Source organism: Streptomyces sp. NPDC007205 (assembly GCF_040634095.1).
In the GTDB taxonomy this organism is placed as follows: domain Bacteria; phylum Actinomycetota; class Actinomycetes; order Streptomycetales; family Streptomycetaceae; genus Streptomyces.
The window spans coordinates 55,248-112,918 of sequence record NZ_JBEYEW010000010.1 but is presented as its reverse complement, the minus strand read 5'-3'; the positions used below and the strand labels follow the sequence as shown (position 1 = coordinate 112,918).

The following is a 57,671-nucleotide window of genomic DNA, read 5'->3' as shown; positions in this document are numbered from 1 at the left end:
CGACCCATACGGCAGTTCGCGAGCTCCCGCATCCGAGGCCGCAATCGACGCCCCTTCCGAAGAAGGCTCCCCCGCCGACGCGGAACGCTCCGTCGACCGGCTCACCGCGGGGCTGCTGCGACTGCACGCCGATCGCATGCAGCTGCTCTCGCGGGAGCAGCGCACGCGTGACCGTTTCACCGCCCGTCACCCCGAGGTGGCGGTGGTCGAAGTACCCGCGCTGCCCGGCGACGTCCACGACCTCGCGGGCCTGCGCGACATCGGCGCCCTGCTGGCAGCGGGCACGGCAGAGCACACGGAACTGCCGTAGCGCGGCCACGGGACGGTGACCGGGCGACCGGCAGACTGCGCGGCACCTCGCGCGGTGAGCGGTCGTGGGCGCGCAGATGACCGTCAGGCCCGCGTGAGCGAGCGGTCGCGCATGCGCAGGCAGGCGGTGGCCCCGCATGCCCAGGCAAGCGGCGGTTGCACGCGAGCGGTCGTAGGCACGTGGGTGGCCGTCATGTGCGTGCAGGTGAGCGGTCGCAGGCCCGGAGGTGGCCGTCGTATGCGCGCGGGCGAGCGGTTGCACGCGCGCACGCGAGCGGTCGCCGACGCGGGGTGGCCGTCATGTGCGTGCAGGTGAGCGGTCGCAGGCACGCGGGTGGCCGTATGTGCGTGCAGGCGAGCCGTCGCAAGCACGCGGGTGGCCGTCGTACGTGCGCAGATGGCCGTCGTACGTGCGCCAGGGGCTGTCGTACGCGCGTGGTGGCACACGCGCGCTCGGCATGGCCGGCATGCGCGCGGATGCAAGGCAGGCAAAGGCCTTCCCTGCGCAGGACGCCTCAGCCCACCCGGGCCGTCTCCGCAGGCGAAGCCGCAAGACCGATAGCGGCTTCCCCGGGCGCAGGCCGGACCGGCGTTTCTCGGAGCCGTCGCTTCCGGACCTGTCGCTTCCCGGACCCGTCACTTCCGGAGCCATCGCTCCCGGACCTGTCGCTCCCCGGACCCGTCACTTCCGGACCCATCGCTCCCCGGAGCCGTCTCTTCCCGGAACCCCCGGGTGTGTACCCACTCGGCGTCCCCTGGAGCTGTGCCCCGGGTATGTGCCGGAGGGAATGCCCTCAGCTCACCGCCGCGTAGTTCTCGTACACCTCGTCGCTGTCGAGGGGCACGATGCCCGTGCCGCGCTCGTACTCCGAGCGGGCCGTCTCCAGCAGCCTGCGCCAGGAGGTCACGGTGGGCCGGCGGCGCAGCAGTGCGCGGCGCTCCCGCTCCGTCATACCTCCCCACACGCCGAACTCGACGCGGTTGTCCAGCGCGTCGGCCAGGCATTCGGTGCGTACCGGGCATCCGGTGCACACCGCCTTGGCCCTGTTCTGCGCTGCTCCCTGAACGAACAGTTCATCCGGATCGGTAGTGCGGCAGGCAGCCTGCGCACTCCAGTCGGTTACCCAGCCCATACCGGCGCCGTCCTCTCCCGAATCGAGGCTCCCCCACGGCGGCAGCGGCATATTCACCGCCGCCAGTTGAGGACGTTACGGAAGGTGGGCACCGGGCAACACCCCCGTCGGGCCCAATCTTGAATGGTCCGAACGGACTATGGGTAAGCGGCAGATCACCCGGGGGAGTGAGCTGGTGACATGCGTGATCATCCCGGCAAACCGGGACTTCTGCGGTGCGTCACATCGGGCGCCACGTGACACACGAGGCGGATTCGGGCACGTCCCCATCAAAAAATCGGGGCACCTCCGGAACGATTCGGGGTCGCCGGACGTATTGATACGTGGCCGCAGTGCTGTGACAGTTGAGAGCAGCTTAGGCCAAGGCCTGCGCGCATGTCCGGGAAATGGAAACGTAGGCAGGTCAGGTTGCGCTGCCGTCACGATCCGGCACCCGAACATCCCGAGGGAGAGCCGCTCCCTCGGAACGCTCATGAGTACGGATTAGGCTGCCCCCATGCCAAAGAAGCGCTCGGGCGGTGGTCTGTCGCCAACGCAGCAGGCCGCCAAGTTCCTCGGTGTCAGTGTGCTCGCCGGAGCCGTGATGGCGGGCATCGCGCTGCCCGCGGCCGGCGCACTGGGCCTCGCGGCCAAGGGCTCGGTCAAGAGCTTCGACGAGATCCCGGACAACCTGAAGAGCCCCCAGCTCAGTCAGCGCACGACCATCCTGGACAACCAGGGCAGGCCGATCGCGAGCGTCTACTCCCGTGACCGTACGGTGGTGGAACTCAAGGACATCTCGCCGTACATGCAGAAGGCGATCGTCGCGATCGAGGACTCCCGCTTCTACAAGCACGGCGCGATCGACCTCAAGGGCGTGCTGCGTGCCCTGAACAAGAACGCGCAGAGCGGCGGTGTCGCGCAGGGTGCCTCCACGCTCACCCAGCAGCTGGTGAAGAACTACTTCATCGAGGAGGCCGGCGACGACCCGACGAAGGTCGCCGAGGCCACCCAGCAGACGCTCGGCCGCAAGATCCGCGAGCTGAAGTACGCGATCCAGACCGAGGAGAAGCTCGGCAAGAAGAAGATCCTCGAGAACTACCTGAACATCACCTTCTTCGGCGAGCAGGCCTACGGCGTCGAGGCCGCCGCCCAGCGCTACTTCTCCAAGCACGCCAAGGACCTGAACGTCCAGGAATCGGCGCTGCTGGCCGGCATCGTGCAGTCCCCGAGCCGCTACGACCCGGTCAACGACGACGCCGAGGCCACCAAGCGGCGCAACGTCGTGCTCCAGCGGATGGCGGAGCTCGGCGACATCTCCCAGAAGGAGGCCGACCAGGCCAAGGAGAAGCCGCTCGGCCTGCACCCCAGCCGGCCCAAGAACGGCTGCATCACCGCGGTCCGCGGCGCCGGCTTCTTCTGTGACTACGTACGCGACACCGTCCTCAACGACCCTGTCTTCGGCACCACCAAGGAAGCCCGGGCGAAGCTCTGGAACGAGGGCGGCCTGACGATCCGTACGACGCTCGACCCGCAGGCGCAGGACTCCGCGCAGACGTCCATCAAGGACCACGTCTACCAGTCCGACGAGGTGGCGACGGCCGCGGCCATCGTCGAACCGGGCACCGGCAAGATCCTCGCCATGGGCCAGTCCCGCCCGTACGGCTTCGGCAAGAACGAGACGCAGATCAATCTCTCCGTCAACTCGGACATGGGCGGCGGCGCCGGCTACCAGCCGGGTTCGACGTTCAAGCCGATCGTCGCGGCGGCCGCGATCGAGGGCGGCAAGCCGCCGACGCAGGAGTACTCGTCGCCGTACGAGATGCCGTACCCGAGCCCCGTACAGGCGTGCAACGGCCGGGTCTGGCACAACAGCCGGACCAAGCCGGCCAAGCTGAAGAACGAGAACGAGTCGGAGCACGGCCCGTACGGCATGAAGGAAGCGACCGCCAAGTCGGTCAACACCTACTACGTGCAGCTGATCAGCGACATCGGCATCTGCCCGGTCATCGACATGGCCAAGAAGATGGGTGTGGAGCGCGCGGACGGCCGCAAGATCGACCAGGCCCCGTCCATCGCGCTCGGCACGCAGGAGATGTCGCCGCTGACGATGGCCAACGCGTACGCCACCTTCGCCTCGCGCGGTATGTACTGCACCCCGGTCGCCATCGAGTCGATCACCCAGAAGATCGGCAGCCAGGTGAAGTCCCTTCCGGTGCCGAAGTCGACCTGCTCACGCGCGATGTCGGAGAAGACCGCGGACACCGTCAGCACGCTCCTCAAGGGCGTGGTCGAGGACGGTACGGGTCAGGAGGCCGGTCTCGGCGACCGCCCGAGCGCGGGCAAGACCGGCACGACGGACGAGCGCTTCGCGGCCTGGTTCGTCGGCTACACCCCGAACATGGCCGGCGCGGTCTGGGTCGGCGACCCTCAGCACAAGCGCAAGATGATCAACATCACCATCGGCGGCGTACCGCACGACAAGGTGTTCGGCGGTGAGGTACCCGGCCCGATCTGGCGCGACATGATGACCGGCGCGCTGGAGGGCAAGCCGGACGAGGACTTCCACCTGATCGACATCCCCGACGACAACACCGGGGACGACCACGGAAACGGGCACGGGAAGAAGCACGGCGGCAAGCACGGGGACAGCACGGGCGGGATCGGCGGACTGATCGGCGGTCTGACGGACGGGGGAACGACCGGCGGGGGAACGACGGACGGCGGGACCGGTGGCGCGATCGGCGGCACCACCGGCGGCACCGTCCCGAAGCCGACCTTCTCCTTCCCGGGCAACTTCATCCAGGGCCAGGGCAACGGCGGCAACGGGAACGGCGGCCGACGGGGCTGAGGCCACACGTACGGGCCGCACCTTCGCAAGATTCGGGGCCGCACCCTTCGCAAGCCACGGGGCCGCACCCTTCCTAAGAAGGGCGCGGCCCCGCCGCCGTATCCCTGTGGCTCCAGCTGTCGCTGTCGCTATCGCTCAGCCCTGAAGCAGCTTCTTCACCACCGCGGCGACGCGGCCGCCCTCGGCCTGACCGGCCACCTTCGGGTTCACGATCTTCATGACGGCGCCCATGGCCCGCGGCCCCTCGGCACCGGCCGCCTTCGCCTCTTCCACGGCCTGCGCGACGATCGCGTTCAGCTCCTCGTCGGACAGCTGCTTGGGCAGGTACTCGGCGAGCACCTCGCCCTCCGCCTTCTCCCGCTCGGCCGACTCGGCACGACCACCCTGCGCGAAGGCGTCGGCCGCCTCGCGGCGCTTCTTCGCCTCACGGGTGATCACCTTGAGGACCTCGTCGTCGGAGAGCACCCGCTTCTCCTTGCCCGCGACCTCCTCCTTGGTGATCGCCGCGAGCGTCAGCCGGAGCGTCGAGGAGCGGAGCTCGTCGCGCTCCTTGATCGCGGCGTTGAGGTCGTCCTGCAGCTTCGACTTGAGCGTGGTGGTCATGCGGTCGATTGTCGCAGGTGCGCCGGCCCGAACGCCCGCTGATTTAGCTGACTCAAGGGAGGCCGGCGCACTGCGGCCCATGCTCGTGGCCCCGGGACGCCGACCGGGCGGCCGGTCCCACCGTGCCGCCGGGGTCTGACACGATGGGCGTATGCGCGCGCGATACGGAGTACCCCTGGGAATCATGGCGGCAGGCGCCGCCGGGCTGGCGTACGCGGCGGGCTTCGAGGCCCGTTCCTTCCGCCTGCGACGCGTGACGGTCCCGGTGCTCCCGCCGGGCATACGTCCGCTGCGTGTGCTGCAGGTCTCCGACATCCACATGGTGAGCGGCCAGCGCAAGAAGCAGCGGTGGCTGCGGTCGCTGGCGGGCCTGCGCCCCGACTTCGTGATCAACACCGGGGACAACCTCTCGGACCCCGAGGGCGTCCCGGAGGTCCTGGACGCGCTCGGACCCCTGATGGAGTTCCCGGGCGCCTACGTCTTCGGCTCCAACGACTACTACGGCCCCAAACTCCGCAACCCCGCCCGTTACCTGCTGGAGAAGACGAGCGGCCGCCACGGTCTGAACGGCAACCCGCCGGCGGTCGGCGCGATCCACAACCCGTGGGAGGACCTGCGCGACGGCTTCGACGAGGCGGGCTGGTTGAACCTGACGAACACACGGGGTGTCCTGAAGGTCGAGGGCGTCTCGATCGAGCTGACGGGCCTGGACGACCCGCACATCAAGCGCGACCGCTACGCCCGGGTGGCGGGCGGGCCGTCGGGGTCGTACGACTTCTCGCTCGGCGTGGTCCACGCCCCGTACCTTCGCACGCTGGACGCGTTCACGGCGGACTGCTACCCCCTGATCCTGGCCGGCCACACCCATGGCGGCCAGCTGTGCATCCCCTTCTACGGCGCGCTGGTCACCAACTGCGACCTGGACACGGACCGGGTGAAGGGCCTCTCCACCCACACGGCGGACGGCCACACCTCCTACCTCCACGTCTCAGCGGGCTGCGGCACCAACCGCTACACCCCGGTCCGCTTCGCCTGCCCGCCGGAGGCGACGTTGCTGACATTGGTGGGGCGGTAGCGCGGACGCGCGAAGTACGGGGGCATCCGAAACGCGGAACGACGTAGCCCATCCGAACCACGCCCGTCCGCTACACCCACCCGCATCACTCCATACGAACCAGGCCCATCCGGACTACACCCATCCGGACTACACCGAATAGCCCCACCCCTCCCCCGCTCCTAGCGTCAGGTGCATGACCGCCCCGATACCCAGGGACCTCCCGGACCTGCCCGCGGTCCCGGGCCCGCCCCTGCTGCTGCCCAACCCTGTCCCGGCCACCGCGGTGGTGGCGCCGGTGCGCCGCCCCATGGTCGGGCTCTTCCGCCTGCTGACCGCCCTGACGGCGGCAGGCGGCGTAGCCCTGGAGCTCCTACTGGGCACCCCGGCCCGCACCCTCAGCTACTTCAGCGTCCAGGCCAACATCCTGCTGGCCGTCGTCATGTTCTTGTCGGCATCCAGGGCCGGCCAGGCCCGCAGACCGCTTCCCTCCGCCGTGACAGGCGCCGCACTCCTTTACGCCCTGGTCGCGGCGCTCGTCTACCACCTGCTCCTGGCCCACACGACGCCCCCGTTCTCCATGACCGGCGCGACGACGACCCCGGAGCGCTGGCACGCCCAGTGGGCGGCCCTCCAGATCCTGCACACGGTGACGCCGACGGCGGCCCTGCTGGACTGGCTGCTGCTGACCCCCGCGGCCCGGCTGCACCTCCGCCAGACGGCCGCCTGGCTCCTCTACCCCCTGGCCTACCTGGCCTTCACCCTGACCAGAGCGGCTTTCCTCGCCCCTTCGGACCCCTCCCGCTACCTGTATCCCTTCCTGGACGCGGCCACCCACGGCTACCGCAGCACCCTGGCCAACGCACTCCTCCTGGGCCTCGGGATCCGCGCCCTCGCCGTCCTCCTCATAGCCCTCGACCACACCCGCCCTACCCCGGTCCGCCGCCGGGTCTAAACCGGATTTCGTCTACAGCCACCGGTGGGCTAAAGTAAACGTCGTCGCCGCGAGAGCAGCGACATCGGGGTGTGGCGCAGCTTGGCAGCGCGCTTCGTTCGGGACGAAGAGGTCGTGGGTTCAAATCCCGCCACCCCGACGCTGGTCAGAGGCCCATTCACGTGATCGTGAATGGGCCTCTGTCGTGCTCGGGGGCCAAACAGGGGGCCAAACGAATTTGATCAGGCCACCGCGTCGCCCTCTTCCTGGTCCTCCGTGTCCTCCCCTTCCTGATCTTCGGCGAAGATGTCGTCCATCGCTTCGGCACCCTGCGTGATCACGGGCCGGAGCTGCTTGCGGTAGACCGCCTCTGTGGTCGCCTGACTGCTGTGACCGACCAAGAGCGCGATCCGCTCCAAGGGGATGCCGTGGTCGGAGAGCAGGGACACGAAACTGTGCCGGAGCTCCCGCGGCGTCCACTCCGGCTTCAGCCCGGCTTTCTTCACGATGGCCTTGAAGTCGCGCCGGACGTTGGCTGCGGCGAGCGGCTCGCCGCTCCGCGTCGTGAAGACACGGCCGGCCGGGCTCCACTCCATCCCTCTCGACGCCCGCTCCTGCTTCTGCCATCGCATGTGCTCTTCGAGGACTTCGACCACCTGCTTCGGCAGAGCGATCGTCCGGCGGCTCTTCCTGGTCTTGGTCTCACCGTGCTTGCGCACCGAACGCCACACCGCGACATGCGTTCCTAGGCGCCCAACGACCTACACGGCTCCACCCTTCACTCAGAAGGGCGGGGTCAACACCGAGCGGTATGCAGCTCGAAGGGTAAGTGATCAGGGTGGCCAAGAAGCTCACGCCGGGTACACCGGGACAGGACCGCGAGCAGGCATCAGATGGTCGGCCCCTTGATGGGGCTGCGCCGCCGGAGGCCGAGGCCGGAACCTGAGCGTCGGGCCGCCGCCCTGGTGCGCCTAGAGTGCCGCCGCGCAGCCGGATGAAGAAGGGGGCGAGTCAGTCGCAGGGGCCGGCCGTCGCCCTTCACCGCGACGGCCTGTATTCAGCCCACGTCTTGGGCGTCTCAGAGACCCTGACTGCGGTCAACTCAGGAAACCGGTCGATCCAGAGGTCGAAGATCCAGGCAGCCAGATTCTCGGCGGACGGAGAGATACCCCCCCCCATTGCCTCATTCAGGTGACGGTGATCGAGGGTGTCGTCCATCCATTTCTTGAAGGCGTCGAGCTCGCGGTAGTCACGGACGAAGCCGGCCTCGGTGAGGTCCTCGCGGCGGGCGGACAGCTCCAGCACGACGACGTAGTTGTGGCCGTGCATGCGGGCGCAGGGGTGCCAGCTCGGCAGCCGGTCGAGGACGTGACTGGCCGAGAAGTGGAACTCCTTGGTGATCGTCAGCATGACGGCTCCAGTCTGCCACCTGCTGTCAGAACTCCTCGTCGGCCGTCCGGGCTGGTCACTGATCCACCCCGTCGCCGTGGAGGATGGCGTTGTTGAGGGGGACTCGCGTGAGGAACCGGTCGCGCGACAAGTCGTCGGTGACCCACTCCGCCTTGCGGCCGACCTCACGCCGGGCCCGCTGGAGGAGTGCGGATGCTTCCTCCCGCGCGCCCCCGGTGGCCAGCACCACGGCGGAGTGGTACAGAACCTCCTCCGTACGGAGAGCGGGCATGTCCCCGACCTCGTCCAGGATGCGAACGGCCTGTCGGGCCTGCTCCTGAGCTCCAACCGTGTCGCCGCGCCGGAGCAGGATGCGGCTGCGGAGGGAGTGCGCGGCGATCTCGCTGCGGATCATGCCGCTGCGCTGGGTCTCGACACAGGTGGCCACAGCCAGGCGGTCGGCCTGATCCAGGAGTTCTCCGGGTTCGTCAGCGGCGAGAAGCAGGATCTCGGCGTACAGGTTTCGGACGATGGGGACGAGGTTGGCCAGCCAGGTCCGCTCTGTCTCCGCCCACGCATCGGCGATCAGTTCCAGCGCCTGGCCGCGCTTCGCCGACTGCTGGACGAGGAGATGTGCGAGCAGCGCCTTGTTGTAGGCGTGCCAACCGCTGTCGCCACCGCGCTCGGCTTCGAAGGCGAGGGCTTCGCCCAAGACCTCCTCTGCATCCTCGTACGCGCCGAGGCCCGCATGCACCTGCGCCAGGTAGTTGAGCGCTATGGGCAGCTCCGCCTTCAGCGGCTCGTCGCGCAGCCGCTGAACGCAGCGGCTCAGCCGCGCATGGGCCTCGCTGAGGTGTCCGCTGTCGTAGAGGGTGATGCCGAGTTGCATCTCCCCCAGGTTGCGGGCGTGCTGCAGCACCGGGTCGCTGGTGCCGCCGAGGCGTGGATCGGAGGCGTACATGCGCTCGGCCTCCTGCAGCTGGGCCAGACCGTCGGCCAGTCGTCGCTTGGACACCTGCCGCCCGTACTCGACGCGGGCCACGAAGAGCGGAACCGGATCGCCGTGCTGCTCGGCCAGCTCCACGGCTGCGCGGAGCTTGTCCAGGGATGGCACCAGACCCTGGGTCGCGAGCAGGGTCTTGCCGCGCAGGAGTGTCGTACGGATCGCCAATTCGGGGCTGCAACAGCGTCTCGCCGCGGCTTCCGCCTCGGCGGCCAGGGCGTCGATGTCCGGCCCGCCGGCCGGCTGGTGCTGGCCGCGCCAGCGCACCTCTGTCAGGGACAGCAGCAGTTCCACGGCCTGGACGAGCCACTGGTCCCGGCTCTCCTCCTGGTGCGGCAGGTCCCGGACCGCCTTGATCACTTCTTCGCAGTGCCGCTCCGCCTCGGCGAAGGACAACCCCTCCATCGCGGCGTCCCGGGCCAGCCCGTAGTGCGCCTCGGCTGAGGCGAGCAGGCACTCGGTTCCGCCGTTGCGGAGATGGCGGGCGATCTCCAGCCGCCGTTCCAGCGGCATCCCGTCCATCGGGCGGGTCGTGAGCGCTGCCGCGATGCGGGCGTGGCGGGACCGCATCTGCTGAGGGGTCTGCTGGTCGTACACCACGCCCCACAGGGCGCTGTGCTCGAACCGATAGCAGTCGGATGCGTCCAGGCGCGCCCAGCCGGGAGGCTGTGTCGGCAGGATGAGCCGGTGCTGGGCGGCGACGAGCCGCAGTCGCTCCATCACCTCGTCGTGGGGTGCTCCCTTGACCTCGGCAACCGTGCGTGACAGGAACGTCTCGCCCTGCGTCGCCCCGATCATGAGCAGTTCGCGATCCAGCTCGGTGAGCAGCCGGAGTCGTTCTTCCACCACGCGCGACAGGCTGCTGGGCAGTTCGACTGTGGAGCCGGCGTCCGGACGCCATTCCTCCAGGCAGAGAGTGACGAAGACGGCGTGGCCGGCGGTCAGCCGAGTCAGCTGCTCCGACAAAGTCGGCGGGGCCTCCGGATGCCGGGAGCGCACCAGCTCGGCGACCGCGTCCTGTGGCAGACCGCCCAGCACCCGCCGTCGCAGGAGGCCGTCTTTCGCCCAGTCGTGCACCAGGTCCTCGACCGTGGATCCCGGGCCGTCGACGAAGGCGCCGTCCGTGGCGTGGCTGAGCACCAGGCCGAGCGGTTCGCCGGGCAGCCGCCGCAACAACCGGTCGAGGACCAGCAGGCTGCTGGGATCGGCGAATTGAATGTCGTCGATGAGCACGACGGTGGGCGGCCCCTGTCGAACGAGTTCCAGCAGGGCGTCCACGATCTGCGCGGCTGCTCCCTGCTGGAAAGGCAGCAGGCTGTCGAACGGCATCGATCCAGAAGCGAGGGATGCCTCCGCCACTTCCTTGCCCAGGGTGAACAGGGCGCCCAGGCCGGGCACGATCGCGGACAGCACCTCAGGAGCAGAGCGGACAACGCCCTGACTGGTGAAGCTCAGGAGCCGGCGGAAGACGCCGGGCTGCTTGACCTCCTGATCCCGGGCGAGATGCAGGAGCAGTTCGACAATCGCTCCGTAGTGCAGAGCCGACCCGATCGACGGCTGACACCGCACGGTTACGACACGACAGACGCCAGGCTCGTGGGAGGCGGCGACCTCCGCCTCGAACGCCCGCAGCAGCGCAGACTTCCCCATCCCCGAGACGCCGTCGACCACGATCGCCCGGCCACCGCGCCCTTCGGTCACGTCCGTCAGCAACGAGCGCAGCTCGTCCATGTGCTCCACGCGGTCGACAAACCCGGTCTGCACCACAGCCCCCGTCTCGGTCATCCGTCACGGAACTTCCGTACCCACAGCGTTACTTGTCGACCACGGTAGATCATCTGAAACACGTCTCACGGCGGACTCATCACATGGGCTACTCGCTCAACTGCGGTATGCCGGGCGCGATCTGCAGACCTGCCTCAATGCGGGCTTGCCACACCGTCCTCAAGGAGGAATAGATTGGCTCCAGTTGATCGTCAGGGGGGACAGTGGCAGGGCGGGATCTTCGAGCGCTGTTCAGCTCGAACGACCGGAGCATCGCCGCCAGTGAGGCCTTCACGAACCGGCAGGCACAGTGGCAGGCGGTGGCGGCCGGTCTCGCAGAGCACGTACGGAACGTGACCCGTGCGGACTTCGACGTGGAGGACCTGGAAGCTCCCCGCCGCAACATCCTCGTCTTCCACGGCGTGGGCGGGATCGGCAAGTCCACGCTCTCCCGCAAGATCGAGGCGTCGCTCGCCCACAGCGAGGACCGTCCCGTGCAATGGGAATCGCCGTCCCATCCCGAGGACCGGACGCTGCCAGTCCGCATCGATCTCGCGCGTGCCACGGGCATGGACTTCGAACGCGTCATCCTCACCATCCGCCTCGCCGTCGCCTCGCTCGGCCGGCCGATGACCGCCTTTGATCTCGCCCTGCGCCGCTACTGGGAGCACAACCACCCGGGCGAACCGATCGAGGACTACCTGCGCCGGGGCGGGCTGCTGAGCCGCTTCAGCGCCGCTGCCGCTCTACCGCAGCAGATGCAGTCCGCCCTCAGCGACATCGCTCAGACCCTTCTCCTGCCCGGCACCGTCGGCAGCGCGCTCGGACAGGGGGCCGGAGCACTCATCAAGGCGTTACGCGATCGGCGCCAGTCCGTCCGCGCCCTCGCCGGCTGCTCCCGCCTGGCCGACCTCCTGGAGGCCGACCCCGACCTGGAAGCCCTCAGTTTCTACCCCCACCTTCTCGCCTGGGACCTGGCCCGACTCCCGGCCGACAAGAGCGCACTACCCGTGATCCTGCTGGACACTTTCGAGGACACCGGCGACCGCACCCACCGCGACCTCGAGCGCCTGCTCCAGCGCATCGTGTGGCTGATGCCCAACGCGTTCTTCGTCGTCACCGGACGCAACCGCCTCCAGTGGGCGGAGACGACCCTGGAGGGGCAACTCGACTGGACCGGACCGAACGCGTGGCCCGGCCTCGTCCCCGGTGCAGCACACACCGGCTCGGGTCTCTCCGGTCACCAGGTCCTGATCGGCGACTTCTCCCCCGAAGACTGCGAGGACTACCTGGCCCGCAGGCTCAGCCGCGACGGGCAGCCGCTGATCGAAGAACCAGTCCGCCGGATCATCACCGAGCGTTCACACGGCCTGCCTCTGTACCTGGACCTGTCGGTCATGCGCTACCTGGAACTTCAGCGTGGCGGCAGACAGCCGCAGGTCACCGACTTCGACCACGACTTTCCCGCCCTGATCGCCCGCACCCTCAGCGACCTGACCGCCGAGGAACGCCACGTGCTGCGCTCCGTCAGCCTGCTCAACGCGTTCTCCGTCCCCCTGGCCACCCAGGTCGCCGGCATGGACCACGACGCGCCGGCACTACGACTGACCGAGCGTCCTTTCATCCGGGAGTCGCCGTCCGGGGTATGGCCCTTCCATGTCCACGACCTGATCCGCGCCACTATCCGTAGCGCGGACGACAGCAGCGACGACCGGTGGTCGGACCACGACTGGCAGCGCGCCGCTCAGCGTGCCTTCCGCGCCCTGGAATCGGAATGGCGCCAGGACCTTGGACGCGACCGGGCTGTCCTGGTCGGCTGCCTGCAGCAAGGGTTGCTCATCGCACGGGACTTCCGTCTCGGTCTCGGCTGGCTCGCTGATGCCGCATTCCAGTACGTGGGAGATTCCGTCTGGGAACCCCTCGCACTCCCTGCCGCGGACGACCCGTCGTCGGGCGGACTGCAGACTGCCGCGGATGCCCTGCTGGAGACGCTCAGCGCCATCGCCCGCCGCCAACACGAGCACCGTGAGCGTACGGTCAGGCGGCTCTCGGCCGTCCTGGCATCGAGGCTGCTCCCGGACGAGCTGATCGAACTGGCCACGTATTACCTGGCGAAGGCCCAGCGAGATCTCGGGCTGACCGAGGATTCACGTCGTGGCATGCAGCTCGTTGCTTCCGCCGGCGGTCGGCTGGCCGTTGCCGCCGGACGCGGGCTGGCGCATCTGAGCCGACTGTCCGGCGACTTCCCCGCGACAGTGGAAGCCGCTGGAAGCTTGGGCTGGGGAGGGCGGCACCATCGGGTACTCGGGGACGTGTGGTGGGTCCAGGGCCACATCGACCGGGCGGCAGCCGCCTATCTGGCGGCCCGGAACGAAGCCGAGCAGAACGGTGCGATCGGCGAGACCGCAATGTCCCAGGCGCATCTCGCCTTCGCCGTTGCCTTCACCAACCCTGATCGGGCCGATGACGAGCTCGACCTGGCAGAACGACTCTTGTCGCGCCTCAGCCTGCGCTCCACCGAGATGACCGCTCGCATCGCCGCATTGGTACGCGACGCCGGGTATGCGGCAGACCTGCCGGACCGGTCCGCCGTTCTCCTCGCCGAGATCGGCGTCTCCGGCATCTCCTACGCCGCGGCCAAGCTCCAGCTGGCGGTGTGCTTCCACCATGCGGTTGTTGATGCCCGAGACGAGCTCGCGGCCGGGATCTCCCGCCTGCGCGAGCTCACCCGCAGCGGCGACTACGCGTACTACGTCGAGATCGCGCACTTCATGGCCGACCTTCCGCTCCCGACGGACACTCCTCGGGCACGGTGGATCGACGGGGAACAGCGGACGCGCGAACGATGGTGCAACATCGTTTCGACACGCCGCGATCACCTGGGCACGGTCCGATAAGCCACAGCCGACGAGATGAGCGCTTCGGCGCCGGGCGGCCACGGCTCGGCCAGACGTGGCCTGTGCGCGGGGCTTTCGAGCTGCGGCACGGGCTGTCTTCGCGTTGGCGGCTGCAATCAGCCTGACGAGGTGGCCCCGTCGTGAGACTTCGCCCCCAAAGGATCGCCGACCGCAAAGAGAGGCCAGTAACCCGGCCACGCCGGCTGCTGCCGCAGACGCCCCTGCCATGGCGCGGGCCATGAGCGCGGGTGGACGCGCAAGCAATCGGCCACAGGTCTGCGGGGGCCGTGTCATCTCCCGTCAAGGCGCATCGCTGCGGCCGCTGCAGCCGGCTCCTTCGGTGGGTGGCCCACTCGGCGCATATCGCTTCGGAGAAGCGGCGGATCCGAGCGGTGGCGACCTCTGGTTTGGAAAAGAGCAGCGGGCGCGCATCGAACTCCTCAAGGGAGTGCCGACCGCTTGCCCCTACCAGGACGAAGCGCCGGCCGAGCGCCGCGCGCATCTCCACTGCGCGAGCTTCTGAGGGGCCAGGGCCTCGAGTCTCTTCTACGGCCAAGCAGGAGAGCACGGCGCGCGCAGCGCCTGCCTCCACGGCTGGACTGGCATCAGCGATTCCTGGCGGAGCGGATCACTGGCTGCTCGAACAGCAGGCGCCTTCGCTTGGAAGACCCGATCACCAATCCCGCCACCCCGACAGCCGAAACGGGACTCGCCTGTTCGTTCGTGCGGGTTCCGTACAACTTTCCGGTGGCGTTGGGGGTCATCGCGGGTGGCTTCGGGGATCTTCCGGTGCCCTAAACCACCAGAGGGAGCTCGTATGAGATCGATTCCGGCTCGTGCCGGAACCGCAGGCGTGAGGTGGGCGGGACTGGCCGCGTGTGTCGTCGTCGCGGCGACGGCACTGACGGAAGCGTCGACCGGATCGGCGGTGGCGGCGTCGGCCCCGGCCGGCACGAAGGTCGTGCTGGACAGCGCGACGACCGCGGATGCCTATCCGTATCAGCCCACGGGCGGTCCGCTGATCGTCAACGTGTCCAACAGGGGGACGACCAAGGTCGACTCCTACACGTTCACCCTCGACACCACGTCACTCAAAGGCATCGCCGATGTGACTTCGTGCCCGGAGAAGGCGGACCACATCCTGGTCTGCGAGGAGGGCCACGGGCTCGTGCCCCGTGGACTCGACCAGTTCCAGATCGGTCTGCGGCGTGCGAAGGGCGCGCTGGTCGGGGCTTCGGGCGAGATCCGCATGACCGTGGAGTCGCACGGGGTCCGGCTCGCATCGCGGACGGTCAAGGTGACGGTCCCCGACGTGGGCCTGGTCCCCGACCGGCTGGAGCGCACCCCCGGCGCCAAGAAGGTGAAGCCGGGGACCTCCATGAAGGTGACGAGCGGATTCACGAACTACGGTGCCGCGCCACGGGACACCACGGTGGTCACCATGAACTACGAGGGCCTGACGCCCGACGAGGAGTTCAGCAACTGCGAGTACAGCACCTACGGCGATGCCAGGCACGGCGCCGGCCTGGTCCGCTGCGAGGTCAAGGGTCCGGTCGACGTCAACGGTTCGTACGACCTGGACCTGGGTTCGGTGACGGCCGACACTGCCGTGCTCAACGGCCACTTCGGCATTTCGTACGGGGGCACCTTCCAGTGGGGAAGCAACCAGCCCCACCACCGCGGCTCCGGTGGTGAACTGAAGCTGACGCCGCGCCCGGCCTCCGCACCCCCGGCCAAGCCGCAGGACATCGAGGCGACCATCGCGTTCGACGTCGACAACACCGCGGACATCCAGGCCGTGGGGACCACGGTGCAGCAGAAGAAGGCCGGGGACCTGGTGAAGGCCACGGTCGGCGTGCGCAACAAGGGCCCCGCCGGGATGGCAGCGTGGCTCGGCAGCGACCTGGGCGAGGACCCGCCGTACGAGACCCGTGTCTATCTCCCGGCGGGGACAGAGGCGGTCACCGCCCCCAAGGGCTGCGTCAGGTTCGCCCCCAGGAAGGGCGCCGTCTACTACCTCTGCTTCCAGGACACCCACGACGCGTGGATCGACCCCGGCCAGTACACGACCTGGACCTTCGACCTGCGCGTCGTCGATCCGGCCGCCCTGAAGCCGGGAACGATCAAGGTGACGTCGCTGAGCACCGACCCCGACGCGAGCAACAACACCGCGGCGATCGTCGTCCACGCCCCCGGTCACGCTTCGGGCCACGCCCCGGGCCACGGTTCGAGCGCCGGCGGTAAGGCCACCGACGGTAAGGCCACTGACGGTAAGGCCAACGGCTCGGGCGGTACGGCGGGTTCCAGCGGCACGGGGGGCGGCGCCATGGCCGACACCGGCACGAGTCCCGTGGTGCCGCTGGCTGCCGGGGCTTCGGCACTGGCCGTTGTCCTCGGCGGGGCACTGTTCCTCGGCTTCCGCCGCCGCAGGCGGGGCTGAGCCGGCAGCGCCGACAGCGCAAGTACCAGGCCAGGGGCCTGATCCACTCACTGGATCAGGCCCCTGAGTGGTTCCTGAGCTGCCTTCGGCGACCGTACCGATCACCCGCTCCTTCGCTCCTCCGCTCCGGCAACTGCTGCGCGCACTCGTCCAGTCGGTCTTCCCGAGCTCGGCTCGCGCTTGCATCACCGAAACCTCGTAAGCCATGCTTGCACCGTAGCTCTGTACGTTCTATACGTCCTGTACATTTCTCCTGTACGTTTTCCCGGGGGTGCGCTGTGACTTCCTGCAACGTCTTCGACTCGTCCGCCCGACCGCGCCGCACCGAGGCGCGATATGTGGTTCCGCGCTTCGTCGAGCGCAGTGCGAACGGCGTCCGCGAGTACGACCCGTACGCCAAGCTCTTCGAGGGGCGCATCATCTTCCTGGGCGCGGAGATCGACGACACATCGGCGAACGACCTCATGTCCCAGCTGATGTGCCTGGAGTCGATGGACCCGGACCGGGACATCTCCCTCTACATCAACAGCCCCGGTGGTTCCCTCACCGCGCTGACCGCGGTCTACGACACCATGCAGTACGTCAAGCCGGACATCCAGACGGTGTGCATGGGCCAGGCGGCCTCCGCCGCCGCCGTCCTGCTGGCCGCCGGCACGCCCGGCAAGCGCATGGCGCTGCCCAACGCCCGTGTGCTGATCCACCAGCCCTACGGCGAGACCGGCCGCGGCCAGATCTCCGACCTGGAGATCGCCGCCAACGAAGTCCTCCGGATGCGTGAGCAGATGGAGGAGATGCTGGCCAAGCACTGCGCCCAGCCGATCGAGAAGGTCCGCGAGGACATCGAGCGCGACAAGATCCTCACGGCGGAACAGGCCCTGGAATACGGGATCGTGGACCACGTGATCGCTCCGCGCGACATGCACTGAACCCAGAAGACGAGTACAGACAGGCGGTCGCGTCTTCGATGTTCCCCGAGTCTCCCGAGATCCCGGCCCTCACCGAGGCCGAGAGCCGGGTTGTCGATGCCTATCTGGCGGTCCTGAAACGACTGAGCGAGCTCAACCCGGCGCAGACGACGGGCACGTACACGGCGCTGCGCGCCGCTCAGGCGCTCGTGGGTGAGACACGCGCCCTGCGGGACGCGCTGTCGCTGATGTTCGAGCGCCGGCAGAAGGAGATTCACGTGCGCACGATGGCGAAGGCTCTGGAGTCCCTCGACGCGCACCGCTTCCTCTCCAGGCTGGAACCCCCACGGCTGCCAGGCCGCTGACAGCTTCGTCGGCTGCTGCCAGCGGTCTGTCAGTGGCCTGCCAGCAGGGTCCGGCACCGTCTTCCTCATCGAGAGCGGCGAACACCGCGAGAGCGGACGAGCGAAGAGATGGGGAGGGCGCACATGTCGTACGCCATCCGGGCCGAAGGCCTGGTCAAACGCTATGGGGACATGGTCGCGCTGGACGGCGTCGACCTGGAGGTGCCGGCCGGCAAGGTGATCGGTGTGCTGGGGCCGAACGGGGCGGGCAAGACCACCACCGTACGGATCCTGTCGACGCTGCTGCGGCCGGACGGCGGCCGGGCCACGGTCGGCGGGCACGATGTGGTGCGGGACCCGGTGCGGGTGCGCCAGCTCATCGGTCTCACCGGGCAGTACGCGTCCGTCGACGAGGGCCTGTCCGGGACGGAGAACCTGGTACTGCTGGGCCGGCTGCTGGATCTGTCGAAGCGGGCCGCGAAGGTACGGGCCGCCCAGCTGCTGGAGCAGTTCTCCCTGACCGAGGCGGCGGACCGGCCGCTCAGCACCTTCTCCGGCGGGATGCGCCGCCGGCTGGATCTGGCGGCGAGCCTGGTCGGCCGGCCGCAGGTGCTGTACCTGGACGAGCCGACCACCGGGCTCGACCCGCACGCCCGCGGCGAGGTGTGGGACGTGGTCCGGCGCCTGGTCGACGACGGTTCCACGGTGCTCCTCACCACGCAGTACCTGGAGGAGGCCGATCAACTCGCCGACAGCATCACGGTCTTCGACCGCGGCCGGGTCGTCGCCGAGGGCCGCCCGGGTGAACTCAAGCGCCGGGTCGGCGGGCAGATCCTCCAGGCCCGTCCGTCGCTGCTGCAGGACGTGCCCCGGGTGGCCGCGATGCTGACCGAGCTCACCGGCACCGCCCCCGTCCAGGACGGTACGAACGGGCTGCTGACCGTGCCCGCCGACGACCCCCTGCTGGTGTCCGCCCTGGCCCGCCGCCTGGCCGCGGACGGCATCGGCACCGACGAGATGGGGCTGCGCCTGCCCAGCCTCGACGAGGTCTTCCTGGCCCTGACCGGCCGCCCCGCCACCACCGACGACGAGCAGAACGACGACACCTTCGCTGAGAGGACCGCGGCATGAGCGCTCAGACCATCCCTGCCCACAGCACCCGACAGGCCGCCGCCCCCTTGCGCGTCGGTGCGGCCCGGTCCCTGCGGCACAGCCTCGCCCTCGCCGGACGCGGCGTCACCAAGTTCGTGAAGTCCCCGATGCAGCTCACCGATGTGGTGCTGACACCGGTCATCTCCCTGCTGATGTTCGTCTACATCTTCGGCGGCGCCATCTCCGGCGGCGATGACGACGCGTACCTGCAGTTGATCACGCCGGGGGTCATGGTGATGACCGTCTTCCAGGCGAGCATCGGCATCGGTGTCTCACTCAACGCCGACGCGAGCACCGGGATGTTCGACCGGTTCCGGTCCATGCCGATCGCCCGCTCGGGGCCGCTGGTCGGCGCCGTCCTCGCCGATTTCGTGCGCTACGTGGTCTGCCTCGGCACCCTGCTGGTCCTCGCCCTGATCATGGGCTACCGGATCGGCACGGACCCCCTGTCCACACTTGCCGCGCTGGTCCTGCTCATCGGTTTCGCGCTGAGCTTCTCCTGGCTGTCGGTGTACATCGGCATGCTGGCCAAGACCCCCGGTTCCGTGCAGGGCCTGATGACGATCGTGGTGCTGCCGCTGACCTTCGCCAGCAACGTGTTCGTGCCGGACCGGACCATGCCGGGCTGGCTGCAGGCCTGGTCGGACATCAACCCGGTCAGCCTGATGGCCGACACCGTGCGCGGTCTGCTCAACGGCGGCGCGGTCGCGCACCCGCTGCTCGGCAGCCTCGGCTGGATGGCCGGCATGGTCGCGGTCTTCTTCCCGCTGGCGATGCGCGCCTACCGCAAGAACGTCGGGTGATCCGCGCCTTCCCTGTCCGTCCGCGCACCTGGGCGCTGCACCGGCCGGCCGACTTCCCCGGCCAGCCGGTGCAGCGCGTCCGCCCGCGACAGGGCGGCGCCCTCGTCGAACGCCGCGCGGTACTCCTGCTCGCCGAGCCGCCGTGTCAGCCGCTCGGCGAGTTCGCGCAGCTCGGGCTCCCCCTCGTCGAACGCGCCCCGCATCACCTGGCTCATGCCGAGCGAGCGCGCCGCACCGGCCGGGTCGCCCTCCAGCGCGAGCAGCCCGCCGAGCAGCTCCGCGACCCAGGCGAGGCCCGCCCCCGCACCCTGGGCCAGCAGCCCGCCGGCCGCCTCGGGCAGCAGGGCCCGAGCCCCGGCGGCGTCGCCCGCGGCCAGCCGGTTCTCCATCCGGGTGCTGACGATCAGGTCCCGGGCCGGCTCCTCGGGGAGGGACCGGCTGCGGACGAACGATTCCAGTGCGTCCAGGACCCGGTCGGCGCCCGCCAGATCGCCTTCCCTGCGGTGCAGATTGGCCATGCCGGCCACGATGTTGGCCTCCAGACGGCGATGGCCCCGCTCCCTGGCCTGGGCCTGGGCCCACTCCAGGTCGCGCCGCGCGCCGGCCAGGTCGCCGCTGCGCCGCCGTTCGCGGGCCAGGCGGACCCGGCCGAGGTCCAGGTAGTCGTCGGTGCCGAGCTCCGAGCTGAGTGCGACCACCCGCTCGAACGTGGCGATGGCCTGCGGGTACGCGCCGCGCAGCGAGTGGTCACGGCCGATGGGGAGCAGGCTCATCACCAGGCCCCAGCGGTCCCCCACCTCCTCGAAGCCGCGCAGCGCGGCCAGCCGGGAGGCCTCGCCGGTACGCAGATCACCCTGCTCGGTGAGGACGAAGTCGTACGCGAGATGGGCGCTGGCCCGCACCCATGGGTCGGGCGACCGCAACGAGCGCGCGAGGCGGGCCTCGGGGGACTCCGGCTCGTCGTCGGACACGGCGAGCTGGGAGATACGCAGGAACAGCCCGGCCGGGTGGAACTCGCGGGCGCCCGCCGAGTCCACGTCCGCGACCGGCAGGCGCGCCCGGGGCCGCGCGCCCCCGAGGGCGCGCAACTCGGCGAGGGCCGCATCCAGTTGGGAACTCATGCCGCGCACACCCCAGTACCAGGACAGCGCTCCGACGAACCGGGCGGCCAGATCCCCGTCCCCGGCGTCCACGGCCGAGCGCAGCGCATGCACCAGATTGGGGTGCTCGGCGTCGAACACCGCGATCGCGTCGAGCTGCCGGCCGGTGCGCAGCCGGGGTTCGTGTTCCTGGGCGAGGGCGAGAAAGTACTGCGCGAACCGGCCGGTGAGGTCGACGTCGGAGGCGTCGAGCCGGGTGGCGGCATAGGCGCGTACGGTCTCCAGCATCCGGTAGCGCGGCTCGCCGTCACCCGTGTCCAAGGCGTCGACCAGCGACTTCTCGATGAGCGCGTCGAGGATGTAGAGGACGTCGTCGGCGGGGAGGTCCGCGTCCGCGCAGACCGCTTCCAGGGCGGTGAGCGTCGCCCCGCCGGGGAACGCGGACAGACGGCGGGCGAGGATCCGTTCGGACTCGTCGAGCAGGTCCCAGCTCCACTCGACGACCGCGAGCAGGGTGCGCTGGCGCGGCAGGGCCGTGCGGCTGCCCGAGGTCAGCAGCCGGAAGCGGTCGTCGAGGCGGCGGGCGATCCGGTCGACGCCCATCGAGCGCAGCTTGGCGGCGGCCAGCTCCAGGGCGAGCGGCAGCCCGTCGAGCCGCCGGCAGATCTCGACCACGGCGCCGACCGTGGCGTGATCGAGCGTGAAGCCCGGCCGGACGCTCGCGGCCCGCTCCACGAACAGCCGCACCGCGGCCGACCGTGCCGCCTCGCCGGGCTCCGGCTCACCGGCGGGTACGTCGAGCGGGCCGAGGTGGCACAGCGCCTCGCCGTCGATGGCGAGGGGTTCCCTGCTGCTGGCGAGGATCCTCAGCTGCGGGAGCCGCTGCAGGAGTTGACCGGCGAGTTCGGCGGCGGCATCGACGATGTGCTCACAGTTGTCGAGGACGAGGACGGCGTCGCCGATGTCGAGGAGCTCCGCCATCCGGTCGATCGGTGCGGCGCCCTGGGTGCGCCCGGCGTCGTAGAGGCCACCGTCCGTGGAGCCGACCGCGCCGAGCACGGCGTCGGCCAGCTGGCCGGGCGCCCCGACCCCGGCGAGCGGCACGAACCAGACGCGGCCGCGTTCCTGGGCCCGGTCCCGGCCGACCGCTTCCAGGGACAGCCGGGTCTTGCCCGCGCCCCCGGGGCCGACGATGGTGACCAGGCGGGACGCGGCCATCAGCGCGGCCAGCTGGGACAGTTCGCGCTCGCGGCCGACGAAGCTGGTCAGCCGGGCGGGCAGCCGGTTCGCCACCGGGTGCGGCCGGGCCGCCGCCGGGCGCTCCAACTCGCCTCGCAGCAGGGCGAGGTGGGTCTCCCTGAGACCGGCCGACGGATCGACGCCCAGCTCGTCGGCGAGCCGCTCGCGGATCTCCTCGTACGCCGCGAGCGCGTCCGACTGACGGCCCGCCGCCCACAGGGCCCGCATCCGCAGCTCGGCCAGGCGCTCGCTCAGCGGGTGGGCGGCTGCCGCCGTGCCCAGGTCGGCGAGGATCTCCGCGTGCCGGCCGAGCCGCAGCTCGGCCTCGAAGAGGTCCTGCGCCGCCGCGACCCGCAGATCGTCGAGGCGGGCGACGACAGCGACGGCGAACGGCGCCTCCCGTACGTCGGCGAGGGCCTCGCCCTGCCACAGCCCGAGCGCCTCGCGCAGCACGTCCGCCGCCTCTTCGTAGTGGCCCGCCGCGCACCGCGTGCGCCCCTCGGCGGCCAGCTCCTCGAACCGGGCGGCGTCGACCTCCATCGCCTCGTCCGCGGTGAGCCGGTAGCCCCCGGCGGCGGACTCCACGCGGGCCGCGCCCCCGAGCGCCCTGCGCAGCCGGGACACCAGGGACTGCAGCGCGTTGCCCGCCTCAGCCGGCGGGTCCTCGCCCCACAGGCCGCCGATCAACGCGTCCACGGACACCGGCCGGCCGGCCTCCAGCGCCAGCCGGGCGAACAGCATGCGCAGCCGGGCCCCCGAGACGGCGGCCGGCGGCGCACCGTCCGCACCGTCCCCGTGTCTTCGCACCTGGACAGGACCCAGCAGAACTATGCGCACGGCGCTTCCCCCGAGATCGACCGACGACCCGACACAGCATCCAGCACAGGCCGTGCCCGGTAAAGGCCATCCGGACACCTGGTCCCGGGCGTCGCGCCGCGCCCCGCGTCCTACAGGCCCACGTCGCGGCTGCGGATGTCCTCCAGGGACTCGCGGCGGACCAGGAGGCGGGCGTGGCCGTCGCGTACGGCTGCCACGGGCGGGCGGCCGACCAGGTTGTAGCCGGAGGCCATGGACAGCTGGTACGCGCCCGCCACGGGTACGGCGAGCAGGTCACCGGGGCGGAGGTCGGCGGGCAGTTCCGCGCCGGCGGCCAGGACGTCCCCCGCCTCGCAGTGCCGGCCCACGACGGTGACCCGGGCGCGGTCCGCCGTACCGGGCCGGCCGATCAGGCGCGGTGCGTACCGGACGCCGTACAGGGCCGGGCGGGGATTGTCGCTCATGCCGCCGTCGACGGCGACGAAGACGTGGTCGCCGGTGCGCTTCACCGACAGGACGCGGTACAGGGCGATCCCGGCGGGGCCCGCGATCGCCCGGCCGGGCTCGATGATCAGGCGGGGCACCGGCAGTCCGGCCGTGGCGCAGGCGCCGGCGAGTTCCGCGCGGACCCGGCGGGCCAGCGCCGTCAGGTCCAGGGCCGGTTCGCCGGGGCGGTAGGCGATTCCGTGGCCGCCGCCGAGGTCGAGTTCGGGCAGGACCAGGCCGTGCTGCTCGTACAGGCGGGCCATCAGACCGACCAGTCGGCGTACGGCCACCAGGTACGGCTTGACGGTGGTGATCTGCGAACCCAGGTGGCAGTGCAGGCCGGTGAGTTCCAGCTGCGGCTGGTCGAGGATGCGGGTGATGGCGTGCTGCGCGTGGCCGTCGGCGATGGACAGGCCGAACTTCTGGCCGTCCGTACCGGTGCGGATCTTCTCGTGGCCACCCGCGCTGATGCCGGGAACGACCCGGACCATGACCTTCTGGTGCCCGCCCGGTCCGACGGCGGCGGCCAGCCGTGCGATCTCGGCGGGGCTGTCGATGACGATCCGGCCGACGCCGAGACGCAGCGCGGTGTCCAGGTCGCGCGGCGACTTGGCGTTGCCGTGCAGCACGATCCGCTCCGCCGGGAAGCCGGTGGTGACGGCGAGTTCGAGCTCGCCGGCGGAGCAGACGTCGAGGCCGAGTCCCTCCTCGGCCGTCCAGTGGGCCATGGCCCGGCACAGGAACGCCTTGGCGGCGTACAGGACTTCTGCGTCGGGGAAGGCGTTCCGATAGGTACGGCAGCGGTCGCGTACCTCGGCCTCGTCCAGGACGTAGACGGGCGTGCCGAAGCGGTCGGCGATCTCGGCGAGGGGTACGCCGCCGACGGCGAGGTCGCCGTCCGGCAGCTCAGTCGTGGAGGCCGGCCACACCGACAGGTCGGCGGCGGTGGTGGGTTCGTGAACCGTGGTCATCGTGTCCGCTCCCCTCAGGCGGCCCGCAGCGCGGGCACCTCGGATGTGACCGGCGCGGCGGCCGGGGCGGTGAACCGCGGGTCCACCGTGAGGGCGGTGACACCGAGCGGCGCGGTCAGCGCGCGCAGGGCGGGCTCGGCGAGGCGGATCCACGGCCGTCCGGGGCCGAGGACGGCGGACAGCCGGCGCTCGGTGGTGAAGCCGACGGCCGTACGCTCGCCGAGCGGGGTACGGAAGAGCCGGGCCGCACACCCGCAGGGTCCCGGCCGGACCGGGACGTACAGGAGTCCGGCCGGGAAGGGATCGGAGGGCTCGGGGTCTTCGCCGTAGCGGAGTTCTGCCATGGGGTGCCTCCCGGTTCGGCAGGGAGCGAGGGATCTGGGGCCCCGGACGCGGGGAGGCGGTGCCGGGGCGCGGTGTCGACGTTATGCCCCGGGGCCGGGGGTTTCGGATGTGCCCTGACGGGACGCTGACGGTGTTCCGGACGGCCTTGACGACATGCTGACGGCAGCGGGGCGGGGCAGGCAACGCTCACCGGCGCCGGCGGGGTGCCGCTGCGACCCGAGCCCGGCAGCGGCGGGGCACCCGCCGGCCATGTCCCTGGATACTCTTCGGGGCGTGACGACCCAGCTGACCCTGCTGTCCCAAGTCGCCTGTCGTGGGCGGGAGATCACCGCACCCCGGCTGCGCGGTCTGCTCGCGCTGCTCGCGGAGGATCTGCGCACCGGCTGCAGCACGGGCCGGCTCGTGGAGGGGCTGTGGGGGGACGAGCTGCCCGAGCGGCCGGGCAAGGCGGTGCAGATCCTGGTGTCGCGGCTCAGGGCGCAGCTGGGTGCCGAGCTGGTCGTGAGCACACCGGCCGGCTACCGGCTGGCCCTGGACGAGACGCAGGTCGACGCGTCCGCGCTGCTGCTGCGCGAGGCGGCGAGCGCCGAGCGCGCGCGGGCCGGGGACCACGACGGCGCGCTGGCCGAGGCCGAGGCCGGGCTGGCCCTGTGGGACGGCAACGTGGGCGCCGCGGCGGGAGAGGACCTGCACGACCCGGTGGTGGCGCTGCGTGCCGACCGGGTCCGGGCGCACCGCTCGCTGGTCCGCTCCCGGGCCCTCGCCCTCGCCCGGCTGGGCCGGCGGGAGGAGGCCGCGGCACCCCTGGCCGAACTGGCTCAGGAGCTGGTGCGGGACGAGGAGGTGCTGGCAGAACTGCTGCGCTGCGAGGCCGCCACCGCGGGCCGGGCCACGGCACTGACCCGCTACGACGCCTACCGCCGCCGGCTCCGGGACGAGCTGGGCACCGATCCCGGGCCCCGGCTCAAGCGGGTCCACCAGGAGTTGCTGAGCGCGGACGCACCGCCGGTCCGCCACGGTGTGCCGCACGACCCGAATCCGCTGCTGGGCCGGGACGCCGACGTCGCCGCCGTGGCCGGGCTGCTGCGCGCGGCCCGGGTGGTCACCGTGGTCGGCCCCGGCGGCCTGGGCAAGACCCGGCTCTCGCACGCGGTGAGCCGGGCGGCCGAGCAGCCCGTGGTGCACTTCGTCGCCCTGGCCGGTGTCACCGCCGACGCCGACGTGGCCGGTGAGGTGGCCTCGGCGGTCGGCGCCGCGGAGGGCCGTCCGTTCCCGGGCGGCGGGGACGAGGTGAGCGGCATCATCGGCGCGCTCGGTACCGGGCCCGTGCTGCTGGTGCTGGACAACTGCGAGCAGGTGATCGCGGGTGCGGCGGCGCTCGTCCAGGCGCTGGTGTCACGCGCGAAGGACCTGCGGGTCCTGGCCACCAGCCGGGCGCCGCTGGGGCTGACCTCGGAGTCCGTGTACGCCCTGCCGGAGCTGTCCCAGGCGACCTCGGTGGAACTCTTCGTCCAGCGGGCACGCGCCGCCCGCCCCGGCGTGGAGCTGCCCATGAAAGCGGTGACCGAGATCTGCCGGCACCTGGACGGGCTGCCGCTCGCCGTGGAGCTGGCCGCGGCCCGGGTACGGGTGCTGTCCGTGGCCGACATCTCGCGCCGGCTCAGGGACCGGTTCACCCTGCTGCGCGGCGGCGCCCGCGACGCGCCCGAGCGGCACCGCACCCTGCGGGCGGTGGTCGACTGGAGCTGGAACCTCCTCGAACCCGACGGCCGGGCCGCCCTGCGCGCCCTGTCCGTCTTCCCCGGGGGCTTCACCGAGGACGCGGCACAGTACGTGCTCGGCGAGACCGGTGACGCGCTGGAGCTGCTGGAGCAGCTGGCCGGCCAGTCCCTGATCAAGGTGGGCGACAGCCCGTCCGGGGTGCGCTTCCACATGCTGGAGACGCTGCGGGAGTTCGGCTCCGCCCAGCGTGCCGAGGCCGGCGAGGAGGAGACGGTCACCGACCGGTTCCTCGCCTGGGCTCGGGACTTCGGCCGCGCCCACCACGACGTGCTGTTCAGCAGCGACCCCGTACCCGTCTGGCTGCGCGTCCGGGCCGAGCAGGACAACCTCGTCCTGGCGCTGCGCCACGCCCTGGCCCGCGCCGACGGGCCGAGCACGGCCGCCCTCACCGCCGTACTGGCCTCACTGTGGGCCACCGACTCCCACTACAACCGGCTCGTCGCCCTCGTCAACGAGACCGGCGGGCCGCTGTCCCGGTTCCGCCCCTCCCCCGACCGCCCCGAGGACGTGGAGTCCGCCCGCAGCGCGGCAGCGGTGTGCGCGGCGAGCCTGTTCATGGGCCACGGCCCGCGTGCGATACGGCAGTTGGTCACCCTGCGCCGGCTGCCGCCCGCGCCGCCGGACACCCTGCTGCGGGCGCTGGCGATCGTGCTGTGCGCCGTCCCGGACATTCATCCGCCGCAGTTCACGCGGCTGGAGGAACTGTGCGGGTCCGACGAGCCGCTGCTGGCGGGCATCTCGGCGGGCGTGGCGAGTTATGTGTGGGAGTCCCAGCACGACACGGAGCGCGCGCTGACGTACGCCCGCCGGATGCTCGAAGCGCTGGAGCCGATCGGCAATCCGGCCACCCTGCTGCTCAGTCACGGCCGGATCAGCCAGCTGTGCCTGCAGTCCGAGCGGGGCGCGGAGGCGTACGGCCATCTGCGGGCCGCGCTGGACGCGCTCGGCGAGTTCAGCCGGTTCGGCGACCTGTCGGACTCGGTCGGGGTGCGCTGGGGACTGGTGCTGGCCTGTCTGCAACGCGGGGAGATCGAGGAGGCGGAGTACTGGCTGGGGCTCGCGGCACTCGACCGGCCGCCGGAGTCCGCCCAGATCTACGCCCCCGATCTGTCGGCCCGGGCGGAGATCGCGCTGGCCCGGGGGCTGACCGAGGTCGGGCTCGGGCTGTGGCGGCGGGCGGTGGAGCGCATCCGGGAGGACAGCCTGCTGTACCCCGGTGACCCGTTCGTGGATCCATGGTCGCTGGAGGTGCGGTCTGCGGCGCTGGCGGCGCACGCCCAGGCCGGCCGGCTGGAGCCGGTGACCCGCCTCGCCGAGGAACTGCGGGAACGGCTGCTCGCCATGCTGTCCGACGCCCCGGCGGACGGCACTCCGGCCAACGGCGCTCCGGTGGAACTGCCGGTGTACGGCACCATGGTGCTGGCGCTCGGATTCGCCGGGCTGGCCCGGGGCGAACGGGGAGCCGTACGGCTGGTGGCGCTCGCGGAACGGATGCCGGCGGTGCGGGAGTTCCCCACCCTGTCCCGGTCCCGGTCCCGGGCGGTGGCCGAGAACGCCGACAGGGCGGCGTACGCCGACGCGAGGTCGAGGTACGCCGCCCTGAGCCGCGAGGAGTTGCGAGCGGAGGCGCTGCGCGAGCTGACGGCGGGGCTCTGAGGGGCGCCGGGCACTGCGGCTGCCTGAGGGGCGCGGGGAACTGCGCGGCCCGCCACGACGAACCCCCAGCCGCCAGCCGACTTCGCGCACCCCCACCGCAGGCGCCGCTCGCCGCGAACGTCACCGCTTCGGCTCGCGGTTGAACTGCGCCCTGGACCAGAGATAACCCAGCACCGACAGCCCCAGGAACCACGCCAAGGTCAGCACCGCGTTCTCCGTGCCGATGCCGCTGCCCCGCAGCAGCCCCCGCAGCGTCTCGATGGCCGGCGAGAACGGCTGGTACTCGGCGAACCAGCGGAACCAGCTCGGCATGGCGTCCACCGGCACGAACGCGCTGGACAGGAACGGCAGCATGACCAGCGGGGTCCCCATGTTGCTGGCCCCCTCCGGGTTGGGGCTCGCCAGGCCCATGCCGACCGCGATCCAGGTCAGCCCGAGGCTGACCAGCGCCATCAGCCCGATCACCGCGATCCACTCCACCGGCGTCGCGTCGGGCCGGAAGCCGATGGCCAGACCGATGCCCAGGACGAGCACCAGAGCCAGCAGTGTCTTGATCACGCTGCCGATCACATGGCCGATCAGCACGGAGGCACGGGAGATCGCCATGGTGCGGAACCGGGCCATGATGCCCTCGGTCATGTCGGTGCACACGGACACCGCGGTGCCGAGCGAGGTCATGGCGGCGGTCAGGAAGAGAATGCCGGGGACGAGGTAGGCGACGTAGTCGGCGCGGTTCGCGTGGCCGCCGTTGATGCCGGCGCTCATCACGTCACCGAAGACGTACACGAAGAGCAGCAGCAGGATGACCGGGGTGAGCAGGAGGTTCAGGGTGAGGGAGGGGTAGCGGCGGGCGTGCAGGAGGTTGCGCCGCAGCATGGTGAGGTTGTCGCGGACGGTGTGGGGGGCGGCGGCACTCATCGGACGGTCTCCTTGTCGGTGGGCTGCGAAGGTACGGAACTGCCGGTCAGGGCGAAGAACACGTCGTCCAGGTCCGGGGTGTGCACGGACAGCTCGTCGGCCTCGATACCGGCGGCGTCGAGCCAGTCGAGGATGGCGCGCAGCTCGCGCTGGCTGCCGTCGCTGGCGATCTGCAGGGTGAGCGCCTGGTCGTCCCGGGTGACCTCGCGCAGTGCGGTGGCCGCGCGTTCGTACGCCACCGGGTCGGCGAAACGCAGCCGTACATGGCCGCCGGGCACGAGCCGCTTGAGTTCCCCGGCGCTGCCCTCGGCGACCAGCTTGCCGCCGTTGAGCACCGCGATGCGGTCGGCCAGCTGGTCGGCCTCGTCCAGGTACTGGGTGGTGAGGAAGACGGTCGTACCGCCGGAGACCAGCTCGCGGATGATCTGCCACATGGTGTGGCGGGAACGCGGGTCGAGACCGGTGGTCGGCTCGTCGAGGAAGATGATCCGCGGGTCGCCCACCAGGGTCATCGCGATGTCCAGGCGGCGCTTCATGCCGCCGGAGTAGGTGGAGGCGGGCTTCTTGGCGGCCTCCACCAGGTCGAAGCGCTCCAGCAGTGCGGCGGTGACCTGCCGGCCCTCCCGGCGGGAGAGGTGGTGCAGGTCGGCCATCAGCAGCATGTTCTCCTCGCCGGTGATCAGTCCGTCCACGGCCGAGAACTGGCCGGTGACCCCGATGGCCGCCCGGACCGCCTGGGCCTGGCGGGTCAGATCGTGCCCGGCGATCCGCGCCTGTCCGCCGTCGGCGGAGATCAGGGTGGACAGGATGCCGACCGCCGTGGTCTTGCCCGCGCCGTTCGGCCCGAGCAGGGAGAAGACCGTCCCGGCGGGCACGTGGATGTCGATGCCGTCGAGGACGGTCTTGTCCCCGTAGGACTTGCGCAGCCCGGTGGCCGCGATCGCGAGTTCGTGGTCCGTCGTCGTCATGCCGCAGAGACTGCCGCCCGGGCGGTTCAGCACGGCTTCAGCCGGGTTTCAGCCCGCCGGGGAGGGCTTCAGCACACTGAAACCCGCAGGTGGGCGGTGGGTGACGGGCGCCCTTTAGGCTTCCTGTTGTGGGAAAGTCGCTTCGGAAAGAGGTCCCGTTGAGCTTCTGGTCGATCTACCAGCACGGCTTCGCGCGTGTCGCCGCGTGCACGGGCCACACCGTCATCGCCGACCCCGCCGCCAACGCGGAGGCGGTGCTGCGCCATGCGCGCCGGTGCGCCGAGGAGGGCGTCGCCGTCACCGTGTTCCCGGAGCTCGGCCTGTCCGGTTACGCCATCGACGACCTGCTGCTGCAGGACGCCATGCTCGACGACGTCGAGGCGGCGCTCGCCCGCATCGTCGCGGAGTCGGCGGACCTGCTGCCGGTCCTGGTCGTCGGCGCCCCATTGCGCCACCGCGACCGGGTCTTCAACTGCGCGGTGATCGTGCACCGCGGCCGGGTCCTGGGCGTCGTACCGAAGTCGTACCCGCCGAACTACCGCGAGTTCTACGAGCGCCGGCAGATCGCCGGGGGCGACGACGAACGAGGCGGAACGATCCGGCTCGGCGGCGCGGAGGTCCCCTTCGGCGTGGACCTGCTCTTCGCCGCGCAGGACGTCCCCGGACTCGTGCTGCACGCGGAGATCTGCGAGGACATGTGGGTGCCGGTGCCGCCGAGCGCGGAGGCGGCGCTCGCCGGGGCGACCGTCCTGGTCAACCTCTCGGGCAGCCCGATCACGGTCGGCCGGGCCGAGGACCGCAAGCTGCTGTGCCGCTCGGCGTCCTCGCGCTGCCTCGCCGCGTACGTCTACGCGGCGGCAGGCCTCGGCGAGTCGACCACCGACCTGTCCTGGGACGGCCAGACCCTGATCTACGAGAACGGGGTGCTGCTGGCCGAGACCGAACGCTTCCCGCTCGGCGAGCAGTACGCGGTGGCCGACGTCGACCTCGACCTGCTCCGGCAGGAGCGGCAGCGGATGGGCACGTTCGGTGAGAACCGCCGCACCCACGCCGCCCGCACCGCCGGCTTCCGCACGGTGTCGTTCGAGCTGAACCCTCCGGTGACCGACCTGGGCCTGCGCCGCCGCCTCGAACGCTTCCCCTTCGTCCCCGCCGACGCCGACCGCCTCGCCCTGGACTGCTACGAGGCGTACAACATCCAGGTCGCGGGCCTCCAGCAGCGCCTGGCGTCGATCGGCGGCCCCAAGGTCGTCATCGGTGTCTCCGGCGGACTGGACTCCACGCACGCGCTGATCGTCGCCGCCCGGGCGATGGACCGCGCCGGCCGCCCGCGCAGCGACATCCTGGCCTTCACCCTGCCCGGCTTCGCCACCAGCGACCACACCAAGGACAACGCCCACCGGCTGATGCGGGCCCTCGGTGTCACCGCGGCCGAGCTGGACATCACCCCGACCGCACGTCTGATGCTCAAGGAGATCGGCCACCCCTTCGCCTCCGGCGAGCCGGTGTACGACGTCACCTTCGAGAACGTCCAGGCGGGCCTGCGCACCGACTACCTGTTCCGCCTCGCCAACCAGCGCGGCGGCATCGTCCTCGGCACCGGTGACCTCTCCGAGCTGGCGCTCGGCTGGTCCACGTACGGCGTCGGCGACCAGATGAGCCACTACAACGTCAACTCCGGCGTGCCGAAGACGCTGATCCAGCACCTGATCCGCTGGGTCATCGGCAGCGAGCAGTTCGACGAGGAGACCGGCAAGATCCTGGCCGCGATCCTGGACACGGAGATCAGCCCCGAGCTCGTCCCCGGCGAGGAGATGCAGTCCACCGAGTCGAAGATCGGGCCGTACGCGCTGCACGACTTCACCCTCTTCCACGTGCTGCGCTACGGCTTCCGTCCCTCCAAGATCGCCTTCCTCGCCTGGCACGCCTGGCACGACCGGGAGGCCGGCGCCTGGCCCCCCGGTTTCCCGGAGGCCGACCGGGGCACCTACCAGCTGCCGGAGATCGTGCGCTGGCTGGAGGTCTTCATCCGCCGCTTCTTCGCGTTCTCCCAGTTCAAGCGCTCCGCGATGCCGAACGGCCCCAAGGTCTCGGCGGGCGGCTCCCTGTCCCCGCGGGGCGACTGGCGGGCCCCGTCGGACGGCAACGCCCACGCCTGGCTGCGGGACCTGGAGCGCTTCGGCCTGCTCGGGGAGGAGGGCAGGCAGTCCTCCTAGGCGAGTCGCGGCGCTCCGGGGTCTTCCGGCGTCGGGAAACGGGTGGCTCGCCAGGCGAGGACGAACAGGGCGACCGAGACCAGCGAACCGAGGGCCAGCCAGGTGACCGGCCCCGTGGCGCCGGCCATGTCCGTGGGGTGGAGGTAGCACAGCGGCAGCAGCCAGGCGGCCGTACCGGCGAGGGCGCCCGCGAACGGCAGGACCGACGGCAGCACCTCGTCGTCGGGCCGCCGGTGCCGCCGCCCGCACAGCCGCAGCAGCACCTGGGCCGCCGGATACCCCGCGGCCAGGGTGAGCGCGGCGGCCATGACGGCCACGCTGCCGCCCGTGATGACGTGGTCGTGCCAGACGTACCGCTTCCCGGCGACCTCCATCACCTGGCGGTGCCAGACGGTCAGTTCCACCCGGTCGCCGGGCTGGAACGCGTGCGCGGCGTCGGCGGAGACCCGGAGCCGGTCGGTCGGTCTGCCGTCGGCGAAGTACAGCCAGCTGGGCTGCTTCGGCCCGCGTGGATCCGTCCGGGAGATCACCGCGGGAAGGGTGGACAGGCAGTCGTACGCCTCGGCGTCGGACGTCCCGACGAGGCAGGGCCCGGCCTTCTCCCAGGCCCGCTCGTACGCCGTGGCGGCCGGTACGAACCACGCGGCCGTACCCGCCGCCACGAGCAGCAGAAGGCAGGCACACAGCCGGGCCACCCAGCCGCTCCCCACGCTCTTGCCGGTGACATAGCGGACCCGGGTCGACTCGGGAGCGCCGTAGCGACGGTGCAACCGGCGTAGCGCGGCCAGCCGTTCGGCGAAGGCCGGTTTGCCGTACGCGGCACTGGACGGCTGGGGCAGCAGCAGTCTGCGCCCGTCGCGCAGCGCCACCATGACCCGCTTGTTCTCCCCGCCCCGGGGCAGGGTCTGCACCCGGACCAGCAGATCCGCGACCTCCTGCCACGGCACGCTGCGGCGGCGCAGCAGCGTCCAGGAGTGCAGCCCGTACGCGTCCGCGCGCGTCCAGCCCGTCACCAGGTACAGCGACCACACGGCGGCCGCCACCAGGCACAGCCCGAGGGTCGCCAGCACGAGCGGCAGCGTGTCCGCAGGGCCGCCCGCACCCGCCGACCCCACCGCGGCGAGCAGTACCCCGCCCGCCCCGAGGGGGACGAGCCACCGCACGGTGCGCTTCCAAGGGGACCGGTAGACAAGGTCGGAGCGGTTCACGCCCGCGATTGTGTCCCTCGGCCACCGGGGTGTTCTTGTGCCGGTTCCGGCAATGAAGGAGGGTCAGGCGTTGCCTGGACCATGCTCACTTGAGGGAGGAGGCGAAGGCGGCCCAGGTGGCGGGGCTGACATGCAGGGTGAGGTCCTGGGAGGGGGTCTGCTTCGAGTCGCGGATGTGGATGGTGTGGGGGCAGGCGGCGACCTCTACGCACTGGCCGCCTTCGTCGCCGCTGTAGCTGGACTTGCGCCAGGCTACGGCCACTTCGAGGCACTGACCCCCGTCGCTGCCGCTGTAGGTCGACTTGAACCACTGAAGCGCTTCGGTGCTCATTGCTCTCCTAGCAGGCGGTCGAGCAGGCCCATCGAGTCTTGGGTGGTCAGGGCCTGTGTCCGCAGCATCGCATACCGACGCGTCAGGAGGGACACCTCTCCCGGGTCGGAGACCCATTGACTGCCGCGCTGCGACTCTGTGTAGGCGAGGTTCTGGTGGTCAGGCGTTTCAAGGAGTGTGAAGGGACCATCCAGCCCCGCGTGGGAGGGGCCGTCGAGCGGCAGCACCTGGAACGAGACGCAAGGGAGTTCGGCCATCTCGCGCAGGAAGCGCAGCTGGTCCTTGTGGACCTCCACAGTGCCGACCTTGACCTTCAGCGCTGGCTCCCAGACCACGAAGCTCAGAGTCGGTGGACTCTTACGGCGCAGGATCTCCTGGCGGTCGAGTCGCAGTCGTAGCGTCTTCTCCAGTTCCTCGTCCTCATACGCCGGAACGCGGTTGCGAAACACGGCGCGTGCGTAGGGTTCGTTCTGGAGAAGACCCGGGATGACGGCGTTGTCGTAGAACGACAGCGCAATGGCCACCTTCTCCTGGTCCATGTACTCCTCAGCCCACAACGGGAACTGATCGACCTCCGGCAGGTTCTCCACCCCAGCTGTCAACGTCCCCTTGGTGCCGAGGTACTCATCACAGATCTCGGCGATGTTGTACTTCAAGAGGCGTCGGCCCTGTTCGATGCTTGCGATCGTCTCCTGGTCGATGTGCAGCACCGCACTCAGGCCCGTCTGGCTCAAGCCCGCCGCCCGCGGGCCGCCGCCAGTTGACGGCCCAGCATCTTCATGGCCGACTGGTTCTTCCTCCGTGTAGACGTCATACGGCTGAACTCCCCACGCTTGCCCGGACAGCACCCCACACGAAGCCGTACAAACAATCCGTACGAGATCACGCACCGAACCAGCCTAGTTACCCTGCGCGACATTCGCCCATGAACGCATAACGCGCTCGTGCACGGTTGGCTCAGGTGTTCCAGGTCTCGTCGTACGGGTCGTGCGGCACCGGGACCGGTTGGGCCGACGTGACCTTCAGGTAGGGGATGGGGCCGCCGTTGACCGGGTCGTGGGTCAGGCCGGGGCTGTAGGTGCCGGTGACCTCCAGCCAGGCGTCCGGCCGCAGGACCGGCGGCAGGGTGCCGGTCAGGGCGATCTTCACCGGCTGAGCGTCCGCCGCGCAGCAGTTGAGGGCCATGCGGACCAGGTACGGCGCGCCCGAGTGGTCCAGGGCGAGGAAGCCGGTGACGCGGACCGCGCGGCCGTGCAGGGAGCGGCCGTGGCCGTAGGCGGCGCGGGAGGCGTAGTCGATCACGGAGAGGGGGGCGGGGTCGGCGGCGGGCAACGTGCCGTAGGCGTACGGCTTTTGCAGCGCCGTCCCCGAGCGCAGGGCGCTGTAGGAGCCGAGGGCGGGCGGGGCGACCAGGATGAGCGCGAGGAGCGGGAGCACCAGCATCCAGGAGATGCGGGGTTCGGGATGCACGTGCTCCCCGGCGGCTGCCGCGGCTCGCTTCCGCTCGTACCAGACCGTCGCCAGCGCGGCGAGGATCAGCACCGCACCGGACGCCAGCAACAGCGGCTGCAGGCCCGCCTTGACGTACCGGAGGTAGAGGCCGGTGCCGCCCGCGTGCAGCAGGGCGGCGCCGAGCAGGAACAGGACGGCGGCCTGGGACTGGCGGTTCACAGCAGCACCACCGAGGTCAGTACGGCGCCCGTGATCGCCAGCGCGAAGGTGGCGGGGGCGAAGCGGAGGGCGAAAGTACGGCCGAACGTGCCGGCCTGCATCGCGAAGAGCTTGAGGTCGATCATCGGGCCGACGACCAGGAACACCAGCTTGGCCGTCGGCGAGAACTGGGTGAGGGAGGCCGCGACGAACGCGTCCGCCTCCGAGCAGATGGAGAGCAGTACGGCGAGGACGGCGAGGGCGAGTACGGAGAAGACCGGGTTTCCGGCCGCGGTGCGCAGCCAGTCCGCCGGGACCGCCGCCTTCAGCGTGGCCGCCGCCATCGCGCCGAGCACCAGGAACCCGCCGGCGTGCATCGTGTCGTGCCGCACCGAGTTCCAGAACGCCTCCCCCTTCGTCGCGCCCTCGTGCGCGCCGTGGGCCGGCGGGCGCAGCCAGTCGGTGCGGCCCAGCCGTTGCCACAGCCAGCCCATCGCGCACGCCACCAGCAGGCTCGCCAGGAAGCGGCCCAGCACCATCTCCGGGTCGCGCGGGAAGGCGACGGCGGTGGCGGTCAGCACGATCGGGTTGATGGCGGGGGCGGAGAGGAGGAAGGCCAGGGCGGCGGCCGGGGTCACGCCCCTGCGCACCAGTGCTCCGGCCACCGGCACCGACGCGCACTCGCAGCCCGGCAGCACGGCACCCGCGATCCCGGCCACGGGGACGGCGAGGGCGGGGCGGCGCGGGAGGGCACGGGCGAAGAACGACGGCGGCACGAACACCGCGATCGCCGCCGACAGCAGCACGCCGAGCACCAGGAAGGGCAGCGCCTGCACGGTCACCGCGACGAACACCGTCATCCAGCTCTGCATCGCCGGGGTGCCGAGGAGCCCGCGGATCGGGGACTGGGCGAGCACCGCCAGCAGCAGCGTCAGCACCAGCACCAGCGGGGAGCTGAGCCGGCGGCCGTCCCGGTCAGGCCGAACGGGGGCCCGCCGGTCGGCTCCGGGCGGGGCGTCTTCGGTGATGGCCACGGGTGGATACCTCCGGCTGTGCTGGCTCCCTCCCCCTCAGTACGCGAGTCGTCGCCCAGGTGTTCACACCCTTGCGGGAACCACCCTTCTCCTTGGGGCACTCTTTCACCTCATGGCGAGCGTTCCGTATCAAGGGGGGCCCAGTGGCCCGCACATGGTGGTGTGCGGGGACGACGGGCTCGCGCACCGGCTGGCAGCCGAGCTGCGCGGGGTCTACGGCGAGCAGGTCACCCTCGTGGTACCGCCGAACGAGCGCACCGCCAGGCCTCCGGTGGTGGGACGGGCCCGGTCCGCGTCGGCCGCCCTGTTCGACCGTGTGGTGAGCGCCGCGGTCGGCCGCGGCGGCACCGGACCCGCGCACACCGCGCCGGCCACGAGCACCGGCGGCGGGGGCAACGGCGGCAACGGCGGTGACATCCCACCGGTGCTGGAGGCCGTCGAGGTCACCGAGACCGTGCTCGCCGAGGCCGGAGTGGAACGGGCCGCCGCGCTCGCCCTCGTCTTCGACGACGACGAGACCAACATCCGGGCCGCGCTGACCGCCCGCCGGCTCAACCCGCGGCTGCGGCTCGTCCTCCGGCTCTACAACCGCCGGCTGGGCCAGCACATCGAGGAACTCCTCGACCAGGCAGCCGCGTTGGCCGCCGGCAACGACGAGGGCGGCTCGGACGCGTCCACCACCGTGCTGTCCGACGCCGACACCGCCGCACCCGCGCTGGCCGCCACCGCCGTCGCCGGCACCAGCAAGGTCGTGCAGACCGAGGGGCTGCTGCTGCGCGCCGTCGAACGGCCGTCGGCCGGATCCGGGCTGTGCACACTCGCCCTGCTCTCCCCGCCGGGCGTGGATCCCGAGGGCGGCGGGGAGCAGGAGCCGCGGCTGCTGCCGGACGACGAGGAGGTACGGCAGGCCGCCGGGCGGGCGGCCGTGGTGCTGGAACAGGTGTCGTCGGCGGGCGGCGGGGAGTCGGCCGCGCCCGGCCGTGGCGGGGTACCGCCGCTCGCCTCGCTCTTCTCCCGGCGGCTGCGGTGGTCGCTGGCGGGCGCGACGGCGTGCGTGGTCGCGCTCGCCGTGGCGCTGTGGGTGGTCACGCCGGGGATCCATCCGCTGCGTGCCTTCTACTACACACTCCTCGACCTGTTCGCCATCGACAACCCGGCCATCGGCGCGCCGCTGGGCCGGCAGATCCTCCAACTCCTTTCGGGGCTCGTCGGGTTGCTGCTGCTTCCGGTGCTGCTGGCCGCCGTGCTGGAGGCGCTGGGCACCTTCCGCACCGCCTCCGCCCTGCGCAAACCGCCGCGCGGCCTCGGCGGGCACGTGGTGCTGCTCGGGCTCGGCAAGATCGGCACCCGGGTGCTGACCCGGCTGCGCGAGCTGAACATCCCCGTCGTGTGCGTCGAGTCCGACCCGGAGGCGCGGGGCCTGGCGACCGCGCGGCGGCTGCGGGTGCCGGTGGTGTTCGGGGACGTCACCCAGGAAGGGGTGCTGGAGTCCGCCAAGATCCACCGGGCGTACGCGCTGCTCGCCGTGACCAGCGCGGACACCACGAACCTGGAGGCCGTGCTGTACGCCCGGTCCGTACGCCCCGACCTGCGCGTGGTGCTGCGGCTGTACGACGACGACTTCGCCACCGCCGTGTACCGCACGCTGCGGGCCGCGTACCCGCAGGCGCTGACCCGCAGCCGGAGCGTCACGCATCTGGCCGCGCCCGCGTTCGCCGGGGCGATGCTCGGGCGGCAGGTGCTCGGCGCCATCGCGGTGGAGCGGAGGGTGCTGCTGTTCGCCGCGGTCGATGTCGCCGGGCACGCCCAGCTGGAGGGGCGCACGGTACGGGACGCTTTCCGGGCCGGGTCCTGGAGGGTGCTGGCACTGGAGGGACGGACGGACACGGCGCCGGACCATGTGCTGGAGAAGGGGGACCGGGTGGTGGTCGCCGCCACCCGCAGAGGCCTGGCGGAGCTCCGCTGAACCTCCCTCAGGAAACGCCCAGGTGCCGTTCCGCGAAGTCCATCTCCAGTCTCACCTGTCTGATCCGCTCGTCCACCACCAGGGAGCCGTGCCCGGCGTCGTAGCGGTACACCTCGTGGGTCGCTCCTCTGGTCTCCAGGCGCTTGACGTAGTTGTCGATCTGGCGGATCGGGCAGCGCGGGTCGTTGACGCCCGCCGAGATGTAGACCGGGGCCTTGACCTCGTCGACGTAGGTCAGCGGGGACGAGGCCTCGAAGCGCTCGGGGACCTCCTCCGGGGTGCCGCCCAGCAGGGTGCGGTCCATGGCCTTCAGGGCCTCCATCTCGTCGTGGTACGCGGTGACGTAGTCCGCGACGGGCACGACCGCGATGCCCAGCGTCCACGCCTCGGGCTGGGTGCCGAGGCCGAGCAGGGTGAGGTAGCCGCCCCAGGAGGCGCCGGTGAGGATCAGGCGGGCGGGGTCGGCGAGGCCTGAGGACACCGCCCAGTCCCGGACCGCGGCGACGTCCTCCAGCTCGATGAGGCCGACCCGGTGCTTGAGGGCGTCGGTCCAGGCGCGGCCGTAACCGGTGGAGCCGCGGTAGTTGATGCGGATCACGGCATAGCCCTGGTCGACCCAGGCGGCCGGGCCCGCGGCGAAGGAGTCGCTGTCGTGCCAGGTCGGGCCGCCGTGCAGGTCGAACACCGTCGGCAGGGGGCCGCTCGCGCCCGCCGGCTTCTGGATCAGCGCGTGGATGCGGCCGCCGGGACCCTCCACCCAGGCGTCCTCCACCGGCACCGACGGCGGGCAGGCCATGCCGGGCGGGTCCAGCACCACACCACCGGAGGTGGACCGCACCGCCGGGGGCTCGGCCGCCGACGACCACAGGTACTCCACGCTGCCGTCCGGGCGGGCCGTCGCGCCGGAGACCGTGCCGGGCGGGGTGGGGATGCGGGTCAGCTCGCGGCTCGCCAGGTCGTAGCGGAACAGTTCGCTGCGGGCCTCGAAGCCGTGGGCGATGAGCAGGGCCGAGCCGTCCGGGTACCACTCGGCGCTGACGTCGCCGGGGAGTTCCAGGGCGAGGTCGGTCTCCTCGCCCGTCGCCACGTCCCACACCAGCGGCTCCCAGCGGCCCCGGCGCTGGTGGCCGATGAGCAGGCGGGTGTCGCCGTCGACCGGTGCGAAGCCCAGGACCTCCAGGCCCAGTTCCTCGGTGCCGCCCCTGGTGTCGTCCAGCTCGGCGACCGGCGTGCCGTCCGGGCGGAGCACGCGCAGCGCCGCGTGCATGGCGTCGCCGTGCTCGGTGTGCTCGACGGCGATCAGGGAGCCGTCGTGCGAGAGGTCGCCGACGCCCGCCGACTCGCGGTGCCGGTAGATCTCCACGGCGTCCTCGCCCTCACGGGCGAGGTGGATCGTCGTGCCGTCCTCGTCCGTGGAGCGGCCGACGACCGCGGTGCGGCCGTCGCGGGCCAGCGCCAGGCCGGCCGGGTAGGAGGGTTCGAGGCCCGGGACGGCGGGCTCGTCCGCCCCTCCCCCGAAGGGCTGACGGCGCCAGATGCCGAACTCGTCGCCGTCCTTGTCGTCGAACCACCAGATCCAGGTGCCGTCCGGGGAGAGCACGCCGTCCGTCGTGCCGTTCGGCCGGAACGTCGCCTGCCGCTGCTCGCCCGTCGCACGGTCCCAGGCGTACAGCTCGTACGTGCCCGTCGCGTTCGACACGAACAGGGAGCGGTCCGGCGCGTCCTCCGCCCAGTCGGGCAGCGACACCCGCGGCGCACGGAAGCGCTTCTCCCAGTCCGGCATGCCGGACGCGTCCCGCGCACCCGGCCCGTTGCTCTCACTCATCGCCCCAGTCATGCGCCCATACTGCCTGGCCGCGCCGACAATTGGGTGGCGGGTGTACCCAGCCTGTGGATAACTTCCCGCCCATGAGCACCCAGGTCGACCATCACTCCGCTCCCGACGGCTGGCGCGAGGACAACCGGGCCATGTGGGACGAGAGGGTCCCCGTGCATGTCTCCGGTGAGTTCTACGACCTCGACGGCTTCCGGGCCCGCCCGGACGTCCTGCGGGACTTCGAGACGGCCGAGGTCGGCGATGTCACCGGCAAGTCGCTCCTGCACCTGCAGTGCCACATCGGGACGGACACCCTCTCCTGGGCGCATCGCGGCGCCGCCCGCGTCGTCGGCCTGGACTTCTCCGCGCCGGCCGTCGAGGCCGCCCGTTCCCTCGCCGCCGACCTCGGCCACGGCCCGGAGCGCGCCGCCTTCGTCACCAGCGACGTGTACGACGCGGCCGACGCCGTACCCGAGGCCTCGTACGACATCGTCTACACCGGGCTCGGCGCGCTGTGCTGGCTGCCCGACATCCGCCGCTGGGCCGAGACGGCCGCCTCGCTCGTCGCCCCCGGCGGCTTCCTGTACCTCGCCGAGTTCCACCCGATCACCGAGGCCCTGGACGACGCGACCGGCTCGCGGCTCGTGCGCGACTACTTCCACCTCGACGCCCAGGTGTGGGACGAGCCCGGCACCTACGCCGACCCGGACGCCGCGACCGTCCACAACCGCAGCGTGGAGTGGCAGCACACCCTCGGCGACGTCGTCTCCGCGGTCGCCGCCACCGGGCTGCGCATCGAGTTCCTGCACGAACACGACGTGTCGCTCTTCCCGCGCTTCGACAACTTCGAGGTCCGCGACGGCTACCACCGCTTCCCGGCGGACCACCCGCGTATCCCGCTGATCTACTCCCTCAAGGCGACCAAGGGCTGACCCGCGGGCGGGAACACGGCGCGGGCGCCGTACCGTGGAGGGCGTGTACCGGTTTTTGCTGACACCCCGCTGGTGGGGCATCAACGTCTTCGTGCTGCTCGCCATCCCGTTCTGCGTCTTCATGGGGTCCTGGCAGCTGAGCCGGTTCGAGGGCCGCGTCCAGGACCACCGGGCCGCGACCGAGCAGGCCGCGTCCGGCCGGCACGAGACCGCGCGTCCGCTGGAGGCGATGCTGCCCGTCGACAAGGCCACCTCGGGCCGCCGGGTCACCGCGAGCGGACACTACGGCAAGCAGCTGCTGGTGCCCGGCCGGCAGCTGGACGGCAAGAACGGCTTCTACGTCCTCACCCTGCTGCGCACCGGCTCCGGCAGGGCCCTGCCGGTGGTGCGGGGCTGGCTGCCGGGCAGGGCGGACGCGGCGAAGGCGCCCGCGCCGCCGAGCGGTGAGGTCACCGTCACCGGTGCGCTGCAGGCGTCCGAGACGCCCGGGGACAACGGGGTCGGCGCGCAGGGCGGGCTGCCGGCGGGTCAGACGGCGGCGATCAGCTCCGCGTCGCTGGTGAACCTGGTGCCGGACCGGCTGTATGACGCCTGGGTCACCCTCGACCGGGCCGACTCCGGGATGAGGGCCGTGCCGGCGACGGCGCCGGACGGTACCGGCCTGGATCTGAAGGCGTTCCAGAACCTCGGCTACACCGGGGAGTGGTTCGTCTTCGCCGGCTTCGTGGTCTTCATGTGGTTCCGGCTGCTGCGGCGGGAGGCGGAGGCCGCACGGGACGCTGCGCTGGGCTTGGTGGCGGAGGAAACGCCGGCGCCCGTCGTGAGCGGCTGACCGGTCCTACGAACCCGCCAGCACCCCGGTGTAGATCACGGTCCCCGCGCACTGCCCGGTCACCGTCGCCGTGGCCGAAGGCGAGCCGCCCTGAGCCGTATGGGTGATCTGCACGCTTCCGTCCGCCGTACCGTTCCCGGTCATCAACTGGGTCGTCGTACCTGCCGAACCCGCCGAGCCCCCGCTGTCGGCCGAACCGCCGGAGGCACTCGCGTCCTGGGTGGGTGACGGATCCGGCGAGGGCTGGCCCGGGTCCGTGCCGCCGGTGGTGCTGTCGCCGCCGGTGGTGGGGCAGGTCTGCGAGGGTACGAAGGCGAACTTCTCCTCGTAGGCCGCGCCCGGCTGCAGGAGCAGCCCGGTGACCTCCAGCGAGGGGTCGGGCAGATCGGTCGCCGCGTCCCCGGCCACATGCCGGGTGACGCTGATCTTGGCCTGGTCGGCCGCGCCCACCGCGGTGGGGGTGACGGTGCCCGCACCGGCGACGGTACAGGCGGCGGCGGAGGTGTTGACGACGCGGAAGGTGCCGTAGACCACGCCCGCGGAGTCGGGTACGTCGGCGGTGCCGGTGGCGGCGCCCAGCTGGGCCGCCGTGCACGGGGGTACGCCGCCCGCGGTGAGGGTGGCGGACGGGTTGGCGCCGCCGGTCGAGCCGGTGGTGGTGCCGCCGGGCTTGCTTGTCTCACCGGGCTTGCCGGGCTCCTTGCCGGGCTGGGCGCTCGCGCTCCCGGCGCCCTTCCGGGGGTCCGTGTCGCCGCCGCCCTTGTCCTTGCTCTGTCCGGTGCCGCCCTGGGCCTGGGAGGACTGGCCGGCCATGGCGGTGTTGTAGTCGGTACCGCTGGAGTGGGAGACGTGGACGAGCGCGGGGATCGCGGTGCCGATGAACAGGGCCGCGGCGGCCATACCGACGGCGGCCTGCCGCTTGCGGGCCCGCCGTGCGGGGACGGCCCGGCGCAGATGGTCCAGCGAGCCGACGCGCGGCTCGATGTCGTCGACGGCGGAGTGCAGCAACCGGCGCAACGCCGGCTCGTCGGTACCGAACCCACCCGATTCCGCCCCGAGCCGGTCCGCTTCGGGCCCGGCGGGACCGTGGCGGCGGCCCTCGGGGCCCTTCTCGTCGGGGCCGTGGTTCACAGTTCCGTTCCCAGCGTGCGATTGCGTGTGCTCTTGCGGTTCCCGCTCCGTCGGTTCGTGCCAGGCGAAGGGCTCGTGACGTTCGTGGGAGTGGCGTTCATCGGAATCGCCCCCTTCGGCTCGCTCGCTCATGCCAGTGCCTCCATGGCCACCCGCAGCGCGGCGATGCCCCGCGACCCGTACGCCTTCACCGAGCCCAGGGAGACCCCGAGGGTCTCGGCGACCTGGGCCTCGGTCATGTCCGCGAAGTAGCGCAGGACCAGGACCTCGCGCTGGCGGCGCTGCAGGCCCTTCATCGCCTTGATGAGGTCGCGGCGCTCCAGCTGGTCGTAGGCGCCCTCCTCCGCGCTCGCCATGTCCGGCATCGGCTTGGAGAGCAGCTTCAGGCCGAGGATGCGGCGGCGCAGGGTCGAGCGGGAGAGGTTGACGACCGTCTGGCGGAGATACGCGAGGGTCTTCTCGGGATCGCGGACGCGCTTGCGGGCCGAGTGCACGCGGATGAAGGCCTCCTGGACGACGTCTTCGCAGGAGGCGGTGTCGTCGAGGAGCAGCGCGGCGAGGCCGAGCAGCGAGCGGTAGTGCGCCCGGTAGGTCTCGGTGAGGTGGTCGACGGTCGTACCGACGGCCTCGGTCGCCGCGGCCTCCTCGGCACCGTCACGCTGACTGGGTATGCGGGCGGGCCGCGCTGCGGGCATGGGCGCGATCACCGGCATGCCGCCGGGCGTGCGGGGCCGGAGCGCCGCACGGGGCGGTCGGAGAGCCGCCGTGCCGCGGACCGCACTGAGTTCGAGTACCTCTGCCACGCCAGTTGGACACGTCTGCCCCCGCCAGGGTTGTACGTGCCGGGCGTCACATGTGCGACAACCGGCCGTGCCTCAAGTGCCGTCATGCGTCCCGCTCTTCCCTTATGTTCGATATGGGCGGGTCCCCGCACCCGACCCGACCACGGCGTCCCCACGCCCGAAGGGTGACCGCAAAGACGCTCCCCGTCCGCCGCAAGGTTGCGGGGACGGGGAGGGAAATCTTCTGTTGCCCTGAGCAATGGTTTCAAGTGGTTCGGACCATGCTTCTGGCCACACTTCTTACGCAGATCCTACAAACCGTGTCTTGACGAGCCTAGGCCCGGTCGACCCACTCGGCCGCGACCAGCTCCGCGATCTGCGCGGTGTTCAGCGCGGCTCCCTTGCGGAGGTTGTCGCCGCACACGAAGAGTTCGAGCGCGGTCGGGTCGTCCAGGGCCCGCCGCAGCCGGCCCACCCAGGTCGGGTCGGTGCCCACCACGTCGGCGGGGGTGGGGAACTCGCCGGCGGCCGGGTCGTCGCACAGCACCACACCGGGCGCGGTCGCGAGGATCTCCCGGGCCCGGTCGACCGTCACCTCGGCCTGGAAGCGGGCGTGCACGGTCAGCGAGTGGGTGGTGATCACCGGGACGCGTACGCAGGTCACGGCGACCGGCAGCTTCGGCAGCCCGAGGATCTTGCGGGCCTCGTCGCGGACCTTCATCTCCTCCGACGACCAGCCGTCCTCCCGCAGCGACCCGGCCCAGGGGACGACGTTCAGCGCGACCGGATCCGGGAAGGGCCCGGTGTCCTCGCCGACGGCCCGCCGTACGTCGCCGGGCTTGGTGCCCAGCTCGGTCCCGGCCACCAGGGACAGCTGGGCCCGTAGCGTGTCCACACCGGCCCGTCCGGCCCCGCTCACCGCCTGGTACGACGACACCACCAGCTCGCGCAGCCCGAACTCGGCGTGCAGCGCGCCCAGGGCGACGATCATCGTCAGGGTCGTGCAGTTGGGGTTGGCGACGATCCCGCGCGGCCGGGTCCGCACGGCGTGCGGATTGACCTCGGGTACGACGAGCGGCACCTCGGGGTCCAGCCGGAAGGCGGCGGAGTTGTCCACGACGACCGCACCGCGTGCGGCGGCGATCGGCGCCCACTCGGCGGCGATCTCGTCGGGGACGTCGAACATCGCGACGTCGACCCCGTCGAAGGCCTCTTCGCTCAGGGCCGTCACCTCGACCTCCTCGCCACGCACGGCCAGCTTGCGGCCGGCCGAGCGCGGGGAGGCGAGCAGACGGATCTCGCCCCAGATGTCCGCGCGCTGGGACAGGATCTGGAGCATGACCGCGCCGACGGCTCCGGTCGCTCCCACGACCGCGAGCGTCGGCTTCCCGGTGGGCGCCATCAGCGCCCCGTGCCTCCGTAGACGACGGCCTCGTCGGTGTCGGAGTCCAGCCCGAAGGCGGTGTGCACGGCGCGGACGGCCTCCGGCACGTCGTCCTTGCGGGTGACGACCGAGATACGGATCTCGGAGGTCGAGATCAGCTCGATGTTCACGCCCGCGTCGCTCAGCGCCTCGAAGAAGGAGGCGGTGACGCCCGGGTTGGTCTTCATGCCCGCGCCGACCAGCGAGATCTTGCCGATCTGGTCGTCGTAGCGCAGCGAGTCGAAACCGATCCCCGACCGGCTCTTCTCCAGCGCGTCGATCGCCTTGCGGCCCTCGGTCTTCGGCAGCGTGAAGGAGATGTCCGTCAGGCCGGTGGAGGCGGCGGACACGTTCTGCACGACCATGTCGATGTTGATCTCGGCATCGGCGATGGCCCGGAAGATCGCGGCCGCCTCACCCGGCTTGTCCGGCACGCCGACGACCGTGATCTTGGCCTCGGAGGTGTCGTGCGCGACACCGGAGATGATGGCCTGCTCCACCTTCTTGTCCCCAATCGGCTCACTGCTGACCCAGGTGCCCTGCAGTCCGCTGAAGGACGACCGCACATGGATCGGGATGTTGTAGCGGCGGGCGTACTCCACACAGCGGTGGAGCAGCACCTTGGAACCGGAGGCCGCGAGCTCCAGCATGTCCTCGAAGGAGATCCAGTCGATCTTCTTCGCCTTCTTCACCACGCGCGGGTCGGCGGTGAACACGCCGTCGACGTCGGTGTAGATCTCGCAGACCTCGGCGTCGAGCGCGGCGGCGAGCGCCACGGCCGTCGTGTCGGAACCGCCACGGCCCAGCGTGGTGATGTCCTTCTTGTCCTGGCTGACGCCCTGGAAACCGGCGACGATCGCGATGTTGCCCTTGTCCAGCGAGTCGCGGATACGGCCCGGCGTGACGTCGATGATCCGTGCTTTGTTGTGGACCGAGTCGGTGATGACGCCTGCCTGGCTGCCGGTGAAGGACTGGGCCTCGTGGCCCAGGTTTTTGATCGCCATGGCCAGCAGGGCCATGGAGATCCGCTCTCCGGCGGTCAGCAGCATGTCGAATTCCCGCCCGGCAGGCATCGGAGAAACCTGCTCGGCGAGATCGATCAGCTCGTCCGTCGTGTCGCCCATCGCGGAAACGACGACGACAACCTGGTTGCCGTTCTTCTTCGCTTCCACGATCCGCTTGGCGACGCGCTTGATGCCTTCGGCATCGGCTACGGAGGATCCTCCGTACTTCTGCACGACAAGGCCCACGTGCGCTCCTCGCTCGGTTCGTTTGTGTCGGCTCAGTCTAACGAGCGCCCGAATCCCACCACCCTGCTCCCGCATGGTGAGACGTCGGCCGCCGTGTTCCGGAAGGGCTCTTGCCCACCGCACCCGGGCCCACGCAGAAAGTGCCCCGGGTCACAGCGAGCACCGCCGCGTGCAGTGGCAGCCTGAGTCGTGCCGGGCACCTGCATCGGATCCCGTTCGAGGTAGCCCGCATCAACTCACCTACAGGATGGGTTGGTTGGGAGGTTTCACCCAGCCCAAAACCCAAGAGAAGGGCTCGGAGCCCGAGGCTCAAGCCTCGGGCTGAAGTGCGGTGATCGCGGTCACTTCCCCGGCTGGATCCCCAGCGGAGCGCCGATCTCCTCGGCCATGACCCGTCCCGCCTCGAACTCCAGGGTCTCGTCGCCGACGGCGGCCTGGTCGGTGTCGAGACCGTCCAGTTCCTCCAGGGGCTGGTTGAGGCGGACGTGGATCAGGACGGACTGGAGCGCGCGCAGGACGGCGGAAGCCGTGGGGCCCCAGTTGGAGAAGTAGGAGAACTGCCACCACCACAGGGCCTCCGAGGTGCGGCCCGCACGGTAGTGGGCCATGCCGTGGCGGAGGTCGGTGATGACGTCGGCGAGGTCGTCGGAGATACGGGCCGGGACCGGCGCCTTGCGGGGCTCGTACGGGTCGAAGACCTCGGAGTAGATGTCGACCGGCTCCAGGAGACGGGCGAGGTTCTCGCGGAGTTCGTCGACGTCGGCGTCCGGGCCCGGGTCGGGCTCGTAGCGCTCGTCGGGGACGATGTCCTCGTGGGCGCCCAGCCGGCCGCCGGCCAGCAGGAGCTGGGAAACCTCCAGGAGGAGGAAGGGGACGGTCGAGCCGGGCTCGTCGCCCTTCGCCACCTCCGTGACGGCCACCAGGAAGCTCTCGACCTGGTCCGCGATCTGGACCACGAAATCGTCCGGGTTCTGCGTCGAGTCGTGCAGTGTGGCGTCAGACATCTAGGAGTCGTCTCCCCTCGAAGGCGCGGCCGAGGGTGACCTCGTCCGCGTATTCCAGGTCGCCACCCACCGGGAGGCCGCTGGCCAGGCGGGTGACCTTCAGGCCCATGGGTTTGATCATGCGGGCGAGGTAGGTGGCCGTGGCCTCGCCCTCCAGATTCGGATCCGTCGCCAGGATCAGCTCCGTGACCGTCCCGTCGGCCAACCGCGCGAGAAGTTCCCGGATACGCAGATCGTCGGGACCCACGCCCTCGATCGGGCTGATGGCGCCGCCCAGGACGTGGTACCGGCCGCGGAACTCCCTGGTCCGCTCGATGGCCACGACGTCCTTCGGCTCCTCCACCACGCAGATGACCGACGGGTCGCGGCGCGCGTCACGGCAGATACCGCACAGCTCCTCCTGCGCCACATTGCCGCAGGCCGCGCAGAAGCGGACCTTCGCCTTGACCTCCAGGAGCGCCTGCGCGAGCCGCTTCACGTCCGTCGGCTCGGCCTGCAGGATGTGGAAGGCGATCCGCTGCGCGCTCTTGGGACCGACGCCGGGCAGCCGCCCCAGCTCGTCGATGAGGTCCTGGACCACGCCTTCGTACACCGGACTGCCCTTCCTTAAGACCTTTCGGTACGTACCGTAGTTGGCCCGGGCTCAGAACGGCAGACCGGGGATGCCCGTTCCGCCGCCGAGCCCCTGGGCGAGCGGGCCGAGCTTCTGCTGCTGCAGGGTCTGCGCGTTCTCGTTGGCCGCCTGTACGGCCGCCACGATCAGGTCGGCGAGGGTATCGGTGTCCTCGGGGTCGACCGCCTTCGGGTCGATCTTCAGCGCGCGCAGCTCGCCGGAGCCGGTCACGGTGGCCTTCACCAGACCGCCGCCCGCCTGCCCGTCGACCTCCGTGTTCGCCAGTTCCTCCTGCGCCCGCTGCAGATCCTGCTGCATCTTCTGGGCCTGCTGGAGCAACTGCTGCATGTTGGGCTGGCCACCACCGGGGATCACGATCAGCTCCTCTACGTTCTTCTCCTTGGGCACGAGCCTACGTGGTCCACGTCCCCATCGCCCCGCCACTCTTTCGAGTGAGAACAACGGCAGCCCTATACCTGACCAAGGCCCTCTTCCGAGCGGAAAAGCCGGGAAAGCTCCCTCTTCGCCACCCATTGGGCGGTAGGAAAGGTCCCGCGCGTCGGCATGGAATCGGCATGGTATGTCACGCAACGTGACCGGTCGTGATCAGTGATCAGTAGGGAGTGCCGGGTGGGTCAGCCGGAGATGCAGCCCGAGGGTCCGCCACAGGACGGGCGGGGCGAGGGTGCGGCCGGGCTGCGGCCGGGCGATCTGAGCGGGCGGGCCTTTCCGCTCGGGAACTGGGGGGAGCCCGCCGAACGGCTCGACGAGCTGTACCGGTGGGTGGAGCGCGGGGCCCTGGAGACGGCGTCCTGGTATCTGCGGGACCGGGTGTGGAAGCGGCGCGCCGCCCGGGTGCTGCGGTCGGGCGCGGCGGCGGGCGCGGTGACCGGTGCCGGTCTGCCGCTGCTGGATCTGGCGGGAGCGGCCGACGGGGTGGCGCCCTGGGGCTGTGTGGCGCTGCTGCTCGCGGTCGCCTGCGTCGGCGTCGACCGGTACTTCGGTGTGACGTCCGGCTGGATGCGGGACGTGGCCACCGCGCAGGCGGTGCAGCGGCGTCTGCAGGCGCTGCAGTTCGACTGGGCCTCCGAGAGCATCCGCGAGGTGCTGGGCCCGGCGGAGGGCACGGCCGGGGAGGCCGCCGAGCGGTGCCTGGGGGTGCTGCGGCGGTTCACCGAGGACGTCACGGAGCTGGTGCGCACGGAGACGACCGACTGGATGGTGGAGTTCCGCACGGGTGCCGCACCGCTGGGCATCCAGACGGCGGTGGCGTACGTCCCGCGCCAGGAGGCGGGGAGCCCCAACGGCCGCTTCCCCTTGCCGCCGGCCAACGGCTCCCGCCCGAACATGCCGAGGCAACGGCCCCCGGAGCCGCGCTGATCACTGCTTGGTGTACGTCAGGCTCTCCCCGCCGTCCGCCTTCGCCCGCTTCAGGCTGCCGTCCGGCAGCAGGGTGACCTCGGTGGGCTCGCCCGGGGTGCAGGAGGAGGCGGGTTCGCCGCTGGTGACGGTGGACGGCCCGATCTCCAAGGGCCCGTTGCCGCTGGGCTGCTGGGTCAGCGTGGCCTCGAAGACGCAGTGGTACATCCCTCCGCCTTCCGTCGGCCCGTCCGCCACCAGCGTCAGCACACTGTCGCCCACCTTGCCCTGCCGGATGGTCAGCCGGCGGGTGTTGGTCCCGTTGGCGTTGTCGATCGTCGTGCCCCAGGTGCCCAGGTAGGCGTCCGGGACCGCCCCGTCCGAGGGGGCGGACGCGGAGGCGGGGACGGACGGCGTCGACTCGCCCGGTCTGGGCGCCCCGGAGCCCGTGGCGGGCGCGGGACCGGCTGCGGCGCCCCCCTTGTCGTGCCCACCGCCGTTCATCAGCGCGTACACCGAGCCGCCCGCGGCCAGCGCCACCACCAGCGCGATCACGACGAGCAGCGCCGTCGACCGCCCACTGCGCCGCTCCGGCTCCCGCACGCCGCCGGCTGCCGACGGTCCGTACGGCGGTGTGGACCCGGGCCCGCCGCCGTACGGGGGGTACGACTGCGGCGGGTACCCGTAGGCGCCGCCCGACTGGGGATACGACGGCGGATACGGCTGCGCGGCCGGCTGAGGATGCTGCTGCGCATACCCGTACCCGGCCCCGGGAGGCGCCGGGGCCACCGGAGGCACCGGTGGCGGAGCCTGCCCCGAGGCGACGGTGGGCATCTGATGCACACCGGCACCGGTCCCCGCCCCCGCATCGGAAACGGCAGCATGCTCAGGCGACGCCCCGCCGGTACCGCTTGCCGGAACAGCGCCCGACGACGCCCCCGCCGCCGAAGACACCCCCTCCGGATCCTCGACCTCCAGCAACTGCACGGCGTGCCGCCCGAGTTGGGCGACCAGCGCGCCCGGCAGCCAGGGGTCCCGGGACCGTCCGCCGGTCACGGTGTCCTCCGCCCCCGTCCGCTCCAACAGTGCGTCCAGCGACGGCCGGGCCCCCGGATCCTTGCGCAGGCATTCCCGCACCAGGTCGGCGATCCCCTCCGGCACCCCCGCCAGATCCGGCTCCTCCTGAGCGATCCGGAACATCAGGGCGTGCACCCCGGTGTTGGCGGTGCCGAACGGCATCGCCCCGGTCGCCGCGTACGCGAGCACGGACCCGAGGCAGAAGACGTCGCACGCCGGGGTGATGCGGTCCCCCCGCACCTGCTCGGGCGCCATGAACCCGGGCGACCCGACCAGCGACCCGGTCCGCGTCAGCTCCTCCCCGCCCAGCGAGGCCGTCTCCAGCGCCCGCGCGATCCCGAAGTCGATGACACGCGGCCCGTCGATCGTCACCAGCACGTTCGACGGCTTCAGATCCCGGTGCACGATGCCCGCCGCGTGGATGTCCTTCAACGCGCGCGCCAGCCCGGCCGCCAGGATCCGTACGGACCGCTCCGGCAGCGCCCCGTGCTCCCGCCCGACGACCTGCTGCAGACTCGGCCCGGCGACATACCCGGTGGCCACCCACGGCACCGCCGCCTCGGTGTCGGCGTCCAGCACGGGCGCGGTCCAGTGCCCGCCGACCCGCTGCGCGGCCTGCACCTCCTGCCGGAACCGTGCCCGGAACTCCTCCTGCGCGGCGAGTTCCTCGCGGACCAGTTTCACGGCGACGGTACGCCCCCGGTCCGACCGGGCCAGATACACCTGCCCCATGCCGCCCGCGCCCAGCCGCGCCAGCAGCCGGTAGCCGCCGATGCGCTGCGGATCCCCCGCCGCCAGCTTCTCCATACGTCGCGCCGCCCTCCCCCAGACACCCCGGTCCGCACCACGCATCCATGTGCGGGTGCGGCGGACGGACCGAGAATAATCCGGCCCCCGGGGGAGTCGCGCGCCGCGCTGTCTACGGTTCCGGCGGGGACGCCCCCGGTGGAGCGGAGCCGACGGCGGGGGACGGCTTGCCCAGCTCGTCCAGGACGGCCGACAGTCGTTGCAGCAGCCGTACCGCCTCGGCGAGTTCGGCCTCCCCCATCGCCTGCGCCAGCCGGTCGGCGTAGGCCGCGTGCCCGGGGCCGATCCGGGCCACGGCCGCCCGCCCCTGCTCGGTCGGCGCGAGAAGTCTGGCGCGCCGGTGCGCCGGGTTCGGGCGGTATGCGGCCAGCCCCCGTTCGACCAGCAGATCGGCGATGCGCTGCACGCTCTGCCGCGTGATGCCCATGACCCGCGCGATGCCCGCCACGGGCAGCGGCTCCCCCAGCACCGCCCCGAGCACCTGCCACCAGGCGGCGGTGAGGCCGGCCGGCCGGGCCAGTTCCTCGGCGACGGCGAGGAACTGGCCGTTGAGGCGGAAGACACCGAGGGCGCTGCGGCTGAGCAGGTCCTGCTGTTCCCGGCTCACCGGGCGCGGGCCTGCTGCAGAACGGCGTACGCCTGCGCGTCGGAGTCGTGGTAGAGCCGGTACCAGGCGTCCAGCACCTCGCCCTCGTAGACCCCGAGGAGCCGGAGGATCTCGCGGGCGAAGGCGACGGGTTCGGTGGGTCCCGCGGTGATCAGGCCGCCGTCGGTCACGGCGTCCGTCTCGACGTACCGCCCGGCGCCCGCGTAACCGGTCGCGGCCAGGTGGAAGGGGGCCGCGCCGGTGTGGGCGCGGTCGTCGAGCAGGCCCTCGCGGGCGAGGCCGGCGGTGGCGCCGCAGATCGCGGCGACGGGCACACCCGCGCCGAGGAAGGCGCGGGCCGCGCGGGCGAAGGGTGCGAGGCCGTCGCCCGCGTCCCAGAGGTCGGCGCCCGGCAGGATCAGCAGGGAGCTGTCCTCGGGCCGCAGGTCGGCGAGGGCGAGGTCGGGCTGGATGCGCAGGCCGCCGATGCTCGTCACCGGCTCGGTGGTGGGCCCGACGGTCAGGACCCGGAGGCCGGCCCGCGCCAGGCAGGCGGTCGCATACCCGGTCTCCCAGTCGGCGAGGCTGTCGTAGACGGCGAGGTGTACCGTGGCGTCGCTCATGACAGCATGCTGTCCATTCGACAGGATCCTGTCAATCCTGGCCGTTCCCGGCGTCGACAACCTGTCGCGGATTCCGCCCGTCCACAGAACAAGACGCCGATATCCCTTCCGCATCGCGGACATTTACGCTCGCGGGCATGACCCCTCAGCCCAACCCCGACGCCGGCGCCGCAGTGAAGGCCGCGGACCGCGCCCACGTCTTCCACTCCTGGTCCGCGCAGGACCTCATCGACCCGCTCGCCGTCGCCGGCGCCGAGGGGTCGTACTTCTGGGACTACGACGGCAAGCGGTATCTGGACTTCACCAGCGGGCTCGTCTACACGAACATCGGCTACCAGCACCCCAAGGTCGTCGCGGCCGTCCAGGAGCAGGCGGCGAAGCTGACGACCTTCGCGCCCGCCTTCGCGATCGAGGCGCGCTCGGAGGCGGCCCGGCTGATCGCCGAGCGGACCCCCGGCGACCTGGACAAGATCTTCTTCACCAACGGCGGTGCCGACGCCGTCGAGCACGCGGTGCGCATGGCCCGGCTGCACACGGGCCGCCCGAAGGTGCTCTCGGCCTACCGCTCGTACCACGGCGGCACCCAGCAGGCGATCAACCTCACCGGCGACCCGCGCCGCTGGGCCTCGGACGGCGCCGCGGCCGGTGTCGTCCACTTCTGGACGCCGTTCCTCTACCGCTCCCGCTTCTACGCCGAGAACGAGGAGCAGGAGACCGCGCGCGCCCTGGAGCACCTGGAGACCACGATCGCCTTCGAGGGGCCGGGCACGGTCGCGGCGATCATCCTGGAGACCGTCCCGGGCACGGCCGGGATCATGGTCCCGCCGCCGGGCTATCTGGCCGGCGTCCGCGAGATCTGCGACAGGTACGGCATCGTCTTCATCCTGGACGAGGTCATGGCCGGCTTCGGGCGCACCGGTGAGTGGTTCGCCGCCGACCTCTTCGGGGTCGTCCCGGACCTGATGACCTTCGCCAAGGGTGTGAACTCGGGCTATGTGCCGCTCGGCGGTGTCGCGATCTCGCAGGAGATCGCGGAGACCTTCGGCAAGCGGCCGTACCCCGGTGGCCTCACCTACTCCGGGCACCCGCTGGCCTGCGCCGCCGCCGTCGCCACGATCAACGTGATGGCGGAGGAGGGCGTGGTCGAGAACGCCCGGCGGCTCGGCGAGAGCGTCGTCGGCCCGGCCCTGGCCGAACTGGCCGAGCGGCACCCGAGCGTCGGCGAGGTGCGCGGCGTCGGCATGTTCTGGGCGCTGGACCTCGTGAGGAACCGCGAGACCCGCGAGCCGCTGGTGCCGTACAACGCGGCCGGCGAGGCCAACGCCCCCATGGCCGCGTTCGCGGCCGAGGCGAAGAAGCGCGGGGTGTGGCCCTTCGTGAACATGAACCGGACCCATGTGGTCCCGCCGTGCAATGTCACCGAGGCCGAGCTGAAGGAGGGCTTCGCCGCCCTGGACGCCGCGCTGAGCGTGGCCGACGAACACACTCGGTAGCCGCACCGCACCTGCCGCCGGGCCGATTCGAACGCGTATGGTGGCGTGCTCGTAAGACATGGATACCCGCGTAGATCGCACACGTGGATCGCACACGTGGAACGCACATGTGGAACGCACATGTGGATCGCGGGTACGGACGAGTACGTCACCCGACGTGTGAGGAGAGGCCCCGCCCATGCCCGGCACCGGCGCCGTGACGCGCAGCACCCTGCGCCAGCAGATCGCGGACGCGCTCCGTGACGAGGTGCTGGCGGGGCGGCTGCGACCCGGCCGGGCGTTCACGGTCAAGGAGATAGCCGAGCAGTACGGCGTCTCCGCCACCCCCGTCCGCGAGGCGCTGGTCGACCTGTCCGCCCAGGGCATCCTGGAGGCCGACCAGCACCGCGGCTTCCGTGTGCCGGAGTACTCCGTCACCGACTACCGGAACATGATCGAGGCCCGCAGCCTGGTCACCGACGGCATGTTCCAGGCCCTCGCCACCGGGCACCCCGCCTTCCGCACCCCGCCGGAGGACCCCCGTACGACGGCCGCGCTGACCACCGTGCGCCGCCGCGGCGAGGAGGCCCAGCGGGCGGCGACGGCCGGCGACCTGACCATCCTCGTCGGCTACGACCTCCGCTTCTGGCGCGAGCTGAGCGCCCTGTTCGGCAATCCCTACCTCGGCGACTTCCTCAACCGCCTGCGCGTCCAGTCCTGGGTGTGCGCCGTACAGCACCTGCTGCGCCTGCCCGACCTGCGCGGCCGTCTCTGGGCCGGGCACACCGACCTGGTCGACGCGCTGGCCCGCCGCGAGGCCGAGACCGCCCGCTCGATCGTCGCCGCCGCCAACGCCCATTCGCTGGCGCTGATGGAACACCTGACCAACGGGTAAGTGACCGGTAGCCTTCCCTGACCACCTTCTGTGTGTGAGGAGCTCTCTTTGGCCTGTGACCTGTGGCTGGTGCCGCTCGTGGACGTGTTGTGCCACACCCCCGACAACCCGTTCGCCGAGGAACTCGCGCAGTACAACAAGGCACTGGCCGAGGCCGCGCTGCCGCCGGTGCCGGTGTACCAGTACATGCCGGGCCTGTCCGGCGAGGTCGCCCCGGTGGCCGGCTTCGACTACGACGCCCTCCACTTCCTGCGCCGCGCCTACCTGCTCCAGGTCTGCGGCCTGCCGGTGACCCCGGTGGACGACCTGGGCGGCGACTACGAGCAGCTGCTGGAGATGTTCGAGTCCACGGCCCAGCAGTCCCACCTGGTCTGGCACTACGACCACGCGGGCGCGTACGTCCCGGTCGACTTCCCCCAGCCGCTGTCCAACGACGAACTGCTGGCCGGCGGCGGTCCATTGGGCTCCTCGCAGACACTGCTGCGCGAGCTGGAGTACGTCGCCCCCACGCTCGGCATCGACCCGGCCAACCCCCCGGCGGCCCCGGCGCCCCCCATGGCCCCCACCGAGCTGGAGGAGCCGGCCGTCCCGGCGCCCTACGACCCCAGCCCCTTCGCCCGCGAACGCCATGTGTGGCTGGGCCTGCACGCGGCGGCGACGCGCTCCCTGGCGCAGGGGTCGATGATCGTGTTCAGCTGAGCGCGTGTGATGTCACCCACTTGGTCTTGCCGTGGGGGAATTGCCTCCCTACGTTCGGTTGCATGTCCCCCCACGGCCCCGCCTTCGACTTCGCCGTCGACCTGAGCGCCCACGAGATGCTCCGGCGTACCCACGTCATGGCCGCCCTCGGCCCCGACTGGGACCCGGCGGCTGCGCTGCGCGGCGAGGAGGAGGCGCGGGCACTGCTGTACTCCGGCCTGGACGCGGAGCAGCAGCGCATCTACGACGAGCTGGTGGCGGCCGGTGTGCTCCCGGCCGGGCGTGACGGCGATGCTGCCGCTTGATCCGCAGGCCGACAGGGGACGGCGCGCCTGGGGCGTGGACTGTCCGCACTGCGACGACCGGGGCGCGTGGCGCTATCTGCTGTCCAACACCGGCAGCCTGCTGCACCTGCAGTGCCCCGCGTGCCACCACGTCTGGACACACGAGACCCATTTCGGCGCCACCCGCTCGGCCGGCTGACTCCGCACCGTCCGCGCCTTGTTCCGGTCCACGCCCCGGACGACCCTCTTCGCGGAACGCCGTGGTCAGAAGACCGGCGTTCCGTCCTGCGTCAGCTTCCAGTTGGTGACCGCGAAGTCGGCCGGGTCGAGGCTCTTCTTCGCCGTCACGTAGTCGATCATCAGCTGGCGGATCTCGTTGGTCGAGCTGTACGCGACCGGCGCCGAGGCGATGTGCGGGTATCCGGAACCGCCGTTGGCACGGTAGTTGTTCACCGCCACGACGAAGACCTGGTCGTCGGCCACCGGAGCACCGTTGTAGGTGAGGTTCTTGATCCTCGACCCCTCGGCCTGCGCGATGTCGATCTCGTAGCCGACGCCCGCCGCCGTGTCGTACATGTAGTCCCAGAAGTTGTCGGCGTTCGTGAGGGTGGCGGTGTCCACCTTCGTGCCGGCCGGGACCTGGTGGTAGTACTTCGCCGCGTACTCCAGGTAGTCCTTGAGCTGGGCGCCCGTCAGCTTACGGCCGTAGAGGGTGTTGTCGTAGATGTAGAGCCCGGCGATGTCCTTGATGGTGACGTTGCCCTTGGGGATGTCCGCCGTGCGGGAGAAGGGCGCCGCCATCGAGATGAGCGGGAGGGCCGCGTCGGACGCCGACAGGCCCGCCTTCACGGACTCCATCTGGACCTTGTGGATGAAGTCCATGATGGGGACGTCCTTCCAGCAGGAGTCCGCCGCCGAGAGATCCTCGGTACACGTGCCGACCGCCGTGTTGACGTACTTCACCACCAGCTCGTGGTCGGCCTCCAGGAGCTTCTTGATCTCCGGGTCCTCATCCACGGTGTTGGGGTTGAGGGTCTGCGCCTTCTTGCTCGTCACCTTCCACTGGCCGTGGTGCAGTTCGAGCTCGAAGTCGAAGACGCTGAGGCGGTAGCCCCAGCAGTACGGCTCGGAGAGGAGGACCTCCTCGCCGGTCTCCGCGTTCTTCACCGTGTAGGACGGGACCTCCACGTGGGTGTGGCCGACCAGGATCGCGTCGATGCCGGGCACCTGCTCGGCCACCAGGTTCGACGCGTTCTCGACGTACGGGAGTTCGTCGCCGTACGACGAGGAGCCGTCCAGGCCCGAGTGGTCCGTCAGGAAGACGACGTCACAGCCCAGGGCGCGCAGCCTCGGCACGTACTTCTTCGCCTGCTCCACCAGGCCCGGGAACACCATCTTCCCGCTGACGTTGTCCTTGTCCCACAGGGCGATGCCGGGGTTGGTGAGGCCCAGGATGCCGACCTTGATGTCGGGGGCACCGGGGACGCGTATGCGCTTCACGGTGTACGGCTGGAAGGCCGGGCGGAGTGTCTTCGCGTCCAGCGCGTTGGCGCCCAGCAGCGGGAAGTGGCACTGCTTCTCGAACTTGCGCAGCACCTCGATGCCGTAGTTGAACTCGTGGTTGCCGAGGGCGGCGGCGTCGTAGCGCATGTGGTTCATGGCCACGGCCATCGGGTGCCTGGGGCCCTTCCTGCCGTCGGTGCCGGTGATCGGGTCGACGCGGGCGAAGTAGTAGGCCAGGGAGGTGCCCTGGATGATGTCGCCGGCGTCGACGAGGAGGACGTGGTCCTCGCCCTTGGCCTCGCGCTGCTGCTTGATGAGGGTGGCCACGCGTGCCACG

General features: G+C 71.2%; 48 protein-coding genes and 1 tRNA gene (2 of these 49 cut by a window edge). 22 read left to right on the top strand and 27 right to left on the bottom strand.

Translation table 11 applies throughout. From position 1 onward, the window contains the following. Positions 1-310, top strand: the 3' portion of a protein-coding gene (locus tag ABZ624_RS19005; RefSeq protein ID WP_360089708.1) for an ArsA family ATPase. It extends 1,100 nt beyond the left edge of the window; only the last 310 of its 1,410 coding nucleotides appear in the window; the start codon falls outside the window, past its left edge; it ends in the stop codon at positions 308-310. 793 nt (positions 311-1,103) lie between these two features. On the opposite strand, the gene wblA is transcribed toward ABZ624_RS19005, so the two are convergent. Beyond that, positions 1,104-1,442 (bottom strand): transcriptional regulator WblA, encoded by a 339-nt coding sequence (gene wblA, locus ABZ624_RS19000; RefSeq protein WP_132856581.1) that lies wholly within the window; start codon positions 1,440-1,442, stop codon positions 1,104-1,106. Positions 1,443-1,938: 496 nt separating this feature from the next. On the opposite strand from wblA, the gene ABZ624_RS18995 reads away from it, so the two are divergent. Further along, positions 1,939-4,272, top strand: coding sequence for a transglycosylase domain-containing protein (locus tag ABZ624_RS18995; protein WP_360089705.1), 2,334 nt, complete (start codon positions 1,939-1,941; stop codon positions 4,270-4,272). Between the two features lie 135 nt (positions 4,273-4,407). On the opposite strand, the gene ABZ624_RS18990 is transcribed toward ABZ624_RS18995, so the two are convergent. After that, the gene (locus ABZ624_RS18990; RefSeq protein ID WP_360089702.1) at positions 4,408-4,875 is read right to left on the bottom strand and encodes a GatB/YqeY domain-containing protein; all 468 of its coding nucleotides are present in this window, start codon (positions 4,873-4,875) and stop codon (positions 4,408-4,410) included. 151 nt (positions 4,876-5,026) lie between these two features. Between ABZ624_RS18990 and ABZ624_RS18985 the strand changes: the two genes are divergently transcribed. The 3 genes from ABZ624_RS18985 to ABZ624_RS18975 all read left to right on the top strand — a co-directional run bounded on the left by ABZ624_RS18985 (position 5,027) and on the right by ABZ624_RS18975 (position 7,023). Continuing rightward, positions 5,027-5,950 (top strand): metallophosphoesterase, encoded by a 924-nt coding sequence (locus ABZ624_RS18985; RefSeq protein WP_360089699.1) that lies wholly within the window; start codon positions 5,027-5,029, stop codon positions 5,948-5,950. Between the two features lie 175 nt (positions 5,951-6,125). Beyond that, positions 6,126-6,884 (top strand): Pr6Pr family membrane protein, encoded by a 759-nt coding sequence (locus ABZ624_RS18980; RefSeq protein ID WP_360089696.1) that lies wholly within the window; start codon positions 6,126-6,128, stop codon positions 6,882-6,884. Positions 6,885-6,949: 65 nt separating this feature from the next. Next, positions 6,950-7,023: transfer RNA gene (locus ABZ624_RS18975), tRNA-Pro, on the top strand. A gap of 82 nt (positions 7,024-7,105) precedes the next feature. Here the strand turns inward: ABZ624_RS18975 and ABZ624_RS18970 are convergent. The 3 genes from ABZ624_RS18970 to ABZ624_RS18960 form a co-directional block, all read right to left on the bottom strand. Next, complete coding sequence (locus ABZ624_RS18970; protein WP_360089693.1) at positions 7,106-7,582, bottom strand: site-specific integrase; 477 nt, start codon at positions 7,580-7,582, stop codon at positions 7,106-7,108. 319 nt (positions 7,583-7,901) lie between these two features. Further along, the gene (locus ABZ624_RS18965; RefSeq protein WP_360089690.1) at positions 7,902-8,273 is read right to left on the bottom strand and encodes a 6-carboxytetrahydropterin synthase; all 372 of its coding nucleotides are present in this window, start codon (positions 8,271-8,273) and stop codon (positions 7,902-7,904) included. Between the two features lie 55 nt (positions 8,274-8,328). Then, complete coding sequence (locus ABZ624_RS18960) at positions 8,329-11,040, bottom strand: AAA family ATPase (protein ID WP_360089687.1); 2,712 nt, start codon at positions 11,038-11,040, stop codon at positions 8,329-8,331. A 332-nt stretch (positions 11,041-11,372) separates the two neighbouring features. On the opposite strand from ABZ624_RS18960, the gene ABZ624_RS18955 reads away from it, so the two are divergent. From ABZ624_RS18955 to ABZ624_RS18930, 6 genes are all read left to right on the top strand, one after another. Beyond that, positions 11,373-13,916 (top strand): ATP/GTP-binding protein, encoded by a 2,544-nt coding sequence (locus ABZ624_RS18955; protein ID WP_360089684.1) that lies wholly within the window; start codon positions 11,373-11,375, stop codon positions 13,914-13,916. Positions 13,917-14,733: 817 nt separating this feature from the next. Continuing rightward, a complete protein-coding gene (locus ABZ624_RS18950) occupies positions 14,734-16,356 on the top strand; it encodes a hypothetical protein (protein ID WP_360089681.1) in 1,623 nt (540 codons plus the stop codon). A gap of 278 nt (positions 16,357-16,634) precedes the next feature. After that, on the top strand, positions 16,635-17,282 hold the full coding sequence (locus ABZ624_RS18945; protein WP_360089678.1) for an ATP-dependent Clp protease proteolytic subunit: 648 nt from the start codon (positions 16,635-16,637) through the stop codon (positions 17,280-17,282). A 38-nt stretch (positions 17,283-17,320) separates the two neighbouring features. Then, positions 17,321-17,626, top strand: a complete 306-nt coding sequence (locus ABZ624_RS18940; protein WP_360089675.1) for a hypothetical protein — start codon at positions 17,321-17,323, stop codon at positions 17,624-17,626. Positions 17,627-17,749: 123 nt separating this feature from the next. After that, entirely contained in the window at positions 17,750-18,736 is a 987-nt protein-coding gene (locus tag ABZ624_RS18935; protein WP_360089672.1) for an ATP-binding cassette domain-containing protein, read from the top strand. After that, positions 18,733-19,560, top strand: a complete 828-nt coding sequence (locus ABZ624_RS18930; protein ID WP_360089669.1) for an ABC transporter permease — start codon at positions 18,733-18,735, stop codon at positions 19,558-19,560. Before ABZ624_RS18935 ends, ABZ624_RS18930 begins: the two co-directional genes overlap by 4 nt. Here the strand turns inward: ABZ624_RS18930 and ABZ624_RS18925 are convergent. The 3 genes from ABZ624_RS18925 to ABZ624_RS18915 all read right to left on the bottom strand — a co-directional run bounded on the left by ABZ624_RS18925 (position 19,539) and on the right by ABZ624_RS18915 (position 24,516). Beyond that, positions 19,539-22,736 (bottom strand): BTAD domain-containing putative transcriptional regulator, encoded by a 3,198-nt coding sequence (locus tag ABZ624_RS18925; protein WP_360089666.1) that lies wholly within the window; start codon positions 22,734-22,736, stop codon positions 19,539-19,541. The genes ABZ624_RS18930 and ABZ624_RS18925 overlap by 22 nt on opposite strands. A gap of 110 nt (positions 22,737-22,846) precedes the next feature. Beyond that, on the bottom strand, positions 22,847-24,172 hold the full coding sequence (gene lysA / locus ABZ624_RS18920; protein ID WP_360089663.1) for a diaminopimelate decarboxylase: 1,326 nt from the start codon (positions 24,170-24,172) through the stop codon (positions 22,847-22,849). A gap of 14 nt (positions 24,173-24,186) precedes the next feature. Further along, on the bottom strand, positions 24,187-24,516 hold the full coding sequence (locus ABZ624_RS18915; RefSeq protein ID WP_360089660.1) for an SAV_915 family protein: 330 nt from the start codon (positions 24,514-24,516) through the stop codon (positions 24,187-24,189). A 274-nt stretch (positions 24,517-24,790) separates the two neighbouring features. On the opposite strand from ABZ624_RS18915, the gene ABZ624_RS18910 reads away from it, so the two are divergent. Then, on the top strand, positions 24,791-27,955 hold the full coding sequence (locus tag ABZ624_RS18910; RefSeq protein ID WP_360089657.1) for a BTAD domain-containing putative transcriptional regulator: 3,165 nt from the start codon (positions 24,791-24,793) through the stop codon (positions 27,953-27,955). A 120-nt stretch (positions 27,956-28,075) separates the two neighbouring features. On the opposite strand, the gene ABZ624_RS18905 is transcribed toward ABZ624_RS18910, so the two are convergent. Beyond that, entirely contained in the window at positions 28,076-28,873 is a 798-nt protein-coding gene (locus tag ABZ624_RS18905; RefSeq protein WP_360089654.1) for an ABC transporter permease, read from the bottom strand. Continuing rightward, positions 28,870-29,841, bottom strand: coding sequence for an ATP-binding cassette domain-containing protein (locus tag ABZ624_RS18900; RefSeq protein WP_360089651.1), 972 nt, complete (start codon positions 29,839-29,841; stop codon positions 28,870-28,872). The genes ABZ624_RS18905 and ABZ624_RS18900 overlap by 4 nt, the downstream gene beginning before the upstream one ends. Before the next feature lie 158 nt (positions 29,842-29,999). Here ABZ624_RS18900 and ABZ624_RS18895 point away from each other — a divergent pair, with 158 nt between their 5' ends. Further along, positions 30,000-32,057, top strand: a complete 2,058-nt coding sequence (locus tag ABZ624_RS18895; protein WP_360089648.1) for an NAD(+) synthase — start codon at positions 30,000-30,002, stop codon at positions 32,055-32,057. On the opposite strand, the gene ABZ624_RS18890 is transcribed toward ABZ624_RS18895, so the two are convergent. The 5 genes from ABZ624_RS18890 to ABZ624_RS18870 form a co-directional block, all read right to left on the bottom strand. Then, positions 32,054-33,265, bottom strand: a complete 1,212-nt coding sequence (locus tag ABZ624_RS18890) for a PH domain-containing protein (protein ID WP_360089645.1) — start codon at positions 33,263-33,265, stop codon at positions 32,054-32,056. The two genes, ABZ624_RS18895 and ABZ624_RS18890, sit on opposite strands and share 4 nt — an antisense overlap. Positions 33,266-33,350: 85 nt before the next feature. Further along, positions 33,351-33,596, bottom strand: coding sequence for a DUF397 domain-containing protein (locus ABZ624_RS18885; protein WP_360089642.1), 246 nt, complete (start codon positions 33,594-33,596; stop codon positions 33,351-33,353). After that, positions 33,593-34,486: a helix-turn-helix transcriptional regulator gene (locus ABZ624_RS18880; protein ID WP_360089639.1), complete on the bottom strand. Its 894-nt coding sequence runs from the start codon at positions 34,484-34,486 to the stop codon at positions 33,593-33,595. Before ABZ624_RS18880 ends, ABZ624_RS18885 begins: the two co-directional genes overlap by 4 nt. A gap of 67 nt (positions 34,487-34,553) precedes the next feature. After that, entirely contained in the window at positions 34,554-35,267 is a 714-nt protein-coding gene (locus ABZ624_RS18875; RefSeq protein WP_360089636.1) for a TIGR03943 family protein, read from the bottom strand. Further along, positions 35,264-36,280, bottom strand: coding sequence for a permease (locus ABZ624_RS18870; RefSeq protein WP_360089633.1), 1,017 nt, complete (start codon positions 36,278-36,280; stop codon positions 35,264-35,266). The genes ABZ624_RS18875 and ABZ624_RS18870 overlap by 4 nt, the downstream gene beginning before the upstream one ends. A gap of 154 nt (positions 36,281-36,434) precedes the next feature. Here ABZ624_RS18870 and ABZ624_RS18865 point away from each other — a divergent pair, with 154 nt between their 5' ends. After that, complete coding sequence (locus ABZ624_RS18865; protein WP_360090033.1) at positions 36,435-38,246, top strand: NAD-binding protein; 1,812 nt, start codon at positions 36,435-36,437, stop codon at positions 38,244-38,246. 7 nt (positions 38,247-38,253) lie between these two features. Here the strand turns inward: ABZ624_RS18865 and ABZ624_RS18860 are convergent, their stop codons facing one another. Then, positions 38,254-40,071, bottom strand: a complete 1,818-nt coding sequence (locus ABZ624_RS18860; protein ID WP_360089630.1) for a prolyl oligopeptidase family serine peptidase — start codon at positions 40,069-40,071, stop codon at positions 38,254-38,256. A gap of 83 nt (positions 40,072-40,154) precedes the next feature. Here ABZ624_RS18860 and ABZ624_RS18855 point away from each other — a divergent pair, with 83 nt between their 5' ends. After that, a complete protein-coding gene (locus tag ABZ624_RS18855; protein WP_360089627.1) occupies positions 40,155-40,994 on the top strand; it encodes a methyltransferase in 840 nt (279 codons plus the stop codon). A 43-nt stretch (positions 40,995-41,037) separates the two neighbouring features. Beyond that, positions 41,038-41,826 carry an SURF1 family protein gene (locus tag ABZ624_RS18850; protein ID WP_360089624.1) on the top strand — a complete coding sequence of 263 codons (789 nt, stop codon included), beginning with the start codon at positions 41,038-41,040 and terminating at the stop codon, positions 41,824-41,826. Between the two features lie 6 nt (positions 41,827-41,832). Here the strand turns inward: ABZ624_RS18850 and ABZ624_RS18845 are convergent, their stop codons facing one another. The 7 genes from ABZ624_RS18845 to ABZ624_RS18815 form a co-directional block, all read right to left on the bottom strand. Continuing rightward, complete coding sequence (locus ABZ624_RS18845; RefSeq protein WP_360089621.1) at positions 41,833-42,957, bottom strand: hypothetical protein; 1,125 nt, start codon at positions 42,955-42,957, stop codon at positions 41,833-41,835. Between the two features lie 128 nt (positions 42,958-43,085). Then, positions 43,086-43,760, bottom strand: coding sequence for a SigE family RNA polymerase sigma factor (locus ABZ624_RS18840; protein WP_360089618.1), 675 nt, complete (start codon positions 43,758-43,760; stop codon positions 43,086-43,088). Between the two features lie 313 nt (positions 43,761-44,073). Next, positions 44,074-45,141 (bottom strand): aspartate-semialdehyde dehydrogenase, encoded by a 1,068-nt coding sequence (locus tag ABZ624_RS18835; RefSeq protein ID WP_360089615.1) that lies wholly within the window; start codon positions 45,139-45,141, stop codon positions 44,074-44,076. Then, positions 45,141-46,412 carry an aspartate kinase gene (locus ABZ624_RS18830; protein ID WP_351243754.1) on the bottom strand — a complete coding sequence of 424 codons (1,272 nt, stop codon included), beginning with the start codon at positions 46,410-46,412 and terminating at the stop codon, positions 45,141-45,143. The genes ABZ624_RS18835 and ABZ624_RS18830 overlap by 1 nt, the downstream gene beginning before the upstream one ends. Positions 46,413-46,753: 341 nt before the next feature. After that, positions 46,754-47,416: a DUF5063 domain-containing protein gene (locus ABZ624_RS18825; protein ID WP_360089612.1), complete on the bottom strand. Its 663-nt coding sequence runs from the start codon at positions 47,414-47,416 to the stop codon at positions 46,754-46,756. Further along, positions 47,409-48,008 (bottom strand): recombination mediator RecR, encoded by a 600-nt coding sequence (recR, locus tag ABZ624_RS18820; protein ID WP_360089609.1) that lies wholly within the window; start codon positions 48,006-48,008, stop codon positions 47,409-47,411. Before recR ends, ABZ624_RS18825 begins: the two co-directional genes overlap by 8 nt. Positions 48,009-48,059: 51 nt before the next feature. Continuing rightward, a complete protein-coding gene (locus ABZ624_RS18815; RefSeq protein WP_360090030.1) occupies positions 48,060-48,404 on the bottom strand; it encodes a YbaB/EbfC family nucleoid-associated protein in 345 nt (114 codons plus the stop codon). Between the two features lie 255 nt (positions 48,405-48,659). Here ABZ624_RS18815 and ABZ624_RS18810 point away from each other — a divergent pair, with 255 nt between their 5' ends. Beyond that, the gene (locus ABZ624_RS18810) at positions 48,660-49,409 is read left to right on the top strand and encodes an SLATT domain-containing protein (protein WP_360089606.1); all 750 of its coding nucleotides are present in this window, start codon (positions 48,660-48,662) and stop codon (positions 49,407-49,409) included. Here ABZ624_RS18810 and ABZ624_RS18805 read toward each other — a convergent pair whose 3' ends face one another. From ABZ624_RS18805 to ABZ624_RS18795, 3 genes are all read right to left on the bottom strand, one after another. Further along, positions 49,410-51,272, bottom strand: coding sequence for a serine/threonine-protein kinase (locus ABZ624_RS18805; RefSeq protein WP_360089603.1), 1,863 nt, complete (start codon positions 51,270-51,272; stop codon positions 49,410-49,412). It abuts the gene before it with no gap. A gap of 112 nt (positions 51,273-51,384) precedes the next feature. Next, positions 51,385-51,879, bottom strand: coding sequence for a MarR family transcriptional regulator (locus ABZ624_RS18800; RefSeq protein ID WP_360089600.1), 495 nt, complete (start codon positions 51,877-51,879; stop codon positions 51,385-51,387). Then, positions 51,876-52,481 carry a DJ-1/PfpI family protein gene (locus ABZ624_RS18795; RefSeq protein ID WP_360089597.1) on the bottom strand — a complete coding sequence of 202 codons (606 nt, stop codon included), beginning with the start codon at positions 52,479-52,481 and terminating at the stop codon, positions 51,876-51,878. The genes ABZ624_RS18800 and ABZ624_RS18795 overlap by 4 nt, the downstream gene beginning before the upstream one ends. Positions 52,482-52,618: 137 nt before the next feature. Here ABZ624_RS18795 and ABZ624_RS18790 point away from each other — a divergent pair, with 137 nt between their 5' ends. The 5 genes from ABZ624_RS18790 to ABZ624_RS18770 all read left to right on the top strand — a co-directional run bounded on the left by ABZ624_RS18790 (position 52,619) and on the right by ABZ624_RS18770 (position 56,030). After that, complete coding sequence (locus ABZ624_RS18790; RefSeq protein ID WP_360089594.1) at positions 52,619-53,974, top strand: aspartate aminotransferase family protein; 1,356 nt, start codon at positions 52,619-52,621, stop codon at positions 53,972-53,974. 178 nt (positions 53,975-54,152) lie between these two features. After that, entirely contained in the window at positions 54,153-54,848 is a 696-nt protein-coding gene (locus ABZ624_RS18785) for a GntR family transcriptional regulator (protein WP_360089591.1), read from the top strand. A gap of 48 nt (positions 54,849-54,896) precedes the next feature. Next, entirely contained in the window at positions 54,897-55,547 is a 651-nt protein-coding gene (locus tag ABZ624_RS18780; protein WP_360089588.1) for a hypothetical protein, read from the top strand. A gap of 62 nt (positions 55,548-55,609) precedes the next feature. Next, entirely contained in the window at positions 55,610-55,852 is a 243-nt protein-coding gene (locus ABZ624_RS18775; RefSeq protein WP_360089585.1) for a DUF6400 family protein, read from the top strand. Further along, on the top strand, positions 55,839-56,030 hold the full coding sequence (locus ABZ624_RS18770) for a hypothetical protein (RefSeq protein ID WP_360089582.1): 192 nt from the start codon (positions 55,839-55,841) through the stop codon (positions 56,028-56,030). Before ABZ624_RS18775 ends, ABZ624_RS18770 begins: the two co-directional genes overlap by 14 nt. A gap of 65 nt (positions 56,031-56,095) precedes the next feature. On the opposite strand, the gene ABZ624_RS18765 is transcribed toward ABZ624_RS18770, so the two are convergent. After that, positions 56,096-57,671, bottom strand: the 3' portion of a protein-coding gene (locus tag ABZ624_RS18765; protein ID WP_360089579.1) for a 5'-nucleotidase C-terminal domain-containing protein. 242 nt of this gene lie beyond the right edge of the window; the window shows 1,576 of its 1,818 coding nt (coding positions 243-1,818); its start codon lies off the right edge, out of view; its stop codon occupies positions 56,096-56,098.

Bases quoted from the DNA above. Each gene is read 5' to 3' on its own strand.
- wblA (WP_132856581.1), bottom strand. From the start codon at position 1,442: ATGGGCTGGGTAACCGACTGGAGTGCGCAGGCTGCCTGCCGCACTACC.
- ABZ624_RS18995 (WP_360089705.1), top strand. From the start codon at position 1,939: ATGCCAAAGAAGCGCTCGGGCGGTGGTCTGTCGCCAACGCAGCAGGCC.
- ABZ624_RS18990 (WP_360089702.1), bottom strand. From the start codon at position 4,875: ATGACCACCACGCTCAAGTCGAAGCTGCAGGACGACCTCAACGCCGCG.
- ABZ624_RS18985 (WP_360089699.1), top strand. From the start codon at position 5,027: ATGCGCGCGCGATACGGAGTACCCCTGGGAATCATGGCGGCAGGCGCC.
- ABZ624_RS18980 (WP_360089696.1), top strand. From the start codon at position 6,126: ATGACCGCCCCGATACCCAGGGACCTCCCGGACCTGCCCGCGGTCCCG.
- ABZ624_RS18965 (WP_360089690.1), bottom strand. From the start codon at position 8,273: ATGCTGACGATCACCAAGGAGTTCCACTTCTCGGCCAGTCACGTCCTC.
- ABZ624_RS18960 (WP_360089687.1), bottom strand. From the start codon at position 11,040: ATGACCGAGACGGGGGCTGTGGTGCAGACCGGGTTTGTCGACCGCGTG.
- ABZ624_RS18950 (WP_360089681.1), top strand. From the start codon at position 14,734: ATGAGATCGATTCCGGCTCGTGCCGGAACCGCAGGCGTGAGGTGGGCG.
- ABZ624_RS18940 (WP_360089675.1), top strand. From the start codon at position 17,321: ATGTTCCCCGAGTCTCCCGAGATCCCGGCCCTCACCGAGGCCGAGAGC.
- ABZ624_RS18935 (WP_360089672.1), top strand. From the start codon at position 17,750: ATGTCGTACGCCATCCGGGCCGAAGGCCTGGTCAAACGCTATGGGGAC.
- ABZ624_RS18930 (WP_360089669.1), top strand. From the start codon at position 18,733: ATGAGCGCTCAGACCATCCCTGCCCACAGCACCCGACAGGCCGCCGCC.
- lysA (WP_360089663.1), bottom strand. From the start codon at position 24,172: ATGACCACGGTTCACGAACCCACCACCGCCGCCGACCTGTCGGTGTGG.
- ABZ624_RS18915 (WP_360089660.1), bottom strand. From the start codon at position 24,516: ATGGCAGAACTCCGCTACGGCGAAGACCCCGAGCCCTCCGATCCCTTC.
- ABZ624_RS18905 (WP_360089654.1), bottom strand. From the start codon at position 28,873: ATGAGTGCCGCCGCCCCCCACACCGTCCGCGACAACCTCACCATGCTG.
- ABZ624_RS18900 (WP_360089651.1), bottom strand. From the start codon at position 29,841: ATGACGACGACGGACCACGAACTCGCGATCGCGGCCACCGGGCTGCGC.
- ABZ624_RS18885 (WP_360089642.1), bottom strand. From the start codon at position 33,596: ATGAGCACCGAAGCGCTTCAGTGGTTCAAGTCGACCTACAGCGGCAGC.
- ABZ624_RS18865 (WP_360090033.1), top strand. From the start codon at position 36,435: ATGGTGGTGTGCGGGGACGACGGGCTCGCGCACCGGCTGGCAGCCGAG.
- ABZ624_RS18860 (WP_360089630.1), bottom strand. From the start codon at position 40,071: ATGAGTGAGAGCAACGGGCCGGGTGCGCGGGACGCGTCCGGCATGCCG.
- ABZ624_RS18855 (WP_360089627.1), top strand. From the start codon at position 40,155: ATGAGCACCCAGGTCGACCATCACTCCGCTCCCGACGGCTGGCGCGAG.
- ABZ624_RS18835 (WP_360089615.1), bottom strand. From the start codon at position 45,141: ATGGCGCCCACCGGGAAGCCGACGCTCGCGGTCGTGGGAGCGACCGGA.
- ABZ624_RS18825 (WP_360089612.1), bottom strand. From the start codon at position 47,416: ATGTCTGACGCCACACTGCACGACTCGACGCAGAACCCGGACGATTTC.
- ABZ624_RS18805 (WP_360089603.1), bottom strand. From the start codon at position 51,272: ATGGAGAAGCTGGCGGCGGGGGATCCGCAGCGCATCGGCGGCTACCGG.
- ABZ624_RS18795 (WP_360089597.1), bottom strand. From the start codon at position 52,481: ATGAGCGACGCCACGGTACACCTCGCCGTCTACGACAGCCTCGCCGAC.
- ABZ624_RS18790 (WP_360089594.1), top strand. From the start codon at position 52,619: ATGACCCCTCAGCCCAACCCCGACGCCGGCGCCGCAGTGAAGGCCGCG.
- ABZ624_RS18785 (WP_360089591.1), top strand. From the start codon at position 54,153: ATGCCCGGCACCGGCGCCGTGACGCGCAGCACCCTGCGCCAGCAGATC.
- ABZ624_RS18775 (WP_360089585.1), top strand. From the start codon at position 55,610: ATGTCCCCCCACGGCCCCGCCTTCGACTTCGCCGTCGACCTGAGCGCC.
- ABZ624_RS18770 (WP_360089582.1), top strand. From the start codon at position 55,839: ATGCTGCCGCTTGATCCGCAGGCCGACAGGGGACGGCGCGCCTGGGGC.